At 68.5% G+C, this 57023-nt stretch carries 48 protein-coding genes (1 of these 48 only partly in view); 27 read left to right on the forward strand and 21 right to left on the reverse strand.

Going from position 1 to position 57023, the window contains the following annotated elements:
* Positions 1-165: 165 nt before the first annotated feature.
* From JHL17_RS14400 to JHL17_RS14420, 5 genes are all read right to left on the reverse strand, one after another.
* On the reverse strand, positions 166-1317 hold the full coding sequence (locus JHL17_RS14400) for a Gfo/Idh/MocA family protein (RefSeq protein WP_425599610.1): 1152 nt from the start codon (positions 1315-1317) through the stop codon (positions 166-168).
* Positions 1318-1334: 17 nt separating this feature from the next.
* The gene (locus JHL17_RS14405; protein WP_200194166.1) at positions 1335-2402 is read right to left on the reverse strand and encodes a sugar phosphate isomerase/epimerase family protein; all 1068 of its coding nucleotides are present in this window, start codon (positions 2400-2402) and stop codon (positions 1335-1337) included.
* A gap of 160 nt (positions 2403-2562) precedes the next feature.
* Entirely contained in the window at positions 2563-3555 is a 993-nt protein-coding gene (locus tag JHL17_RS14410; protein ID WP_200194167.1) for a substrate-binding domain-containing protein, read from the reverse strand.
* A gap of 25 nt (positions 3556-3580) precedes the next feature.
* Positions 3581-4612, reverse strand: coding sequence for an ABC transporter permease (locus JHL17_RS14415; RefSeq protein WP_200194168.1), 1032 nt, complete (start codon positions 4610-4612; stop codon positions 3581-3583).
* Positions 4572-6074 (reverse strand): sugar ABC transporter ATP-binding protein, encoded by a 1503-nt coding sequence (locus JHL17_RS14420; RefSeq protein ID WP_200194170.1) that lies wholly within the window; start codon positions 6072-6074, stop codon positions 4572-4574. Before JHL17_RS14420 ends, JHL17_RS14415 begins: the two co-directional genes overlap by 41 nt.
* A 367-nt stretch (positions 6075-6441) precedes the next feature.
* Between JHL17_RS14420 and JHL17_RS14425 the strand changes: the two genes are divergently transcribed.
* Positions 6442-7650 (forward strand): ROK family protein, encoded by a 1209-nt coding sequence (locus JHL17_RS14425; protein WP_200194171.1) that lies wholly within the window; start codon positions 6442-6444, stop codon positions 7648-7650.
* An 18-nt stretch (positions 7651-7668) separates the two neighbouring features.
* Here the strand turns inward: JHL17_RS14425 and JHL17_RS14430 are convergent, their stop codons facing one another.
* Entirely contained in the window at positions 7669-9771 is a 2103-nt protein-coding gene (locus JHL17_RS14430) for a methyl-accepting chemotaxis protein (protein ID WP_200194172.1), read from the reverse strand.
* Between the two features lie 366 nt (positions 9772-10137).
* A complete protein-coding gene (ptsP, locus tag JHL17_RS14435) occupies positions 10138-12714 on the reverse strand; it encodes a phosphoenolpyruvate--protein phosphotransferase (protein ID WP_200194173.1) in 2577 nt (858 codons plus the stop codon).
* Between the two features lie 330 nt (positions 12715-13044).
* Here ptsP and ptsG point away from each other — a divergent pair, with 330 nt between their 5' ends.
* The 5 genes from ptsG to JHL17_RS14460 all read left to right on the forward strand — a co-directional run bounded on the left by ptsG (position 13045) and on the right by JHL17_RS14460 (position 17976).
* Entirely contained in the window at positions 13045-14832 is a 1788-nt protein-coding gene (ptsG, locus tag JHL17_RS14440; RefSeq protein WP_200194175.1) for a PTS glucose transporter subunit IIBC, read from the forward strand.
* 178 nt (positions 14833-15010) lie between these two features.
* Entirely contained in the window at positions 15011-16072 is a 1062-nt protein-coding gene (locus tag JHL17_RS14445) for an SIS domain-containing protein (RefSeq protein ID WP_200194176.1), read from the forward strand.
* On the forward strand, positions 16072-17232 hold the full coding sequence (gene nagA, locus JHL17_RS14450) for an N-acetylglucosamine-6-phosphate deacetylase (RefSeq protein WP_200194177.1): 1161 nt from the start codon (positions 16072-16074) through the stop codon (positions 17230-17232). Before JHL17_RS14445 ends, nagA begins: the two co-directional genes overlap by 1 nt.
* 103 nt (positions 17233-17335) lie before the next feature.
* A complete protein-coding gene (locus JHL17_RS14455; protein WP_345773814.1) occupies positions 17336-17626 on the forward strand; it encodes a toxin-antitoxin system TumE family protein in 291 nt (96 codons plus the stop codon).
* Positions 17623-17976, forward strand: coding sequence for an HVO_A0114 family putative DNA-binding protein (locus JHL17_RS14460; protein ID WP_200194178.1), 354 nt, complete (start codon positions 17623-17625; stop codon positions 17974-17976). The genes JHL17_RS14455 and JHL17_RS14460 overlap by 4 nt, the downstream gene beginning before the upstream one ends.
* A 16-nt stretch (positions 17977-17992) precedes the next feature.
* Here the strand turns inward: JHL17_RS14460 and JHL17_RS14465 are convergent, their stop codons facing one another.
* Together JHL17_RS14465 and JHL17_RS14470 are read right to left on the reverse strand one after the other, a co-directional pair.
* Entirely contained in the window at positions 17993-18661 is a 669-nt protein-coding gene (locus JHL17_RS14465; RefSeq protein WP_200194180.1) for an HAD family hydrolase, read from the reverse strand.
* A gap of 50 nt (positions 18662-18711) precedes the next feature.
* The gene (locus JHL17_RS14470; RefSeq protein ID WP_200194181.1) at positions 18712-19470 is read right to left on the reverse strand and encodes a GntR family transcriptional regulator; all 759 of its coding nucleotides are present in this window, start codon (positions 19468-19470) and stop codon (positions 18712-18714) included.
* A gap of 220 nt (positions 19471-19690) precedes the next feature.
* Here JHL17_RS14470 and JHL17_RS14475 point away from each other — a divergent pair, with 220 nt between their 5' ends.
* Together JHL17_RS14475 and nagE are read left to right on the forward strand one after the other, a co-directional pair.
* Positions 19691-20623 carry an N-acetylmuramic acid 6-phosphate etherase gene (locus JHL17_RS14475; RefSeq protein WP_200194182.1) on the forward strand — a complete coding sequence of 311 codons (933 nt, stop codon included), beginning with the start codon at positions 19691-19693 and terminating at the stop codon, positions 20621-20623.
* A 119-nt stretch (positions 20624-20742) separates the two neighbouring features.
* On the forward strand, positions 20743-22209 hold the full coding sequence (gene nagE, locus JHL17_RS14480; protein WP_200194183.1) for an N-acetylglucosamine-specific PTS transporter subunit IIBC: 1467 nt from the start codon (positions 20743-20745) through the stop codon (positions 22207-22209).
* Between the two features lie 83 nt (positions 22210-22292).
* Here the strand turns inward: nagE and JHL17_RS14485 are convergent, their stop codons facing one another.
* Positions 22293-23057 (reverse strand): GntR family transcriptional regulator, encoded by a 765-nt coding sequence (locus JHL17_RS14485; protein WP_200194184.1) that lies wholly within the window; start codon positions 23055-23057, stop codon positions 22293-22295.
* Positions 23058-23348: 291 nt separating this feature from the next.
* Here JHL17_RS14485 and JHL17_RS14490 point away from each other — a divergent pair, with 291 nt between their 5' ends.
* The 5 genes from JHL17_RS14490 to JHL17_RS14510 all read left to right on the forward strand — a co-directional run bounded on the left by JHL17_RS14490 (position 23349) and on the right by JHL17_RS14510 (position 28398).
* A complete protein-coding gene (locus JHL17_RS14490) occupies positions 23349-24359 on the forward strand; it encodes an ABC transporter ATP-binding protein (protein ID WP_200194186.1) in 1011 nt (336 codons plus the stop codon).
* 59 nt (positions 24360-24418) lie between these two features.
* The gene (locus JHL17_RS14495; RefSeq protein WP_200194187.1) at positions 24419-25732 is read left to right on the forward strand and encodes an ABC transporter substrate-binding protein; all 1314 of its coding nucleotides are present in this window, start codon (positions 24419-24421) and stop codon (positions 25730-25732) included.
* Between the two features lie 199 nt (positions 25733-25931).
* A complete protein-coding gene (locus tag JHL17_RS14500; protein WP_200194188.1) occupies positions 25932-26849 on the forward strand; it encodes an ABC transporter permease in 918 nt (305 codons plus the stop codon).
* A gap of 3 nt (positions 26850-26852) precedes the next feature.
* On the forward strand, positions 26853-27680 hold the full coding sequence (locus tag JHL17_RS14505) for an ABC transporter permease (protein WP_200194189.1): 828 nt from the start codon (positions 26853-26855) through the stop codon (positions 27678-27680).
* Positions 27681-27693: 13 nt separating this feature from the next.
* Positions 27694-28398 (forward strand): aspartate/glutamate racemase family protein, encoded by a 705-nt coding sequence (locus tag JHL17_RS14510; protein WP_200194190.1) that lies wholly within the window; start codon positions 27694-27696, stop codon positions 28396-28398.
* 28 nt (positions 28399-28426) lie between these two features.
* Here the strand turns inward: JHL17_RS14510 and JHL17_RS14515 are convergent, their stop codons facing one another.
* The gene (locus JHL17_RS14515; RefSeq protein WP_200194191.1) at positions 28427-29974 is read right to left on the reverse strand and encodes an FAD/NAD(P)-binding protein; all 1548 of its coding nucleotides are present in this window, start codon (positions 29972-29974) and stop codon (positions 28427-28429) included.
* 697 nt (positions 29975-30671) lie between these two features.
* Between JHL17_RS14515 and JHL17_RS14520 the strand changes: the two genes are divergently transcribed.
* The 9 genes from JHL17_RS14520 to JHL17_RS14560 all read left to right on the forward strand — a co-directional run bounded on the left by JHL17_RS14520 (position 30672) and on the right by JHL17_RS14560 (position 38962).
* Positions 30672-31763 carry an ABC transporter substrate-binding protein gene (locus tag JHL17_RS14520; protein ID WP_200194192.1) on the forward strand — a complete coding sequence of 364 codons (1092 nt, stop codon included), beginning with the start codon at positions 30672-30674 and terminating at the stop codon, positions 31761-31763.
* 28 nt (positions 31764-31791) lie between these two features.
* The gene (locus tag JHL17_RS14525; RefSeq protein WP_200194193.1) at positions 31792-32676 is read left to right on the forward strand and encodes an ABC transporter permease; all 885 of its coding nucleotides are present in this window, start codon (positions 31792-31794) and stop codon (positions 32674-32676) included.
* A complete protein-coding gene (locus JHL17_RS14530) occupies positions 32673-33464 on the forward strand; it encodes an ABC transporter permease (protein WP_200194194.1) in 792 nt (263 codons plus the stop codon). Before JHL17_RS14525 ends, JHL17_RS14530 begins: the two co-directional genes overlap by 4 nt.
* Before the next feature lie 35 nt (positions 33465-33499).
* The gene (locus JHL17_RS14535; RefSeq protein ID WP_200194195.1) at positions 33500-34342 is read left to right on the forward strand and encodes an ABC transporter ATP-binding protein; all 843 of its coding nucleotides are present in this window, start codon (positions 33500-33502) and stop codon (positions 34340-34342) included.
* Positions 34343-34403: 61 nt separating this feature from the next.
* Positions 34404-35345, forward strand: a complete 942-nt coding sequence (locus tag JHL17_RS14540) for a TauD/TfdA dioxygenase family protein (RefSeq protein WP_200194196.1) — start codon at positions 34404-34406, stop codon at positions 35343-35345.
* Positions 35346-35492: 147 nt separating this feature from the next.
* Positions 35493-36803, forward strand: coding sequence for an amidase (locus JHL17_RS14545; RefSeq protein ID WP_200194197.1), 1311 nt, complete (start codon positions 35493-35495; stop codon positions 36801-36803).
* Between the two features lie 385 nt (positions 36804-37188).
* On the forward strand, positions 37189-37995 hold the full coding sequence (locus tag JHL17_RS14550; protein ID WP_200194199.1) for a hypothetical protein: 807 nt from the start codon (positions 37189-37191) through the stop codon (positions 37993-37995).
* Between the two features lie 119 nt (positions 37996-38114).
* A complete protein-coding gene (locus JHL17_RS14555; RefSeq protein WP_200194200.1) occupies positions 38115-38357 on the forward strand; it encodes a hypothetical protein in 243 nt (80 codons plus the stop codon).
* Positions 38354-38962 (forward strand): ATPase, encoded by a 609-nt coding sequence (locus tag JHL17_RS14560; RefSeq protein ID WP_200194201.1) that lies wholly within the window; start codon positions 38354-38356, stop codon positions 38960-38962. The genes JHL17_RS14555 and JHL17_RS14560 overlap by 4 nt, the downstream gene beginning before the upstream one ends.
* Positions 38963-38973: 11 nt before the next feature.
* Here JHL17_RS14560 and JHL17_RS14565 read toward each other — a convergent pair whose 3' ends face one another.
* The 5 genes from JHL17_RS14565 to JHL17_RS14585 form a co-directional block, all read right to left on the reverse strand.
* Positions 38974-40329 carry a sigma-54-dependent transcriptional regulator gene (locus JHL17_RS14565; protein WP_200194202.1) on the reverse strand — a complete coding sequence of 452 codons (1356 nt, stop codon included), beginning with the start codon at positions 40327-40329 and terminating at the stop codon, positions 38974-38976.
* The gene (locus JHL17_RS14570) at positions 40302-42146 is read right to left on the reverse strand and encodes a sensor histidine kinase (RefSeq protein ID WP_247893537.1); all 1845 of its coding nucleotides are present in this window, start codon (positions 42144-42146) and stop codon (positions 40302-40304) included. The genes JHL17_RS14565 and JHL17_RS14570 overlap by 28 nt, the downstream gene beginning before the upstream one ends.
* Before the next feature lie 99 nt (positions 42147-42245).
* Positions 42246-43523: a dicarboxylate/amino acid:cation symporter gene (locus JHL17_RS14575; RefSeq protein ID WP_200194203.1), complete on the reverse strand. Its 1278-nt coding sequence runs from the start codon at positions 43521-43523 to the stop codon at positions 42246-42248.
* Between the two features lie 115 nt (positions 43524-43638).
* Positions 43639-45054 (reverse strand): aspartate ammonia-lyase, encoded by a 1416-nt coding sequence (gene aspA / locus JHL17_RS14580; protein WP_200194204.1) that lies wholly within the window; start codon positions 45052-45054, stop codon positions 43639-43641.
* Positions 45055-45277: 223 nt separating this feature from the next.
* The gene (locus JHL17_RS14585; protein WP_200194205.1) at positions 45278-45967 is read right to left on the reverse strand and encodes an MOSC domain-containing protein; all 690 of its coding nucleotides are present in this window, start codon (positions 45965-45967) and stop codon (positions 45278-45280) included.
* 615 nt (positions 45968-46582) lie between these two features.
* Here JHL17_RS14585 and JHL17_RS14590 point away from each other — a divergent pair.
* Both JHL17_RS14590 and otnI read left to right on the forward strand, forming a co-directional pair.
* Positions 46583-48625, forward strand: a complete 2043-nt coding sequence (locus JHL17_RS14590) for a HAMP domain-containing methyl-accepting chemotaxis protein (RefSeq protein ID WP_200194206.1) — start codon at positions 46583-46585, stop codon at positions 48623-48625.
* Positions 48626-48734: 109 nt separating this feature from the next.
* On the forward strand, positions 48735-49514 hold the full coding sequence (gene otnI, locus JHL17_RS14595; protein WP_200194207.1) for a 2-oxo-tetronate isomerase: 780 nt from the start codon (positions 48735-48737) through the stop codon (positions 49512-49514).
* Between the two features lie 13 nt (positions 49515-49527).
* Here the strand turns inward: otnI and JHL17_RS14600 are convergent, their stop codons facing one another.
* Positions 49528-50547, reverse strand: a complete 1020-nt coding sequence (locus JHL17_RS14600) for an NADP-dependent oxidoreductase (RefSeq protein ID WP_200194208.1) — start codon at positions 50545-50547, stop codon at positions 49528-49530.
* An 89-nt stretch (positions 50548-50636) separates the two neighbouring features.
* Here JHL17_RS14600 and JHL17_RS14605 point away from each other — a divergent pair, with 89 nt between their 5' ends.
* The gene (locus JHL17_RS14605) at positions 50637-51575 is read left to right on the forward strand and encodes a LysR family transcriptional regulator (RefSeq protein WP_200194209.1); all 939 of its coding nucleotides are present in this window, start codon (positions 50637-50639) and stop codon (positions 51573-51575) included.
* Here JHL17_RS14605 and JHL17_RS14610 read toward each other — a convergent pair.
* A complete protein-coding gene (locus JHL17_RS14610) occupies positions 51536-52807 on the reverse strand; it encodes a YbfB/YjiJ family MFS transporter (RefSeq protein ID WP_200194210.1) in 1272 nt (423 codons plus the stop codon). The two genes, JHL17_RS14605 and JHL17_RS14610, sit on opposite strands and share 40 nt — an antisense overlap.
* An 88-nt stretch (positions 52808-52895) precedes the next feature.
* Positions 52896-53498: a TetR/AcrR family transcriptional regulator gene (locus JHL17_RS14615; protein WP_200194211.1), complete on the reverse strand. Its 603-nt coding sequence runs from the start codon at positions 53496-53498 to the stop codon at positions 52896-52898.
* Between the two features lie 80 nt (positions 53499-53578).
* On the opposite strand from JHL17_RS14615, the gene JHL17_RS14620 reads away from it, so the two are divergent.
* Together JHL17_RS14620 and JHL17_RS14625 are read left to right on the forward strand one after the other, a co-directional pair.
* Positions 53579-54250, forward strand: coding sequence for a TetR family transcriptional regulator (locus JHL17_RS14620; protein WP_200194212.1), 672 nt, complete (start codon positions 53579-53581; stop codon positions 54248-54250).
* Entirely contained in the window at positions 54247-55122 is an 876-nt protein-coding gene (locus tag JHL17_RS14625; protein WP_200194214.1) for an SDR family oxidoreductase, read from the forward strand. Before JHL17_RS14620 ends, JHL17_RS14625 begins: the two co-directional genes overlap by 4 nt.
* A gap of 474 nt (positions 55123-55596) precedes the next feature.
* Here JHL17_RS14625 and JHL17_RS14630 read toward each other — a convergent pair whose 3' ends face one another.
* Complete coding sequence (locus JHL17_RS14630; RefSeq protein ID WP_200194215.1) at positions 55597-56712, reverse strand: FAD binding domain-containing protein; 1116 nt, start codon at positions 56710-56712, stop codon at positions 55597-55599.
* A 13-nt stretch (positions 56713-56725) separates the two neighbouring features.
* Positions 56726-57023: the end of a xanthine dehydrogenase family protein molybdopterin-binding subunit gene (locus JHL17_RS14635; RefSeq protein ID WP_200194216.1), read on the reverse strand. The gene runs 1973 nt beyond the window's last position; only the last 298 of its 2271 coding nucleotides appear in the window; the start codon falls outside the window, past its right edge — the gene reads right to left on this strand; the stop codon is at positions 56726-56728.

Here is a 57023-nt window from a genome sequence, read left to right on the forward strand (position 1 = left end):
CCGGGGAGAGGGTCAGGGTGAGGGGGGCGCATTGCGAGGATCAGGGGGATGAGCGGCGCCTCGCACACCTTGCAAAGCCAAGAGATGCATCCCCCTCACCCCGACCCTCTCCCCGGGGGGGAGAGGGGGATTCTGGTGGGTTACGGGTCGGTGAAGGTCGGGGAACTATCCCGCCAAAGACACCCACGCGGCATCGCGGCGGCTGGACTCCACCGCGCCATGGATGAAGCGCACGCCGCGTACGCCATCCTCCACCGTGGGCAGGGGCACGTCGGCCGGAGCCGGGCGGCCGTCCAGGCGGGCGGCGATGCGGTCGGCGGCGTCGCGGTAGATCTGGGCGAAGCCTTCCAGATAGCCTTCCGGATGGCCGGCGGGAGTGCGCGAAATCGCGCTCGCCGCCGGCAGGCTCCCGGCACCGGCACGCAACAGGGTGCGGGTCGGCTCGCCCAACGGAGTGAAGCGCAGTTCGTTGGGCTGCTCCTGCTGCCATTCCAGGCCGCCGGCCTCGCCGAAGACGCGCAGGCGCAGGCCGTTGGTGGTGCCGGGAGAGACTTGGCTCGCCCACAGCATGCCGCGGGCGCCGCCGTCGAACCGCATCATGATGTGAGCGTTGTCGTCCAGGCGCCGGCCGGGCACGAAGGCGCTCAGGTCGGCGGCGAGCGCCGTGCAGGTGAGGCCGGTGACGAACTCCGCCAGATGGAAGGCGTGGGTGCCGATGTCGCCGATGCAGCCGGCGATGCCGCTCTGCGCCGGGTCGGTGCGCCAGGACGCCTGCTTATTGCCGTTGGCCTCCAGGTCGGTCGCCAGCCAGTCCTGGGCATATTCAGCCTGTACCACCCTGATCCGGCCGAGCATGCCCGACGCCACCATGGCGCGGGCCTGCCGGATCATCGGATAGCCGCTGTAATTGTGGGTCAGCACGAAGACGAGGTCGCGGTCGCGCACCAGGGCTGCCAGCTCCTCCGCCTCCTCCACCGTATGGACCAGCGGCTTGTCGCAGATGACGTGGATGCCGGCCTCCAGGAAGGCCTTGGCGGCGGGATGATGCAGATGGTTGGGCGTGACGATGGCGACCGCGTCGATGCCGTCGGGGCGTGCCGCTTCCGCCGCCGCCATCTGATGGAAATCGTCGTAGCGGCGGTCGGGCGCCAGGTATAGCTCCGCTCCGCTGGACCGCGCCCGTTCCGGGTCGGAGGACAGGGCGCCGGCGACCAGTTCGTAACGGTCGTCGATGCGGGCGGCGATGCGGTGGACCGCGCCGATGAAGGCACCCTGGCCGCCGCCGACCATGCCCAGCCTCAAGCGTCTCGACGACACGGGTGCTCGATCCACGCTCATGATGCCCCTTTCCCCAGACCGAGAATCCGGCGGTTGGCCGCCTCGTCGGTTCCGGCATCGGCGAAATCGTCGAAGGCGCGGTCGGTGACGCGGATGATGTGGTCCTGGATGAAGCGGGCGCCCTCGGCGGCCCCCTGTTCCGGATGCTTGATGCAGCATTCCCATTCCAGCACCGCCCAGCCGTCGAAGCCGTATTGGGTCAGCTTGGAGAAGATGCCGCGGAAATCGACCTGCCCGTCGCCCAGCGAGCGGAAGCGCCCGGCCCGGTCCTTCCACGGCGCATAGCCGGAATAGACGCCCTGCCAGGGGGTCGGGTTGAACTCGGCATCCTTGACGTGAAACATGCGGATGCGGTCGCGGAGCACGTCGATGTATCCGAGATAGTCCAGTTGCTGGAGCACGAAATGGCTGGGGTCGAACAGGATGTTGCAGCGCTCATGCCCGCCGACCCGGTCGAGGAACATCTGGAAGGTCGTGCCGTCGAACAAGTCCTCGCCGGGGTGGATCTCGTAGCAGAGGTCGCAGCCGGCCTCGTCGAAGGCGTCGAGGATCGGACGCCAGCGCTTCGCCAGCTCGTCGAAGGCGGTTTCGATCAGGCCGGGCGGGCGCTGCGGCCAGGGGTAGAGATAGGGCCAGGCCAGCGCGCCGGAAAAGGTGGCGTGGGCGGTCAGGCCGAGATTGGCCGACGCCTTGGCGGCGAGGTGCAGCTGTTCCACCGCCCAGGCCTGCCGGGCGTCGGGGCGACCGTGGACCTCCGCCGGGGCGAAGCCGTCATAGAGGGCGTCGTAGGCGGGATGGACGGCGACGAGCTGGCCTTGCAGATGGGTCGACAGCTCGGTCAGTTCGACGCCGGCATCGGCCAGCGTACCCTTGACCTCGTCGCAATAGGTTCGGCTGGTCGCGGCTTTTTGCAGGTCGAACAGGCGGCGGTCCCAGCTCGGGATCTGCACGCCCTTGAAGCCCAGGCCGGCAGCCCAGCGGGCGATGCCGTCCAGCGAGTTGAACGGGGCGGCGTCGCCCGCGAACTGGGCGAGGAAGATCGCGGGGCCTTTGATGGTCTTCATGGGTCTGGCTCCCTGATGCGGGGAGGAGTCGGCTGGCGGTTGCCGCCACCTAACCTCCCCCGCTGGGCGGGGGAGGGACTGCCGCCGAACGCCGACAAAGCTCCAATTCCCTCCCCCGCCCAGCGGGGGAGGGTTAGGGTGGGGGCTAACGTTGCAAGGATCAGTACGGCGAATCCGGGAAGTAGAACTCCTTGGCGTTCTCCTTGGTGATCAGCGACGACGGGATGATGTAGGTCGCCGGCAGCTTGTCGCCCTTCAGGCGCGCCTCGGCGGTCATCTTGATGGCGTCGTAGATGAACTTCGGCGAATAGGACACGTCGGCATGGATCAGCGGGTTGGAGCCGTCGAGGATGGTCTTCACCATCGTCTTGGACCCGGCACCGCCGAACACCTCCTTGATGTCGGTGCGCTTGGCCTGCTCGATCGCCTTCAGCACGCCGAAGGCCATGTCGTCGTCGGCGGCCCAGACGACGTCGATGTCCTTGAAGCGGGTCAGGAAATCCTGCGTTACCTTGAAGGCGTCGTCACGGTTCCAGTTGGCGTATTTGCCGTCGAGGATCTTGATGTCGGGATGCTGCTTCAGCACGCCGGTGAAGGCCTCCCAGCGCTCGTTGTCGAGCGTGGTCGGGATGCCGCGCAACGCCACGATGTTGGCCTTGCCGTTGTACTTCTTCGCGATGTATTCGGCCGGAATGCGGCCGAAGGCGGTGTTGTCGCCGGCGATGTAGGCGTCCTGGGCGCTCGGATCGGTCAGGCCGCGGTCGACGACGGTGACGTAGACGTTCTTCTTCTTGGCCTGCAGCACCGGCTGGGTCAGGGCGGCGGATTCGAAGGGGAAGATCACCAGCGAGTCGATCTTGGTCACCGTCACCAGATCCTGAAGCTGGTTCGCCTGTTCCGGCGCGCCGCTGGCGGTCTTGACGGTGATCTTCAGGTTGGGATGGGCCTTTTCCAGCTCCGCCTTCGCCTGGTTGGCCCACCAGACGATGCCGCCGGTGAAGCCGTGGGTGGCGGCAGGGATGCTGACGCCCAGCTTCACCGTGTCCGCCGCGAAGGCGACGCCGCCCAGGGCGCCGGCAAGCGCGACCGTCGCGGTCATGGCAAGGCCGGCACCCAGGACGAGACGACGGGAATAACGCGCAACTTCCGACATGACGTTTCTCCTCCTCATGTTGTTTTTACGGGCGCCGGCGCTGCAGGAAGGCGACGGCGATGATGACGCAGCCCTGCACCGCCGCGTTCAGGTAGACGCTGATGATGCTGGTCAGGTTCAGGATGTTGCTGATCACCGACAGCAGAACGGCACCGATCACCGTCCCGGCGATTCGCCCCTCGCCCCCCTTGAAGGAGGTGCCGCCGACGATCACCGCGGCGATGGCCTCCAGCTCCCACAACAGTCCGGTGGTGGGGGAGGCGGAGCCCAGCCGCGGCACGTACAGCACCGTGGCGATGCCGACGCAGACGCCGAGCAGGCCGTAGGTCAGCAGCTTCACCCGGTCGACATCCACCGCGGCGAAGCGCGCCACCTGCTCGTTGGAGCCGATGGCCTGGACATAGCGGCCGAAGGCGGTGCGGTTCAGCAGCACGGCGCCCGCCACCGACACGGCCAGGAAGACCCAGACCGGCACCGGGATGCCGAGCAGGCTGCCGTAATAGACCGGGCCGTAGGCGTCCGACAGGTCGTTGTCCAGCGTGATGGCACCGCCGTCGGCCAGCCAGGTCAGCACGGCGCGGAAGATGCCGAGCGTGCCCAGCGTGACGATGAAGGGCTCGATCCGCCCGCGCGTGATCAGATAGCCGTGCGCCAGCCCGAAGCCGCCGCCCAGCAGCAGCGCGAACAGCATGCCGAGCGCCACCACGGCGACCGGCGAGCCGACCGAGCCGGCCAGCGCGTTCATCAACAGGATCATGCCCCCGGCGATCAGCGCCGCCATCGACCCCACCGACAGGTCGATCCCGCCGGAGATGATGACGAAGCACATGCCGATGGAAATGATCCCGATGAAGGCCGTGCGGGTCAGCACGTTCATCATGTTGTCCCAGGTGGCGAAATCCGGGTTCAGCGCCGTGCCGACGACCAGCAGCAGGACCAGCCCGACGACCGGACCGAAGCGATGCGGGTCGAAGCGCCGGCTCGCCTTGCGCGGCGCCGCGCGGTCGCCCCGGGCCTCAGTGGTGGGTGTGGGTGCTGACTTCGGTCCCGATGGCATGGGCAATCAACTCCTCTTCGCTGAGCCGGTCGGCGGGCACGGTCGCGCTCACCCGGCGCCCGCGCATCACGATCACCCGGTGGCAGAGCCCGATCAGTTCGATCAGTTCCGATGAAATCACGATCACGCCGCGTCCTTCGGCGGCCAGCCGCGCGATCAGGAAATAGATGTCCCGCTTGGCGCCGACATCGACGCCGCGTGTCGGCTCGTCCAGGACGAAGACGCGGGGGTCCGGCTCCAGGAACTTGGCGATGGCCAGCTTCTGCTGGTTGCCGCCGGACAGCGACGATGCCGTGCCCTGCGGATTGCCGCGGATGCCGAAGCTGGCGACGGCCTGTTCCAGCGCCCGCTCCTCCGATGCCGGCGACAGCAGCGGGTGGGCGTGGTGGCGCAGCGTCATCAGGGTCAGGTTCTCGCGCAGGCCCATGCCGACATGCAGGCCCTTGCCCTTGCGGTCCTCGCTGAGATAGGTCAGCCCGTTGCGCATCGCCTCGCGCGGGTTGCGCAAGACGACCGGGCGCCCTTCGATCTCGACGGTTCCGCCGCTGCGCGGGCGCAGGCCCAGGATGCCCTCGAACAGTTCGGTGCGGCCGGCGCCGACCAAGCCGGCGAAGCCCAGGATCTCGCCGGGATGGAGGTCGAAGCTCACATCCTCCGCCCAGCCGGGAACGGTCAGGCCGCGCACCGCCATCAGCGGCTTGCCGATGGCGGGACTCTGCTTGTCGGGGAACATGTCGGTCAGTTCGCGCCCGACCATCAGCTCCGCCATGCGCTGGCGCGGCGTCTCGGCGGTGGGGGCGCGGGCGACGAAGCGGCCGTCGCGCATCACGATCACCTCGTCGGTGATCCGCTCGACCTCGTCCAGCTTGTGGGAAATGTAGACGATGGTGACGCCGTCCCGCCGCAGCCGGTCGATCAGGCCGAACAGGCGGTCGCATTCGGACGGGGTCAGGCTGGCCGTCGGCTCGTCCATGATCAGCAGGCGGGCGTTGCGCAGCTGCGCCTTGGCGATCTCCACCAGCTGCTTCTCGGCGACGATCAGGTCGCGCACCTTGCCGTCGGGATCGCCCTCGAAGCCGACCTGGCGCAGTGCCTGGACCGCCCGTTCGCGCATCGCGCGGTCGTCGAGCAGCCAGCCGCGCCGGATCTCGTGGCCGAGGAACATGTTCTGGGTGACGGTGAGATCGTCGGCGAGGCTGAGTTCCTGGTGGATCAGAACGATGCCGCGCTTCTCGGCGTCACGGGAGTTGCGGAAGGTCACCGGCTCGCCGTCGATGCTCAGCGTGCCGGAGGTCGGCGCGTGATAGCCGGCGAGAATCTTCATCAGCGTCGATTTGCCGGCGCCGTTCTCACCCAGCAGCCCATGCACCCGGCCCGGATTCAGGTCGAAGCCGACGCCGTGCAGCACCCGCACGGGTCCGAATTCCTTGGTGATGCCATCGAAGGCGACATGCAGGCTCATGGCTCCGCACCCCCTGACGGTTTTCCCACCGGCCGCAAGCCTGCGGCGGGATGGATACCGTCCATGACGTTTCTCCCACTGCGAAGCGTGTCGCCCCTGAAGACGCCGCTTCGTTCGTTGGGCGGATGGTAAGCCCATCGCTTTGGACAGACAATGATCGACTTCGAACATAAATTGGCAAAAGTGGGCAGGGTATGGTAGGGGTGAGGTTGGTGCTGGCTTTGAATGCCCCCACCCCGACCCTCCCCCGCTGGGCGGGGGAGGGAGGCAGGAGCTTTGTCGGCGCTCAGCAGCAGTCCCTCCCCCGCCCAGCGGGGGAGGTTAGGTGGGGGTCTAACTCCCGCAAAGTTCGGAAAGGCACTCGTCGATGGTTGACTGGCAACGTCTGTCGGACGGCGAGCGCGCCCTGCTGGAGCGGCTGTTCTGGGCCGGCGGGCTGTCGCGCGGCGAACTGGCGGCGTCGGTCGACTTCTCCAAGAGCAAGGCCAACCTCGCGATCTCCAGCCTGATCGGCCGCGAGCTGATCGAGGAGGGCGGGGTGCAGCCATCCTCGGGCGGCCGGCGGCCGGAGGTGCTGCGGTTGAGCCATCGAATGGGGGTCCTGGCGGGGATCGACATCGGCGCCACCAGCATCGACGTGGCGCTGCTCGCCCCCGACATGACGGTGCTCGACCACCGCTCCGAACCGGTCGACGTCCGCGACGGGCCGGCGGCGGCGTTCGAACGGGTGCGCGACCTGCTGCGCGAGGCGCGGGACCGGCTGGGCATCGGGCCGGCGCGGGTGCTGGCGATCGGCGTCGGCGTGCCGGGGCCGGTCGCCTTCGACAGCGGCATGCTGGTCAACCCGCCGCTGCTGCCGGGTTGGGAGACCTTCTCGATCCGTGAATTCCTGGCGGAGGAGTATGCCGCCCCGGTCTTCGTCGACAACGACGTGAACATCATGGCGCTGGGCACCCACTGGCGCCTACGCGGGCAGTTCCAGAACTTCCTGGTCATCAAGATCGGCACCGGCATCGGCTGCGGCATCATCTGCCACGGCATGGTCTATCGCGGGCGGGACGGCTCGGCGGGCGACGTCGGCCATATCTGCGTCGATCCGCAGGGGCCGGTCTGCCATTGCGGCAATGCCGGCTGCGTCGAGGCGATGGCCGCCGGCCCGGCCATCGCCCGCATGGCCGAAGAAGCGGCGCGGAATGGGGAAAGCCCGCGGCTGATGGATCTGCTGGACCGCAACGGGTGTCTGACCACCGTCGATCTCGGCAATGCCAGCCGGGCGGGCGACGCCGCGGCCAACGCCATCGTCCAGCAGGCCGGCGGCCATATCGGCCGGATGCTGGCGGCGGTGGTCAATTTCTTCAACCCGTCGCACATCTTCATCGGCGGCGGCGTGGCGCGGATCGGGCCGCTGCTGCTGGCCTCGATCCGGCAGAGCGTCTATCAGCGCTCGCTCGCCCTCTCCACCCGGCATCTCGACATCCGGGATGTGCCGGAGGTGGCGAGCGCCGGGGTCATCGGGGCGGCGGTGATGGCGGTGCAGGAAACCATGCTGGCCGGGGCGGGGCAGCGGCGCCCCTGACCCGCTGCCGCACGCGGATTACGCGGCCCGGACGGCGGTGATGAAGGAGGTGACCTCGCCGCGCAGGGTTTCCGCCTCGCGCGCGAGGCTGCAGGCGGCGTCGAGGACCTCGGTGGCGGCGGAGCCGGTCTCCAGCACCGCATGGTTGACGCCGACGATGGTGGAGGAGACGGCGGTGGTGCCGCGCGCCGCTTCCGTCACGTTGCCGGCGATGTCGCGGGTGGCGGCGCCCTGCTCCTCGATGGCGGCGGCGATGGTGGTGGTGATCTCGCTGATGCGGCCGATGGTCTGGCCGATGCCGTGGATGGCGTCCTGGGCGCCGCCGGTCGCCTGCTGGATCTCCTTCACCTTGGCCTGGATCTCGTCGGTGGCGCGGGCGGTCTGGCTGGCCAGCGCCTTGACCTCGCCGGCGACGACGGCGAAGCCCTTGCCGGCCTCGCCGGCGCGGGCCGCCTCGATGGTGGCATTCAGCGCCAGCAGGTTGGTTTGCGCCGCGATGCTGTTGATCATCTCCACCACATGGCCGATCTGGTCGGCCGCCTCCACCAGCGTGCGCATGGTGGCGTTGGTGCGTTCGGCCTGGGTCACCGCCTCGCCCGAGATGCGGGTGGAGGCGGCGATCTGGCGGCCGATTTCCAGGATGGAGGCCGACAGCTCCTCCGTCGCCGAAGCCACCGTCTGCACGTTGGCCGACGCCTGCTCGGACGCCGCGGCGACGGCGGTGGCCTGCTCGCTGGCGAAGGTCGCCGTGGTGGACATGGTGCCGGCGGTGCCCTGCATCTCGGTGGCGGCCGACGCGACCGTCTCCACGATGTGCATGGCCTTGGCGTCGAAATCGCGCATCAACCCTTCCAGCCGGCTGGCCCGCGCCTCCTTGGCCGCCTGGTCGCGGGCCTGCTCCGCCGCCAGACGGTCGGCGGTCAGCATGCTGTCGCGGAAGATCGTGACGGTCGCCGCCATGCCGCCGATCTCGTCGGCGCGACCCAGGCCGGGGATCGTCACCACCATGTCGCGGTCGGCCAGCCGGCGCATCGCCTCGGTCATCGAGCGGATCGGGTCGCTGACCCGGCGCTTGGCGACGATCAGTCCGGCGACGGTCAGCAGGATGGCGGCCAGCACCAGCAGGCCGGCGATGGTGGCGTCGCGCGTCGCCCGCGCCGCCTGTGCCTCGGAACTGACGACCATCCGATCCACCGCGGCCAGCGCGGCATCGACGATGTAGCCCTGGCTGGCGGTGTCCTGCCGGCGCAGGGTGCCGATCTCGACCGGCGAAGGCCGGCCCTCGGCCAGGGCGGCGAGCACCGCCTTGCGCTGGTCGACCAGCGAGCCTTCGAAATTCACTTTGGCTTTCTCGACCGCTTCGCGGATGGAGTCCGGCGTGTCGGGGCGGGATGCCGATTCCCTGACCAGCGCCCAGGCCTGCCCGGTGCGGCCGATGGCCTCGGCCACCGCCTGCGCATCGGCCGGGGTCCAGTCCTGCCCGGTGGCGACCGCGGTCTGGATGCGCAGCGCCATGCCACCGGCATTCAGCCGGGCGTTCCAGGCGGCGCGCTTGATGCCCAGCAGATGGTCGACCATCGGGTCGGCCAGCTTCAGCGAGCCGTCCAGCAGGTCGGTGGCGGCGGTCAGCGCGTCGAGATAGGCCACCGGCGCCGTCGCCCAGGCCTCCGCCACCGACGGATCGCGCGAGGCCTTGCGCTGGCGGACCGCGCCATCGGCCTTGCGGCGCAGATCGGCGAGCGCGTCATGGGTGGTGCGCAGCCTGTCCACCGTCGCCGGCAGCCCGGGCAGGTCGAGCCCTGACAGCTTGGCGGCGACGGCGGCATGGCCGGCCTCCGCCGCCGCGCGGTTGGCGGCGATGTCGCGGAGTTCGGCGTCGCCGGCCGGTTCCTCCGCCCCCAATGCCGGACCGACCAGACCACGCTCCAGCCGGATCGCCAGCAACGTGCGCAGCAAGTCGCGACTGGTCTCGCTGAGCGTGGCGACGCGGTGGGCATCGCGCATGCGGCCCACCACGTCGACCAGCGTGTGGCTGCTGGTGGCGATCAGCAGAAAGCCCAGCGCGGCGACGACGAGTCCGAGGGTGGCGCGGATCGACAGCCGCGAGAGGAGCGTGATCATGGTCGATTCCTCTTTGTGCGAAGGGTTCAAGCCCAAATGCGCGGCGCGGCGCCTTGAGACCGCCACAAGCCCCTTGCGGGACGAGACGGCGGCGGCATCCCTTCAATTTTGATATATTAATATGTTAATACGGGCGACATTGAGAAAGCAGGCATTTTCAAAGCGTGGATCAAAATGCCGCAGCAGGCAGGCCAAAGACTGCCGGCAAATTTAGAGAGAATTTTAAAAGAAACGGCGCCGCAGGAAATCCCGTGTTCTTGTCCAGCAGCGGTCCATTGCGGTCCCACCGGAAAACGGGGTCCTGACAAGACGAAGGCCGGTCCGCCCGACGAGGGGTGAACCGGCCATTTCTTCGACCAGCCGGCGTCAGATCGCCGGCCAGGTCTCCGCCACCAGACGGCGGACCTCGTCGGCGCTGTCGGTGGCGAGAGCCGCTTCGGCGACGCGGCGGCAATCTTCCAGGCGCAGGGTGCGGATGAAGGCCTTCAGGTCGGCGATCACCGCCGGGGTGGCCGACAGTTCGGTCACGCCAAGCCCGATCAGCAGCGGCGCCGCCATCGGGTCGGAGGCGGAACCGCCGCACACCGCCACCACCCGCTCATGGGTCTTCGCCCCCATCACCGCGAGGCGGATCAGCCGCAGCACGCCCGGATGCAGCGCGTCGAGCTGGGCCGCCACATGCGGGTTGCCACGGTCCATCGCCAGCACATACTGGGTCAGGTCGTTGGTGCCGATGGACAGGAAATCCGCCACGGCGCCGATGCGGTCGGCGATCAATGCGGCCGACGGCACCTCGATCATCGCCCCCAGCTCGATCGGTTCGGCGCGCCCGAGCCTTGCCCGCTCCTCGTCCACCATCGCCCGCACCGCCTGGAGTTCGGAGGGCGAAGCGATCATCGGCACCATGATGCGGCAGACGCCGGCCGGCTTCACCCGCAGGATGGCGCGGATCTGCGCGCGCAGAAGCTCCGGCTCGCGCAGGCCGACGCGGACTCCGCGCAGGCCGAGCACCGGGTTCTCCTCCTTCGGCAGCGGCAGGTAGGACAGCGGCTTGTCGCCGCCGACGTCCAGCGTGCGGATCACCAGCGGCCGGCCTTCCAGCGCGTCGGCGATCTGCTGGTACTGCTGGTATTGCTCATCCTCGGTCGGGGCGGACTGGCGTTCCAGGAAGAGGAACTCGGTGCGCAGCAGCCCGCAGCCCTCCGCCCCCTCCAGCACGGCACCCGGCGCGTCGCTGACCCGGCCCAGATTGGCGAACACCTCGATCCGGGTGCCGTCGGCCATCCGACAGTCCTCGCGGGAGCTGCGGCGGTTCTCCTCGCGACGCGCGGCGCGGGCGGTGACCGCCGTCCGAGTGGCCGCCAGAGTGTCTTCCGGCGGGAAGACCAGCAATTCGCCGCGGTTGCCGTCGATCACCACCGGTGCGCCCTCCGGCACCCGCTCCCCCTGCCGGCCCAGCGCCACCACGGTGGGCACGCCGATGGCGGCGGCCAGAATGACGGCGTGGGAGGTCGGGCCGCCATGCACCATGCCGATGCCGGCCAGCCGCCCGGCCGGAACCCCGGCGAGGTCGGAGGGCAGGATCTCGTCGGCCAGCACGATGCTGCCGGCCGGCAGATCGGCCAGCCCGACCTCCGGCGCCTTGCCCGACAGGGCGGCCAGCACCTGCTGTTCCAGGTCGCGCAGGTCGGCGGCGCGCTCGGCCATGCGCGGGTCGGCGAGGCCGGCCAGCGCATCGGCCTGGAGGCGCGCCGTGCGCTGCCAGGACCATTCAGCGCTCTTGCCGGCGCGGATATCGGCGAGCGCGCCGTCCAGCAATTCCGGGTCGTCGAGCAGCTCGCGGTGGGCCTGGAAGATGGCGGCATGGTCCGGCATGCGCTGCGCCGATTGTGTCAGGCCGGCGATGACGCGGTCGAGCGCCTGACGCAGCCGCGGTTCCTCGACTTGCCCGCCGGCGCCCTGTTCCACCACCCGCAAGCTGCTGCGGAAACGGCGGACGACGGTGCCGACCGCCTGTCCCGGAACGGCGATGGTGCCCTTCAGCAGAACCTCTTCGCCGCGGGCGAAGGGCGGACCGACATCCTCCTCCGCGGACGGCTTGGCCGGCGCCGTGGTGGTGGGCGCAGCAACCGGCGTGGCCTGGGTAGCGGCGCCGGCGACGACCGGATCGCCGAGCCCGCCCTCGATCAGCACGGCGATGCTCTCCGCCATGTCCTGGGCACCGGGGCCGGTTGCGCGCACCGTCAGCCGGTCCCCGAGTACGGTGCCGAGTCCCATCAGCGCGACGACGCTCTTTGCGTTCGCGCGGCGGTCGCGGCAGTGGATGGTGACGGTTCCGGGATAGGCCTTGGTCGCGGCCACGAGGGCGGCAGCCGGCCGGGCATGCAGCCCGCTGGCGATGGGTAGCACGGCGGTCCGCTCGCCGGTTTCTCCCTCGCCCAGGTCTTCCGAGTCGGGGCCAGCGACGGGGAGCGACGCATCGCCGCCGCCGCCATGGACGGTCATCGCCGCGTCGCCGGCGGCGATCTCGCGGTTCACCGACTGGCCGTCGACGGTGAAGCCGTCATTCACCACCACCATCATGCTGACCAGGCTCTGCGCCCGGCTTCCCACCAGATCCATGTCGAAGCTGATCAGGCGGTCGCCGGTCTTCACCGCCTGCCCGTCGCGGACATGGGCGGTGAAGCCCTCGCCGTTCAAGCCGACGGTGTCGACGCCCAGATGCAGCAGAACCTCCGCCCCGCTGGCGGTGCGGACGGTGCAGGCATGGCGCGCGCGGTGGACCGACAGCACGGTGCCGTCGCAGGGGCTGCGCAGCTCGTTCACCGTCGGGTCGATGGCCATGCCGGTTCCGACCAGCCCCTGGGCGAAGGCGGGGTCGGGCACTTCAGTCAGCGGCATGGCCCATCCGGCCAGCGGAGCCGCAAGCGTGATCGCGGTCATGATTGTCTGGTCCTCATTCTTAACGCTTCGGCCCTGAGGGGCGCTCTCGCGTCGGACGCCGGCGATCCTCGCACGGATGCCGGATCGTTTGTATGCGCGCAGACGCCGCATAGCCCAAGCGCAGTTCCCGCTATAGATTAGCGAAAGTTCCTGTCCGGGGAAGGCGGGAGCCTGCGGCCAATCCGCGCTTCCGGAAGCGCATCGGGGATAAGCCGCAAGCCCGCGAGCCGCCCCATTCCGCCTATGTCGTGAAACCTGCCCGCGGTCCGGGCTGTATTTCCGTCGAGGGCCGACGACGGTGCTGCCGCCGGACAAATTCGGAGAGCCGCCATGGCATTGAACCCTTTCGCGTTTTTACAGAAAATCGGCAAGTCGCTGATGTTGCCGGTGGCGGTCCTGCCCGTCGCCGGCCTGCTGCTGGGCATCGGCGCGGCGAATTTCGAATGGATACCGCCGCTGCTGTCGATGCTGATGAAGAATTCCGGCGATGTGATCTTCGGGAATCTTCCACTGATCTTCGCCATCGGCGTGGCGCTCGGCTACACCGAGAATGACGGCGTGTCGGCCATCGCGGCGACCATCGGCTACATGGTGGTGCTGGCGACGCTGGGCGTGATGACCGGGGTCTGGGGCATGGAGCCCAAGACCATCATGGGCATCAAGTCGATGGAAACCGGCGTGTTCGGCGGCATCCTGGCCGGCGGGCTGGCGGCGGCGATGTTCAACCGCTTCTACAAGATCACGCTGCCGGCCTATTTGGGATTCTTCGCCGGCAAGCGCTTCGTGCCGATCGTCACCGCGCTGGCCGCCATCGTGCTGGGCGTCGTGCTGTCGGTGATCTGGCCACCGGTGCAGGAGGGCATCAACAGCTTCTCGCGCTGGGCGGCGGTGAACGATCCTCGGCTGGCTGCGACCATCTACGGCTTCGTCGAACGGCTGCTGATCCCCTTCGGCCTGCACCATATCTGGAACGTGCCGTTCTTCTTCGAGATCGGGTCCTTCCAGAACGCCGCCGGCCAGATCGTCCATGGCGACATCAACCGCTATTTCGCCGGCGATCCCACCGCCGGCATCCTGTCGGGCGCCTTCCTGTTCAAGATGTTCGGCCTGCCGGCCGCGGCCATCGCCATGTGGCACACCGCCAAGCCGGAGAACCGGGTGCGGGTCGGCGGCATCATGATCTCCGCCGCGCTGACCTCCTTCCTGACCGGCATTACCGAGCCGATCGAGTTCAGCTTCCTGTTCCTGGCGCCGGTGCTGTACCTGATCCATGCGGTGCTGGCGGCGACCTCGCAGTTCATCATGAACTCGCTGGGCGCCCATATGGGCTTCACCTTCTCCCAGGGCGGCATCGACTTCGTGCTGTTCAACGCGCTGAGCCCCTATTCGCAGAAATGGTGGCTGGTGCTGATCCTGGGGCCGGTCTACGCGGCGATCTATTACGTCGTGTTCCGCTACACCATCCTGGCGCTGAACCTGAAGACGCCCGGCCGCGAGGATGCGACGGAAGAGGGTGCCACCAGCGCCGCCACCGGCAGCGAGCGGGCGCGCGACCTCGTGCTGGCCTTCGGCGGGCGGGGCAACATCAGCAACCTCGACGCCTGCATCACCCGTCTGCGCGTGGTGGTGAAGGACCCGGCCCGGGTCGACGACGGCAAGCTGCGCGGCATGGGGGCATCGGGCGTGCTGCGGGTGCGCGACAGCGTGCAGGCGGTGTTCGGCACCCTGTCGGAGAACCTGAAGACGGAGATGCAGGAGTATCTGCGCTCCGCCGGCGCGGAAGCCGACGGTCCTGCCGCCGGGTCGGCACCCGTCGCGGCGAAGCCGGTTTCCGTTGCCGCCGCAACGCCGGTTCCGACCGACCGCGCCGCCCGCCTTGCCGAGGCGTTGGGGGGGGCCGGCAACATCAAGGAACTGGCGGCCTTCGCCACCACCCGCCTGCGGGTCGAACTGACCGACGCCGGCAAGGCGAATGCCGAGGCGCTGAAGCGGGCCGGCGTGCGTGCCGTGATGGGGCTGGGCGCCAACGGCCTCGACCTGATCGTCGGCAACGACGCCGACGCACTGGCCGGGGCCATGACCGGCCTTCTGCCGGGCGGGCGGCGCGCCGCCGAATAGCCCAACACCGGTTTGGTATTCGACTGGTTCCATCATGCGGCGCGACCTTTCCGGGTCGCGTCGCTTTTCGTTTGGCCGTCGCGGCCAATGTCGTGATGAGATTTCACCAAAGGATGCTGGCCTCCGTCGCCAGAAGGTCTTACATTGGTATCTATACCAGCCAATCGCGAGCGTCGCCATGACCGATCCGGCCATTCCAGACTCCAAAGCCTCTCCCGCTACTCCCCTGATGGCAACGGAGGCAGCGGAGGCCCCCGCCGCGGTGGCGCGGCAGATCGAGCGCTGCGGCGCCGGATTTGCCGAACTGGGCGAGCGGCTGCGCCGCGATCCGCCGCGCTTCGTCGTCACCTGCGCCCGCGGCAGTTCCGACCACGCCTCGGCCTATGGCAAGTACCTGATCGAGACGCGGATCGGCCGGGCGGTGGCCTCCATCGGCCCGTCGATCGCGTCCGTCTATGGCGGGGGCCTAAGCCTGGAGGGCGCGTTGTTCGTCGCCGTCTCGCAGTCGGGGCGCAGCCCGGACCTGCTGCGCCTGGTCGAGGCGGCAAAGGCCGGCGGCGCGCTGGTGGTCGGATTCGTCAATGCCGAGGACTCGCCGCTGGCGGCGATGTGCGACCATTTCCTGCCGCTGTCGGCCGGGCCGGAGCGCAGCGTCGCCGCGACCAAGTCCTGCATCGCCTCGCTCGCCGCCTATCTGCAGCTGGTGGCGCATTGGCAGGACGACCCGGTGCTGAAGGCGACGCTGGCCGCCCTGCCCGACACGCTGGAGGCGGCGAAGGGGCTGGACTGGAAGCCGGCGTTGATGCCGCTCGCCACGGCACGGTCTCTTTACGTGTTGGGGCGCGGGGTCGGCTTCGGCGCGGCGCTGGAGATGGCGCTGAAGTTCAAGGAGACCTGCCGCCTGCATGCCGAGGCCTTCAGCGCGGCGGAGGTCATCCACGGCCCGCTGGCACTGGTCGGCCCCGGTTTCCCGGTGCTGGCCCTGACCCAGGCCGACGCGGCGGAACCGCACACCCGCGCAGTGTTGGAGCGCATCGCCGGGCTGGGCGCCGCGATCGCCACCACCGAAGCCGGGCTTGCGGGAACCACGCTGCTGCCCAGCCTGCCGGGGATCGCGCCGGAGGCGGCGCCGCTGGCGGCGTTGCAGAGCTTCTATGGCGCGGTCTATGAACTGGCGCTGGCCCGCGGCATCGACCCGGACAGCCCGCCCAACCTTGCCAAAGTGACGAAGACCGTCTGATGCGACAGCTCCTGACCGGCGCCCGGATTTTCACGGGCGAGACCATCCTCGACGGCCGCAGCCTGCTGGTCGGCGATGGCCGCATCCTCGACATCGTCGCCCCCGGCCGCACTCCGCCGGAGGTCGTCCGGACGGTGGCGCTGGAGGCGGGCGACCTGCTGGCCCCCGGCTTCCTCGACATCCAGGTCAATGGCGGCGGCGGCGTGCTGTTCAACGAAAAGCCGACACCTGAGGGGGCGCTCGCCATCGCCGCGGCGCACCGGCGGTTCGGCACCACCGGGCTGCTGCCGACCATCATCACCGACACCCCCGACCGCCATCGTGCCGCCGCAGGGGCCGCGGTGAAGGCGGCGGCGCAGCCGGGCAGCGGCGTGCTCGGCATCCATTTCGAAGGTCCCTTCATCAGCCCGCAGCGGGTGGGCGCCCACGACCCGCGCTTCGTCCGCGCGCCGGACGAGGATGATCTCGCCTTCATCGGCGGTCTGCCGGCGCGGATGCCGGGCGGGCGGGTGCTGCTGACGCTGGCGCCGGAATGCGTGGAGGATGCGGCGCTGTCGCGGCTGATGGCGGCCGGGGTGATCCTGTCGGTCGGCCACACCATGGCGAGCGCCGAGCGGGTGGTCGAGGCCTTCGATCTCGGCGTGCGCGGGGTGACCCACCTCTACAACGCCATGCCCGGGATCGCCAACCGCCAGCCCGGACCGGCGGGTGCGGCGCTGGGCGATGGGCGGCCCTGGTGCGGGTTGATCGCCGACGGGCACCATGTCCATCCGCTGATGATGCGCGCGGCGCTGGCCGCCCGGCCGCGGGGCCGGATGATGCTGGTGACCGACGCCATGCCGCCGACCGGCACCGACGCGGATCGCTTCGAGCTGAACGGCCGGACGATCTACCGGCGCGACGGGCGGCTGGTGCTGGCCGACGGCACACTGGCCGGGGCCGATCTGGACATGGTGACGGCGGTCCGCAACGCCGGGACGCTGATCGGTCTGCCGCTGGAGGAGTCGCTGCGGATGGCGTCGCTCTATCCGGCGGAGTTTTTGGGGATGGCCGATGAGCGGGGACGGATCGCGCCGGGCTGGCGGGCGGATCTGGTGCTGTTGCGGCCGGATTTGACGGTGAAGGGGACCTGGGTGGAAGGGGAGTGGCGGGGCGCGTGAGGCAGCGGAACCGGCATCTTCCCAATCCATGATTATGGCATTTGACGTCATATGCCATCTCATGCCATGATCGACCGTCTTATTGACGGGGATACTCTGCTCCGTGGCAAAAGCTGAACTGCTCTTCAAAGAGCGCCGGGAGTTGGCCGGAGGCTCCGTCATGGAAGTGAAGATTTGGAGGGTTCCGACCCCTGTTCCGCCATCCGAACACTCGCTCAAATATTCGCTCGTTTATATCGTCAATGGCGAGCGGATGATCGGTTATGACAATGAACGGGGCAAGGGCGACCATCGGCATTATGGGCTGCGCGAGGAGTCTTATCGCTTCACCTCGCCAGAGCAGTTGATCACGGACTTTCTGGCCGACGTCAAAGCAGCGGGAGGCGATGTATGAGCGACCTACAGATCCATGTCGGCGATACGTCCGAGGACTTCGCCGGCCGCTTTGCGGATGCGTGGCGCCGGGCCGAACGCGGAGAGGCAGTTAATGAGCGGCACCTGTCCTTCGACAGCTTCGAGACGCTGGCCCGCGCGCTGACGCCAAGGCGGCTGGACTTGCTTCGGCATCTGCACCGGGCGCCTGCCGTCAGCATCAACGCGCTTGCCAAGGCGGTAGGCCGCGATTACCGCCGCGTTCATGAGGATGTCGAGGCGCTGGTCGCCGCCGGCCTTGTCGATCGTGAGGAAGGCGGCACCGGGCTGACCGCGCCATACGACGTGATCTCCACCCGGATCGCCCTGTAGGACCGCTCGGGTCCACTTATCGCTCTACCGCCACGATCTCCAATCCGTCCTCGTCCACCCGCACCCGCAGTGCCGTCAGGTCGGGCAGGCATAAATTGCCGTCGAGTTCATGCACGGGAAGCGTCGTGGTCAGCGCGATCACCCAGGAACCGGCGGCATGGCCCGCTTCCAGCCCCGCCGGAGCGTCCTCGAACACCACGGTTTCGCGCGGATCGAAGCCCAGCTTCTCGGCGGCGGTGCGGTAGCCTTCGGGGTGGGGCTTGCCGTGGGTGACCATGTCGGCGCCGATCAGCAGATCGGGCAAGGGCAGGCCGGCCTGGGCGATGCGCTTTCTCGCCATGTCATGCGGGGCGGAGGTGACCACCGCCCAACGGTGGCGCGGCAGCGATTGCAGAAGCTCCAGCGCGCCGGGGACGGCGCGCACCCCTTCGGTGTCGCTGGTGTAGCATTCTTCGACCAGACGCACCTCCTCGTCAATGTCGGCACCGGCGGGGGCGAAGCGGCGGACGGTCTCGATGCTGCGGACGCCGTGGCAGACGGCCAGGATGGCTTCGGGATCCAGGTCGTGCCGCGCGGCCCAGCTGCGCCAGGAGCGCTCCACCGGACCCTTGGTGTCGATCAGGGTGCCGTCCATGTCGAACAGGATGGCGCGGACACGGAACGGGGTATCAAGGGCAGGCTTCATCGCGCGCTCTCGTCAGGATTTTTTCGTGGGAAGGAACGGTCCGGAAAGGATCAGACCAGGGACAGCTCCACGACGAAGTCATAGGCGTCGCCGCGGTAGTGGGAACGGACGAACTCCAGCGGGGTCCCGTTCTCCAGGAAGGTGCGGCGCTCAATGTAGAGGGCGGGCGCGCCGTCCGGAACCCCCAGAAGCGTCGCCTGGTCCGACGGCAGGCGAATGGCAGACAAGCGTTGCAGTGCTCTGAAGGGCGGATGGCCGCGCCCGCGCAGCGTCTCGTACAGCGATCCCTGCACAAGGTCCGGGTCGGGCAGGACGCTGGTCGGGAGCGCGCTGAGTTCGATGGCCAACGGGGTGCCGTCGGCCAGACGCAGCCGGTGCAACCGAACCACCTCCGCCCCCGGCCGCAGGCCGAGCGCCATCGCCTCCTCCGGCGTCGCCGTGGCGACGGACCGGCTCAGCCAGCGTGAATCCGGCTTCAGCCCCCGCCCGCCGATGTCCTCGGTGAAGCTGGTCAGGGCCGACAGCCGCTGTTCCACATGCGGGCTGCGGTTGATGAAGGTACCGGCCCCCTGGCGCTGGTGCAGCAGCCCCTCCGCGATCAGTTCGCGCAGGGCCTTGCGCACGGTGACGCGCGACACGCCGAAGGTTTCCGCCAGTTCCCGCTCGCCGGGCAGGGCGTCCTGGTCGGTCAGCCGGCCTTCGACGATCAACGTCCGCAGATGCCGCGCCAACTGCAGATAGAGCGGCAGGGGCAGGGCGTCCGACAGGGCGGTCGGGTCGAACGGGGCCGCGGAGGCGGCGGTGGACATCGGCAACCACTCCAGTGCTCCAGGGGCGGCATGATACCACTGAAAGGCCTCTGGGCAACAGCGGCCAAGCGGCGGGTAAAGCGAGCGAACGACTACAACCAGTTTCAGATTGCGGAATGTTCGGATTTTGGTATTCTGCGCATACAGTCCAATCTAATACCACCAACACAGACACACCGAGTTCCGGGCCGATGCCCGGATCGGGAGCGGAGCCGGAACTATGTCGGGCGGCACGGAAGATGCGGCGAACCGGTACAGCCGGCTGGACGTGTGGCCGGCCGCCGAACTGATGACGGCCCTGTGGGAGGGACAGACGCGGGCGCTCGCCGCCTGCGCACCGGCGCTGCCGTCCGTTGCCGCCGCCGTGGAGGCCGCAGCGGCTCGACTGTCCGGCGGGCGCGGACGGCTGGTCTATGCCGGCGCCGGATCCTCGGCCATGGTGGCGGCGCTCGACGGGCTCGATCTCGGGCCGACCTTCGACTGGCCGGCCGGGCGGCTGGTGCTGCTGATCGCCGGCGGACTCGACCTGTCGCGCGGACTGGCCGGGGCGGCGGAGGATGACGAGGAGGCCGGCCGTGCCGATGCCGGGCGGGCGGGGATTTCCGGGACCGATGTCGTCGTCGGGCTGTCGGCCAGCGGCGCCAGCGCCTACACCGTCGGCGTCCTGCGCGCGGCGCGGGAGGCGGGGGCGCTGACCATGGGCATCGCCAGCAGCGCCGGCTCCCCCCTGCTTGACGCGGTGGAGCATCCGGTGCTGACCGTGACGGGGGCGGAGGTGATCGCCGGCTCCACCCGGCTCGGCGCCGGAACCGCGCAGAAGGTGGTGCTGAACCTGTTCTCGACCGGCGTCATGACGGCGCTCGGCAATGTCTACGACAACCTGATGATCAATGTCCGGCCGGAGAACGCCAAGCTCCGCCGCCGCTGCACCGCCATGGTCGCCCGCATCGCCGACGTCGACGAGACGGCGGCCGGCACCGCGTTGGAACGGCATGGCGACGTGCGCCGTGCCGTGCTGGGGCTGGCCGGGCTGGAGGCGGACGACATCGACCGGCTGCTGGTGGAGACCGGCGGCAATCTGCGTCGGGCGATGGAACGGGCGAAGTCCCTCGTGACGTACCCCGCAACGCCCGGCGCAGCGAAGAAGACCTGAAGCGAAAAAGACCTGTCGGGCAGCGGCGCTTGGGGAGGCGCCCCGCCGCCCGACGACCGACCACCATGTCGGCCCGGCACCCCGTGAGGCCGGAGCCTGTTTCATTGGGAGACGTCCGAATGTCTGCTGAACGTTTGCCGGGCGACCGTTTTTCGGGCGTCCAGAGGCTGGGGCGGGCGCTGATGCTGCCGATCGCCGTGCTGCCCATCGCCGGGCTGCTGCTGCGCATCGGCCAGCCCGACCTGCTGAACATCGCCTTCATCGCCGCGGCGGGCGACGCCGTCTTCTCCAACCTGGGCGTCCTGTTCGCCGTCGGCATCGCCATCGGCTTCGCCCGTGAGAACCACGGGGCGGCCGGTCTGGCCGGCGCCGTGGGCTATTTCGTGGCGGTGAAGGGCGCCGTGGTGCTGAGCGGCGTCGCGCCCGAACTGGTGGCGAAGATGTCGAGCCGCATCAGCATCCCGGTCGGTATCCTGATCGGCATCATCGCCGGCCAGCTCTACAACAGATACAAGGACATCAAGCTGCCGGACTATCTCGCCTTCTTCGGCGGGCGGCGCTTCGTGCCCATCGTCACCGGCCTGGCGGCGCTGGGGATCGCGCTGGTCTTCGGCTATGGCTGGCCGGTCGTCGATTCCGGCCTGACCGCGCTGACCACCGGTGTGCTCGGCCTGGGCGAGTTCGGCCTGTTCCTCTACGGCGTGCTGAACCGCATCCTGATCATCACCGGCCTGCACCACATCATCAACAACATCGCCTGGTTCCTGCTGGGCGACTACCAGGGCGTCACCGGCGACCTGAACCGCTTCTTCAAGGGCGATCCGACGGCCGGCGCCTTCATGGCCGGCTTCTTCCCGGTGATGATGTTCGGCCTGCCCGCCGCCTGCCTCGCCATGTACCACACCGCCAAGCCGGAGAACCGCGCGGCGGTCGGCGGCGTGCTGCTGTCGATGGCGCTGACCGCCTTCCTGACCGGGGTGACCGAGCCGGTGGAATTCGCCTTCATCTTCCTGGCACCGGTGCTGTTCGCCGTCCATGCCGTGCTGACCGGCCTGTCGATGGTGCTGATGGACGTGCTGAACGTGAAGCTGGGATTCGGCTTCTCGGCCGGGCTGTTCGACTATGTGCTGAACTACGGCAAGGCGACCAACCCGATCCTGCTGCTGCCGATCGGTGCCGCTTATTTCGCCATCTATTACGGGCTGTTCCGCTTCGTCATCCAGCGCTTCGACCTGAAGACGCTGGGCCGCGACGACATCGCCATTCCCGCCGGGCAAGCGCCGGCCGGCGCCGGTGTCCGGGTCCCCGCCCCCGGGCTTGCGCCGGTCAGCGACCGGGCCGGCGCCTATGTCGCCGCGCTCGGCGGCGCCGGCAACCTGCGGTCGGTCGAGGCCTGCACCACCCGCCTGCGCCTGAACGTCGCCGACGCCAGCCGGGTGAACGAGGTGGAGCTGAAACGGATCGGCGCCCGCGGCGTGGTGAAGCCGTCGGCCAATTCGGTCCAGGTGATCGTCGGTCCGATCGCCGACCAGCTGGCCGGCGAGATCCAGGATTCGCTGAACGCGTCGGCGGGTGTGCGGGTCTGATCGCAGGCACCCTGGCCTCGACATAGGAAAGCCCCGGCTCCTCGCGGAACCGGGGCTTTCCGCATTTCGGGATCTCCGTGCCGTCAGGCCGTTTCCGGTTCGTCGGCGAAGATCGCCTTCAGATCGATGCGGGCGTCGGTCTTCGCCTCCAGATCCAGTTGGCGCTCGACCTCGTCCAGATGATCGATCATCAGCGCGGTCGCCTCGCCCGGCCGGTTGTTGATCAGCGCGGCGATCAGGCGGCGGTGATCGCCGGCGGAGCAGGTGTGCGACGACCGCCGTTCGAACGCCGCGATGGCGAGGCTGGAGCGGTCGATCAGGTCGGTCAGGATGCCGGACAGCGTCGCGTTGCCGGCGAATTCGGCCAGCAGCAGATGGAAATGGCCGGACAGCCGGATCATCGCCTTGCGGTCGCCATCCCGCTCCGCCGCATCCTCCAACGCTCCATGGTCGCGCAGCCTCGCCAGCAGGTCGGCGGGCAGGGGGCGGGGCAGGCGTTCGAGCCGCTCCATGATCGCGCGTTCGATGATGTGCCGCGCCTCGAACACCTCGCGCGCCTCTTTCGGCGTCGGCTTCGCGACGAAGGCGCCGCGGTTGGGGATCAGCGTCACCACCCGCCGCTGCGCCAGCAGAAGCAGCACCTTGCGCACCCGCTCGCGGCTGACGCCGAAGGCTTCGGCCAGGCTTTCCTCCGTCAGCTTGGTGCCGGGCGGCAGGCGGCGGTCGGCGATGGCCTCCCCGATGCTGCGGACGATGCGGGCTTCGGCGCCGCTGCGGGTGCCGGTGCGGGTGCCGGTGCGGGCGCGGGGTTCGCGGCGGGGCGTCTTGGCGGAAGAGGCGGTCGTCATGGACGGAGGGGGTGCTTTTGTCGGTGTGCGGGAGATGCACCGAAGATTGTGCACAAAGCGGGCCAGCAGGGAAGCCGCAATCGGTTGGGCGGCGCGATGATGATCGCCGCAGCCGGGACTGCCCAAATCGGCATCATCACGCCGAATGTCTGCACAATTGCCGATCCAATGCGCTGAAGCTGTCCGCAAATCCGGCCGCTTTGCGCCATCCAGCCGCTGGCACGCAACATGCAGAAAGCTAACCGGTCACAAACGAGCGCATGGATTGTTCACAATTCTGGAGGCCCTTCGATGACGGCAGGTTCGACGGTCGAGCTGGTGAAGCTGCGCAAGGCCTATGGCGCGACCGTCGCGGTGGACGGCATCGACCTCAGGATCGCCGCCGGTTCCTATTGCTGCCTGCTGGGGCCGAGCGGCTGCGGCAAGACCTCCACCCTGCGGATGATCGCCGGGCACGAGGACATCACCGACGGCGACCTGCTGATCGGCGACGCGGTGGTGAACGACGATCCGCCGGCCAAGCGCGGCACGGCGATGATGTTCCAGAGCTACGCCCTGTTCCCGCATCTGGACTGCACCGACAACGTCGCCTTCAGCCTGAAGATGAAGGGGGTGCCGAAGGAAGAGCGGCGGCGGCGGGCCGGTGAGATGCTCGACCTCGTCGACATGGGCAAATATGCCGGCCGCCTGCCGTCGCAGCTGTCGGGCGGCCAGCAGCAGCGCGTGGCGCTGGCCCGCGCGCTGATCACCCGGCCGGGCGTGCTGCTGCTGGACGAACCGCTGTCGGCGCTCGACCCCTTCCTGCGCGTGCGCATGCGGGAGGAGCTGAAGCGCCTGCACCGCGACATCGGCATCACCTTCATCCACGTCACCCACAGCCAGACCGAGGCGATGGCGCTGGCCGATCTCGCCGTGGTGATGAACCAGGGCCGCATCGAGCAAGCCGGGCCGCCGCGCGAGCTGTTCAACCAGCCGCGCACCGCCTTCGTCGCCCGCTTCATCGGCGGGCACAACGTGATCGAAGGCGGCGCGATCGGGGGCACGGACGCCGGCCGTTGCGCCGTGCGCACCGACCGCATCCAATTGGGCGGGGCCGATCTGCCAACCGATATCCAGGTCGAGGGGACGGTGCGGTCGCTGGAGTATCACGGCGCGTCCGTTCATCTCAGCCTCGACGTCGCCGGCGCCGACGAGTTTGCCGTCGTGCTGGACGAGGCCCGCTATTTCGACGCGCCGGTCGGCGTGGGCGACCGCGTGCGCGCCGGCTGGGGCCGGCGGGACGTCCACCCGCTGCTGGCCTGACCATTTCCCCCAAAAGCGCTCATCAAAAACAAACAGACGAACAGACTGGAGGCTCAGCGATGACCGACACCCGTGCTCCTTCGAAGTCCGCGACGCCGTCGGCCGGCGTCAGCCGCCGCACCCTGCTGAAGGGCACCGCCGCCGTGGCCGGCGCCGCCGTCGGCTCCGGCGCCATCACCGGCTTCCCGACCATCTGGGCGCAGAACATCAAGAACGTCACGCTGCGCCAGTTCGGCACCGGCGTGTCGAACCTGAACGCCGTCGCCGATAAGGTGAAGGAGGATCTGGGCTTCACCCTGCAGATGACGGCGCTCGATTCCGATGCGGTGACGCAGCGCGCGGTGACCCAGCCGAAATCCTACGACATCGCCGACATCGAATACTGGATCGGCAAGAAGGTGTTCCCGGCCGGCGTCATGCAGCCGATGGAGGTCAAGAAGATCAAGAACTTCGACAAGATCGTCCCGATCTTCATCACCGGCAAGCTGACGCCGGACAGCGCCATCGCCCAGGGCACCGCCCCCCATACCGTCGGCTTCGTCGAAAGCAAGGACAGCACCAAGTTCGCCAAGGCGCCGACCGACTGGATGACGCTGATCCCGACCATCTACAACGCCGACACGCTGGGTATCCGCCCCGATCTGGTCGGCCGGCCGATCTCCAGCTGGAAGGACCTGCTCGACCCCGCCTTCAAGGGCAAGGCGTCGCTGCTGAACATCCCGTCGATCGGCATCATGGATGCCGCCATGGTCTGCGAGGCGATGGGCGAGGTCAAGTACGGCGACAAGGGCAACATGACCAAGGAGGAGATCGACAAGACCCTCAAGATCATGACCGACGCCAAGAAGGCCGGCCAGTTCCGCGCCTTCTGGAAGACCTTCGACGAGAGCGTCAACCTGATGTCGTCGGGCGAGGTCATCATCCAGTCGATGTGGTCGCCGGCCGTCGCCGCCGTGCGCGCCAAGGGCATCCAGTGCGTTTACCAGCCGCTGAAGGAGGGCTATCGCGCCTGGGGCGGCGGTCTCGGCATCGCCAAGCATCTGAGCGGTCTGGAGCTGGAGGCGGCCTACGAATACATCAACTGGTACCTGTCGGGCTGGGTCGGCGCCTATCTGAATCGCCAGGGCTATTATTCGGCGGTGCTCGACACCGCCAAGCAGCACATGTCGCCGGAGGAATGGGCCTTCTGGATGGAAGGCCAGCCGGCCAAGGCCGACATCCTCAGCCCCGAGGGCAAGGTGATGGAGAAGGCCGGCGCCGTGCGCGACGGCGGGTCGTTCCAGGACCGCATGGGCCGCGTCGCCTGCTGGAACGCGGTGATGGACGAGGACCGCTACATGGTCCGCAAGTGGAACGAGTTCATCGCGGCGTAGTCGTAGTTCCCTCTCCCGTCCCGGGAGAGGGAAGGGGCCCATGCGGAGCATGGGAAGGGTGAGGGGTGATCCAAGGAACCATACGGCTTTGGATTCTTGTGCTTCCCCTCACCCTCCCCGCCTTCGGCGGGTCCCCTCCCTCTCCCGGGGCGGGAGAGGGCGATAGTGGCCCAATCATCCAACCCGCAGGACCCCGCCCATGACCCTGACCGCCGAAACGTCCCGACCGTCCGCCACGGCCGCCGCCGGCAGGGCACGGCGCGTCCGTTTGGCTCCGCGCCTCGCCCCCTATCTCCAGGCGGCGCCGCTGACCGTCACGCTGCTGCTGTTCCTGCTGGTGCCGATCCTGACCATCGTCGTCGTCAGCTTCTGGGACTACGACAGCGTCCGCTTCTACCCGGACTTCGTGCTGACCAACTACACGGAACTGCTGACCTCTCCGGTCACCTGGAAGACCTACCTGAACACGCTGAAATACGCGGCGCTGAGCTGGGCGATAACCCTCGGGATCGGCTTCACGGTCGCCTATTTCCTGGCCTTCCATGTGCGGTCCACCACTTGGCAGATGCTGCTGTTCCTGGTCTGCACCATCCCGTTCTGGACCTCCAACATCATCCGCATGATCTCGTGGATCCCGTTCCTGGGGCGCAACGGGCTGCTGAATTCCGGGCTGATCTCCGCCGGGATCATCGACCGGCCGCTGGAGTTCCTGCTGTTCTCCGACTTCTCGGTCGTGCTGGCCTTCGTCCACCTCTATGCGCTGTTCATGGTGGTGCCGATCTTCAATTCGATGATGCGCATCGACCGCGCTCTGATCGAGGCGGCGCGCGACGGCGGTGCCAGCGCGGTGCAGACGCTGTGGAACGTCATCCTGCCGCTGAGCAAGCCCGGCATCGCCATCGGCTCCATCTTCGTCGTCACGCTGGTGATGGGAGACTTCATCACCGTGCGGCTGATGAGCGGCGGGCAGAGCGCCTCCATCGGGCTGATGATCGCCAACGAGATCTCGCTGCTGCAATACCCGGCCGCTGCCGCCAACGCGGTGGTCCTGCTGGCCGTCGTCCTGATCATGGTGGTGGCGATGCTGCGCGTCGTCGACATCCGCAAGGAGCTGTGAGTGATGAACACCTCCCGCCGCGGCCTGTCCTTCTACCTGCTGGGCGCCTTCTTCGCGCTGTTCGTGCTGTTCCTCTACGGCCCGACCGCGACCATCCTGGTGCTGTCCTTCCAGGGGCCGGAAGGCGGCCTGACTTTCCCGATGAACGGGGTGTCGCTGCACTGGTTCCGCAACCTGTTCGAACAGCAGGCGGTGGGCGATTTCGGCGGTTCGTTCCGGCGGTCCATCGCGCTGGGGCTGATGGTGATGGTGCTGACCGTGCTGTTTTCGGTGCTGGCCGGCTTCGCCTTCCGCCGCCGCTTCCGCGGCAGCGGCGCCCTGTTCTACCTGGCCATCGCCAGCCTGATCGTGCCGTCGATCCTGGTCAGCCTGGGCATCGGCCTGTTCTTCAACATCCTGGGGCTGGAGCCGGCCTGGTATAGCTCGGCATTGGGCGCGCATCTGACCTGGACGCTGCCCTTCGGCCTGCTGATCGTCTTCGCCATCTTCAACCGCTTCAACCCGGCCTATGAGGAGGCGGCGCGCGACCTTGGCGCCACGCCCTGGCAGACGGTGCGCCATGTCGTGCTGCCGATCCTGCTGCCCAGCCTGATCGGCGTCGGGCTGTTCGGCTTCACCCTGTCCTACGACGAGTTCGCCCGCACGCTGATGACCGCCGGCAGCTTCAACACGCTGCCGCTGGAGATCTACGGCATGACCACCAACGTCACCACGCCGGTGCTGTATGCGCTGGGGTCGCTGACGACGGTCTTCTCCTTCACCGTGATCGGCCTGTTCCTGCTCGGCCTGATCGCGCTGCGCCGCCATCGCCTGCGCCGAAGCAGCCGATAAGGATTTCCGAGACATGCGTATCCTGGTCGTCAATCCCAACAGCACCGCGTCCATGACCGCACGGATCGGTGCCGCCGCCAGCAAGGTCGCCGCCCCCGGCACCGAGATCCTCGCCGTCAACCCGCCCGGCGGTCCCGCCAGCATCGAAGGCTATTACGACGAGGCGTTGGCCGTCCCCGGCTTGCTGGCGGAGATCGGGCGGCACCAGCAAGAGAGCGACATCGCCGGCACGGTGATCGCCTGCTTCGACGATGTCGGGCTCGACGCCGCCCGCAGCCTCGCCGATGCACCCGTCATCGGCATCTGCGAGGCGGCGATGCAGACGGCCGGGCTGCTGGGCGGCCGGTTCAGCGTGGTGACGACGCTGGCCCGTTCCGTCCCGGCGCTGGAACGGCTGGCCCAGCGCTACGGCATGGCCGGCCGCTGCACCATCCGGGCGGCGGGCGTGCCGGTTCTGGCGCTGGAGGACCCGGCGTCGGGTGCGGTCGAGCGGGTGCGGGCCGAGATCCGCCGGGCCATGGAGCAGGACGGCGCCGAGACCATCGTGCTCGGCTGCGCCGGCATGGCCGACCTCGCCCGGTCCTTGAGCGGCGAGATGGGGCTGCCGGTGGTGGACGGCGTCACCGCCGCCGTGAAGCTGGTGGAGGGGCTGGCGGCCCTGGGCCTGCGCACCAGCAAGGCCGGCGGCTATGCGCCGCCGCTGCCGAAGGCGCGGTGACGGGCTTCCGCCGTCTCGCCCCCCGCCATCACATCCGCCGCGGCTCCGGGAACTCCAGCGTCGGCATGCCCGGCAAGGCCGCTTGTCCGGGCATCACCACCCCTCCGGCCGTCCCGCCCAGGATGCGGCGGGCCGCCTCGGCGCATTGGCTGCGCAGCTCCGGCACGGCGGTCATTTCCCAGAAGGGGGCCTTGGCGACCGGGCCGAAGGCCAGCAGGCGCGGGGAGGGGGTGCCGTCGGCGGCGATCACCGCACCGCTTTCCGTCACGTCCAGCCCCAGCCGCAATGCGTCCGGCCGGGCGAGCCCGCGGTCCAGCAGCGACCGCACCAGCGGATGACGGATGCGGGTATAGTCGCAGTTGGTGCCGGTGGCGTTGATCAGCGCGCCCACGCTCAGCAGCCGCTCCGCCGTGCCGCCGCGCTCGGCGATGCGCAGGTCCAGCCCGCCGGCGTTGAGCGCCGCGTCCTTCAAGCGGCCTTGCAGGATGCTCAACTGGCCTTCGGCACGGGCGGCGGCGATGCGGTCGGCCACCTGCGGCGCCATGCGGTGACGGTGCACCTCCCAGAAGGGGCGGGCGTGGCGCAGGAAGCGGCGGCGCTCCTCCATCGGCAGATGGGCCCAGATGCGGTGATGGTGCGGTCGCAGCGCGTCGAAGGCCGACCGCCAGTCGTAGCCGTCCGCGACCGCCCGCCGCGCGTCGGCCTTCAGGGCGATCAGCACGTCCAGCACCGTGCTGGGCAGCACGTCCGGATGCAGGAAGGAGGTGTAGGGCCGCGTCTCCTCATGGCGCAGCGGCAGCAGGCCGCGGCGCGACACCGCGGTGATCGGCCCGCGATGCCCCTGGTCGAGCAGCGACAGCACCGTGTCGACCATGGTCAGTCCGGTGCCGAGGATGGCGACGGCGGCGTCCCGGTCGATCCCGCCGATGGCGGCGGCATCCCAGGGGTCGCCGACGAAGCGGTCGGAGGCGAAAGCCTCGTCGGCGGTCGCGGACCCCAGACAAGGCGGAGAGGGCGGGAAATTGCCGATACAGAGGGCGGCGGCATCGGCGCTGACCACCCGGCCGTCGCCGAGCCGGACATGAACCGACGGCCGGCCGCCGGCGGGGCTTTCGGTGCGGACGTCCAGCGCTTCGCCGCGGACCAGGTTCAGCTGTGCATGGGCGGGGGCCTCGGCCTGCGCTTCGGCCAGCACGTCTTGGATATAGGCGCCGTACAGCCCGCGGGAGACGAAGGCGTGGCCGCTGGGCGGCATCGGCTGGTCCGGCGTCGGTCCCTCGGCCCGGCTCCACAGCCAGCGCAGGAAGTGGCGCGGGTCGTCGGGATAGGCGCTCATGTTATAGGCGCGGACGTTCAGGACATGCGTGCCGTTGGGGGTGGAATAGGCGACGCCGGTCCCCGGCCGGTGCCCGTATTCGATCAGGTGGACCACCAGCGGCGCCTGGGCGCCGCGCAGCAGGTGGGCCGCCAGCAGGCTGCCGGTGAAGCCGGCGCCGACGATGGCGATCTGGCCGGGCTGGGTGAAGGCGCTTGGCGGAGTGCCGCCGGGCGGGTGGAAGTGAGGCGTTGCAGGCATCGGAGTCCGTCCTTCCGTGAGTCATTCCGGAAAAGGCCGGCCGTTGGCGTCTGTTCCCCTGGGTTCGGCCCGTCAGGCCCCGATCGGCAAGGGGATTCGCGTCGGCCGTGTGTCTGCTCGGTCCGCTTCGTTCTCCCCTGCATATCACAGGGTCCGGACACGCGCCATCGGCCGAAGGGCAAATACCCTTACCAAAGTAGGATTCATTTTCTTTTCACACTAGAGAATTTTCTTCATTGACTCATAACCCATCAAAAATATAGAGAATAAGGGCGAGCCCGCTTCTGGAGCCGCCGCGGCAATTTGACCAGCAGCTTGCGCCGCGTCACCAAACGCTAAAGCGCCACGATCCCGGTCGTGGATTCGTCGAAGGAGTGACCGGACATGTCCTTGGTCGCATTCCCAGTTTTCCTCCCGTCTCCCCGCGTTCCGACCGCATCGGTGCCCTGTTGTCGCTGCTGCGCGTGAGGCTTCAGGCCTGAAGTCCTGCGCCTGACGCTTTGTGGCGGAGGATCGCGTCTGAATCCGGGCAACTGAATCCCTGTGCCTGACGCCGGGCGCGCGCCTCCGATCCTCTCTATCCGGTCACCCGATGCGCGACCGCCATCCGCGGCCGCGCCATCCCCCGCCATGACGGCGTGCGCGATGCTGCCCGCCGCACCGGGAGACCTGCACCGATTTCAAAGGTGATCAGCCCATGAAACCATTCGCAAAACGGATCTCCCGCACGGTCATGGCCGCAGCCGCCGTGCTGACGGTCGTCACGGCCGCCGGAAGCGCCTTCGCCGAACCGGTCACCATCCGCTTCGGCTTCGCCCAGGTCGGGGTGGGCAACCGCCAGTTCGGCAGCGGCAACACCGCGGCACTCCTGCATTCCAGGGATATCCTGGCGGAAGAGTTCAGGAACGCCCCCGACGTCACGCTCGACTGGTCCTTCTTCAAGGGCGCCGGCCCCGCGGTGAACGAGGCGATCGCCAATGGCCAGCTCGACTTCGCTTTGCAGGGCGACCTGCCGTCGCTGGTCGGCCGTTCCAACGGGCTGAAGACCAGGATCCTGGCGGCCAGCGGCCTGCGCTCGAACCTCTATCTGGCGGTGGCGCCGAAATCGGGCATCCGGTCGATCGCCGATTTGAAGGGCCGCAAGGTGGCGCAGTTCCGCGGCACCAACCTGCAACTGGCGACCGACAAGCTGCTGGCCGCCCACGGCCTAACCGAACGCGACATCAAGTTCATCAACATGGACTTCGCCACCGCCACGGCGGCACTCGCCACCGGTGACATCGACGCGGCGTTCGGGCAGGCCGATTATCTGGCGCTCGACGCCCAGGGCGTCGCCAAGGTGGTCTACAGCACCCGCGGCGACGATCCGGCCTTCACCCGCCATTCGCACCTGCTGGTGACAGAGGCGTTCGAACAGGCCCATCCCGACGTCACCTATCGCGTGGTGAAGGCACTGGTGAAGGCCGCGGCCTGGGCGTCGGACGAGGCCAACCGCGAGGCGGTCTTCGCGGAATGGGCCAAGTCGGGCATCCCGGCCGAAACCTTCCGCGCCGATTTCGACGGGCAGGCGCTGGGTTACCGCAACAGCCCGCTGATCGACGACTTCCTCATCGCCGCCTACCGCGATCAGGCGGAGCGGGCCAAGGGGTACCGGCTGGTGCGCGGCGACGTGCGGATCGACGGCTGGTTCGAGCCCGCCTATGTCGACCGCGCCGTCGCCGAACTGGGGCTGGCCGGCACCTGGAAACGCTATGACGCCAAAGGGCATCAGCAGACGGCGGCGCAGTGACACCCCGCCGATCGGAGGAGTTCGCCGCATGACGAACCTCGAACTGAGCCGTGTCGCCCCTGAATCTGCCCTGCACGAATCCGCTCTGATCGCCGGCAACGGGCGGCTGGATCTGCCGGTGGAGATCGACCCGAAGCCGCTTGGCGCCTTGCTGCGCCCCGCATTGTACGCCCTGGAAGCGCTTGCCTTCCCGCTGGCCCTGCTCGGGCTGTGGACGCTGTCGTCGCGGCTGGGCTGGCTGCCGGCCCAGATCCTGCCGGCGCCGGACCAAGTGGCCGCCACCCTGGCCGAGCTCGCCGGCAATGGGGACCTGTGGTTCCACACCAGCATCAGCCTGCTGCGCGTGGTGCAGGGCTTCGCGCTCGGCGGCACCTTGGGCCTTCTGCTCGGCATCGCCATGGGGCTGTCGCCCCGGGTCCGCCGCAGCGTCGAGCCGCTCTTCACCGCACTGGCCCAGGTGCCGCCGCTCGGCTGGATTCCCGTGCTGATGCTGCTGGTCGGCATCGACGAGGGGTTGAAGCTGCTGATCATCGCCAAGGCGGCGCTGATCCCGGTGGCGCTGAACACCCACAAGGGCATCCGCAACGTTCCCGACAGTCTGCGCGAGGTCGGGGCAGTCCTGGCCTTCGACCGCTGGGCGACGTTGACGCGGATCGTCCTGCCGGCGGCGGTACCGTCGATCTTCACCGGCGTGCGCTACGGCCTGACCAGCGCCTGGCTGGCGTTGGTGGCGGTGGAGCTGCTCGCCTCGTCGGAGGGGCTGGGATACCTGATGGTGTGGGGCCGCCAGCTGTTCCAGCTGGACATGGTGATCGCCGCCATGCTGGTGGTCGGGCTGGTCGGCTTCGCGCTGGACTGGACGCTCTCGCGGGTGGAACGCCGCCTGCAACGATGGGAGCTGGCCGGATCATGAGCACGCCCGACCTCGCCATCGCTCCGTCCTCCCGCCGCCTCCCGGCCCACCTCAACGGTCTGGTCCCGGTGCTGGTCCTGCTAGCGGGGTGGGAGATCGCCAGCCGCAGCGGCCTCGTCGACCCGAAGCTTCTCCCCTCCCTGCTGGCCGTCGCCGGGCGTGCCGGGCGTGAGCTGGTCGAGGGACGGCTCGCGGTCGACGTCGCGGCCAGCCTCGCCCGCGACATCGCCGGCTTCGCCATCGGCAGCCTTGCCGGGATCGTCGCCGGACTGGCGCTCGGCCTGTCGCGGCCGGCCGACCGGCTGATCGGCCCCAGCTTCAACGCCGTCAAGCAGATCGCGATCTTCGCCTGGATCCCGCTGATCTCGGTGTGGTTCGGGGTGGGGGAGGCGGCAAAGGTCGCCTTCATCGCGCTCGCCGCCTTCACGCCCGTCGCCGTCAACACATGGGAGGGCGCCCGCGCCGCACCGCCCAAGCTGATGGAGGTGGCCCGGGTGCTGGAGTTCGGCCGCTGGCGCAGCCTGCGGCTGGTGATCCTGCCGGCGGCGCTGCCCGCCATCTTCGCCGGGCTGCATCTGGGGCTGATCAACGCCTGGCTCGCCACGGTGGGGGCCGAATACTTCATGACCGTCGGCCCCGGCATCGGCGGGCTGATGACCGAGGGGCGCGAGCATTTCCACATGGACCTCGTCCTGCTCGGCGTCCTGCTGCTGGGGCTGATCGGCCTCGCCCTCAACACCCTCGCCACCCGGCTGGAGGCCCGTGCCCTGCGCTGGCGCCACCGCTGAGTTGGAAAGCTGAGCTTGAAAGGAGCGTTTCCATCATGGCCGACATCATCCATCACGCCGCGGCGCGCGGAGCGCTGGAGATCCGCGGGCTGACCAAGCGCTACCGCGTGTCGGGCACCCCCTTCACCGCCCTGCAGGACATCGGCCTGTCGGTGGCGCCGGGCGAGTTCGTCTCCATCGTCGGCGCGTCCGGCTGCGGCAAGTCGACCCTGCTGCGGCTGATCGTCGGGCTGGAACGCCAGTTCGACGGCGAGATCCTGCTGGACGGCCGCCCGGTCGCTCGTCCCGGCCTGGACCGCGCCATCGTCTTCCAGGAGCACCGCCTGTTCCCCTGGCTGACGGCGGAAGAGAATGTGGCGCTCGGCCTGCTGAAATCAGCCCACCCCACGGCGGACAAGCGCAGGCTGGTGCGGGAGCATCTGGAGCTGGTCGGGCTGGGCGCCTTCGCCAAGGCCTATCCGTCGCAGCTGTCCGGCGGCATGTCGCAGCGGGTCGCCATCGCCCGCGCCCTGGTCGCCCGTCCGCGGATCCTGCTGCTGGACGAACCCTTCGGCGCGCTGGACGCCCTGACCCGCAGCCATCTGCAGGCTGAGCTTCTGCGCATCGTCCGGGCCGAAGGCATCACCGCCATCCTCGTCACCCACGACGTCGAGGAGGCGCTGTATCTGGGCGACCGCGTGGTGGTGATGCACCCGCGCCCCGGCCGGATCGCCAGCGTCATCCCCGCCGGCCGCCTGCCCCTGACGGAAGACGGTGGCCCTCCCGGCCCGGGCCTCGGGCATGACCGTGCCGACCCCGCCTTCGTCCGCCTGCGCGAAGCCGTGCTGGCCGAACTCGGCGCCGGCCATGCCCCGCCGCCCGTCCGGCACGCCGCCTGACCCCCGCCGGCTCCCATTTCCCCGTCCCAATCCCACACCCGACGATAAGGACCTTCCCAACATGACGACCCTGACCGCCGATATCGATGCCCGTTCCGATTCCACTCTGGCCGGCTTCGGCCTCGACATCCGCCCGATCGGCGGACGCATCGGGGCGGAGGTGCAAGGCTTCCGCCTGTCGGGCGACCTGCAGCCCGCCACCATCCGCGCCATCCGGCAGGCACTGACCGCACACAAGGTCCTGTTCTTCCGCGGCCAGACCCATCTCGACGAGGCGGAACAGGAGGCCTTCGGCCGGCTGTTCGGCGATCTGGTCTCCCACCCGACGGTGCCGTCGCTGGCGGGAACGGAGCATGTGCTGGACGTCGACGGCAGCCGCGGCGAGCGTGCCAGCTCCTGGCATGCCGACGTCACCTTCCTGCCGGATTACCCGTCGATCTCGATCCTGCGCAGCGTCGTGGCGCCCGAGCGCGGCGGCGACACCTTGTGGGCCGACAACGTGTCCGCCTACGACGAGTTGCCGGAGCCGCTGCGCGAACTGGCGGAGAAGCTGTGGGTGGTGCATTCCAACGTCTACGACTATGTCGGCGACCGTCAGAACCGGTCGGAACAGGCGCTGCACCGCTACCAGACCGTCTTCACCTCCACCCGCTACGAGACGGAGCATCCGCTGGTCCATGTCCATGCCGAAAGCGGGGTGAAGGCGCTGATCCTCGGCCATTTCAGCCAGAAGATCGTCGGGCTGACCAGCACCGACTCCCGCCTGCTGCTCGACCTGTTCCAGAGCCATGCCACCCGCCCGGAGAATGTCGTGCGCTGGCGCTGGAGCCCGGGCGACGTGGCGATCTGGGACAACCGCACCACCCAGCACCGCGCCGTCGACGATTACGGCGACCAGCCCCGCGTCGTCCGCCGGGTGACCGTCGCCGGCGCGGCGCCGGTGGCGGTCGACGGGCGCCGCAGTTTCTCCCGCTCGGTCGTCCGCGCCAGCGCCGCGGCCTGACGCCGCCCAGGGGGACGGGGCGGAGTTCACCCGCCCCGCCCCCTTGGACCGCATCATCACGGTCGCCAATCCGGCGCCGATGTGGCACATGCGATGGGGCGTTTCCGCCGATGCGCGCCTCGTCCCATGACCCGTCAGGAGCCTGCCATGTCCGTGCCGCCCGCCGCCCACGCCTCCGCTTCCGACCAGCTGGAGGCGGCGCTCGTCCGGATCGCCGATCCGCAGCGGCAGGGCGCCCTGGTCTTCACCGAACTCTATGCCGACGAGGCACGCGCCGCGGCGGCGGCCAGCGACCGCCGGCTGGCCGCGGGCCGGGCGTTGGGGCCGCTCGACGGGCGGATCGTCTCGGTCAAGTCGCTGTTCGACGTGGCGGGCGACACCACCATGGCCGGATCCGCCATCCTGCGCGGCCGCTCCCCCGCCGGGCGCGACGCTCGCGCGGTGGCCCGGCTGCGGGCGGCGGGCGCCGTCATCGTCGGCCGGACCCACATGACCGAATTCGCCTTTTCCGCCGTCGGCATCAATCCCCATTGCGGCAATCCCGGGAACCCGCGGGACCGTTCGCGGGTGCCGGGCGGCTCCTCGTCGGGGGCGGCGATCTCGGTGGTCGACGGCATGGCGGAGATCGCGCTGGGCAGCGACACCGGCGGATCGCTGCGCATCCCGGCGGCCCTGTCGGGGGCGGTCGGCTTCAAGCCCTCCACCGGTCGCCTGCCGGCCGAGGGTGCCTTTCCGTTGTCCCCGACGCTCGACGTCATCGGTCCCATCGCCTCGACCGTCGCCGACGCGGCCTTGCTGGACGCCGTCCTGTCCGACGGCGACCCGGCGCCCGCTTCTTTTCCGGTCGCGGGACAATCCTTCCTGGTGCCGCGCGGCCGGTTGTTCGACGGCGTCGAGCCTGCCGTCGCCACCGCCTTCGAGGCGGCGCTGGACCGGCTGCGCGCCGCCGGGGCGCACATCGTCGACGGTTCCATCGACGCGGAACTCGATGCCCTGGCCGAGCTGGACCGCATCGGCGTCTTCACCGCCATCGAGCTGGCGGCGACCCTGGCCGATCTCGGCATCACGGCACTCGACGGCATCGATCCCAAGACCCGCGCGCGGATCGAGGCCGGTGGCAAGGCTCCGGCCGCCGATTACGTCCGCATGCAGCGCCGACGCGCCGACCTGATCCGCCGGATGGACGACCGGCTGACCCGCCATCCGGTCCTGCTGCTGCCGACGGTGCCGTTGACCGCCCCCGCCATCGCCGAGGTGCTGGAGGACGCAAGCTTCCACCGCGTCAACATGGCGCTGCTGCGCAACACCCGCGTCGCCAACCTGTTCGACCTGCCGGCCATCTCCCTGCCGGTGCCGGCAGAAGGATTGCCCGTCGGCCTGACGGCGATGGGCCGGCGCGGCGGCGACCGCAGCCTGCTGGGCATCGCCGCCGGGCTGGAGGCCGCGTTGAAGGGATGATCGCCATTGGGGGGCCGGTGTGACCATCGTGGGGCCGCGAATTTTCCGCGCAGGAGTCCCGGCCCCGCACGTATCATCACCGGGGACATCCACCATCACCGAAGACCATGAACGAGATTTCATAAATAACCGCTTCATGACTCCCAAATGACCGCTGATAATCACAAGCGGAGTCAAATAATGGGGAGGGAGCAGATTCAGGTTCGATTTGCGCGAAATCCGCCTCTATCGTCTCGGCGCGGTCCGGCGAGGACTGCAGACGAGAGCTGGAGGCCATCCGGATGCGCCGAGGACACTGGCGTGTCATCCCCGGATGGCCATCGGCTGAAATGCTTGGAGACTTCCTATGGCTACCAACTTCGCCACTGATTCGCTTAAGTCCGTGATGTCCAAGGCCGTCACCGCCCCGACCACCTCCGTCACGACCACCGATAGCGCAGTTGCCGAGGTCCGGACCCACCAGCCTCTGCATCAGGAAACCCAGGACGTTACCACCGGAACCGCCCGGCATGGCGCTTCGACGCTGTCCGACGGCGCCGTCGCCGAGTTGAAGGCCGCCTATGTCGCGGTCGAACACGCCATCGCCGAAGCAAAAGGGGATACGGCCGGCAGCACGACGTCGGAAAAGCTGGCGACGGACACCGCGACCACCAACACGGAGGCCGCGCATACGGACTCCGACAAGACCGCCGATTCCACCACGCATCAGCCGCCGGCCGGTCCGTTGGTGAAGATTCTGGCCGACGCCACCGGCGAAACCACCGCCACCGTCCAGGGGGTCCTGCAGCAGGTCCGCGCCGTGCTGCACCAGGAACATTCGACCGATGCCTCCGGCGATCATGGGACGACCGATACGGCCGCAAGCGGCACCGCCTCCACGCCGGCGGCAGACGCCAAGCCCGGCGACACGCAGCACTGGCACGACCGCCTGATCGCACAGCATGACGGCTCCGGCAGCGCAAGCCCGACGGATGCCGCCGGCGGTCAGGGTGCGGCCGAGGCCGGCAGCGCCCTCTGGCAGCATTTCCTGAACCACTACGCCGCTGCCGACAGCGCCGTCACCACCGCCCCCGGCGTGGTCGCGGCGGTCGACGGGTTCGTCGACACCGTCCAGTCGCTGCATCTCGACAATGGTCCTGGGCAGATGCACGGCCATGGCACCGACGGCGCGCATCTCGACACCGCCGCCTGACCGGTCCTGCGCCCTCCTACCAAAGGGGGGCGCAAACCCCGATCACAATATCCTTTGCTCTCCTACGGCGCCGTTCTACTGTTCCATGCGCATGAAAGACTGGCGTGGATACCCGATCGATGGATCTGACACCCGGAATGCTGGGCGGACTGACACCCGAACAGGAGCATTTGTTCGAATCCCAGCTTGAACAGGATGATGGGGCGGAAATGCGACGCGTGCTCCGTGCCGGTGTCCCGGTCTATTATACCCGTGACGACACGCCATCGGGTTTCGTCATCAAGGAATATCCGGACGGACGAAAGGAGCTCGTCGATTTCTCGACAGGCGATGAGCTTTTGGTTTCAGCGCTCGTGGAATGATCCAGCCGCAACTTTGGGTGCTTGCAGGTCCGAACGGCGCCGGCAAGTCTACGATTGCCCGCCGATACATCATCGGCAGGATTCCCTTTGTAAATGCGGACGACATTGCACGCGATCTTGATCCGGTCGATGTGAATAGCATGACGGCCCATATGAGAGCCGGCCGTATTGCATTGGAGCTTCGCGAAGGATACCTGCTCCGGAATGAAACCTTTGCCATGGAAACGACGCTGACCGGCAGGAGCGAACTGGCGTTGATGCGTCGAGCACGGAAAGCCGGCTACAAGGTCAACGTTATTTTCGTGGGCATCGGCAATGTTGCGATTTCCGCCGCGCGCGTGCGGACACGCGTTCTCCTGGGAGGTCATGACGTGCCGAAGGAGGCCATTCTCCGTCGCTATGGTCGTAGCATGGCGGCGTTGGCGGATGCCCTGACCATCGCCCACCGCTCCTGGGTCTTCGACAACTCCGGTGGGCGGCGGCGCCTGCTGCTGAAACGGGAGATGGATCGGGTGAGTAAACTCGCTTCGGGTCTTCCCAATTGGGCTGTCGATACCATTCCTCCAGCGTTCAGAACGACCCCGGAAGAAAGCCACACTCCCTGAACACAGCCCCTTCACGACAGCCCATATTTCCTGATCTTGTCGTGCAGCGTCGTCTTGGCGATCTGCAATTCTTCCGCGGCGCGGGCGAGGCTGTGGCCAGTGCGGCGCAGGGTGTCGGCGATCAGCGCCCGCTCGAAGGCCTCCACGGCGTCGGCCAGCGGCCGTCCCGCGGCCGGCTGGGCACTGGCGAAGGGGGGAAAGCCCTGCTCGATGCCCAGCACGCAGCGGTCGGCGACATTGTGCAGCTCGCGCACGTTGCCCGGCCAGCCATAGGCCATCAGGCGGCGCATGCGCTCGGCATCCGGCGGCGGGACCGGGCGGCCATGGCGGGCGGCGGCCTGGAGCGTGAACTGTTCGAACAGCAGCGGGATATCCTCGCGCCGGTCGCGCAGGGGCGGCAGGGGCAGGTTGGCGACGTTCAGCCGGTAATAGAGGTCGGCGCGGAACTGCCCGCGGTCGGCCAGTTCGCGCAAGTCCACCTTGGTCGCCGCGATCACCCGGCAATCGACGGGAACCGGCGTGTTGGAGCCCAGCCGTTCCAGCGTGCGTTCCTGAAGCACGCGCAGGAACTTGATCTGCACCGGCATCGGCATGCTCTCGATCTCGTCGAGGAACAGGGTGCCGCCACTGGCATGCTCCACCTTGCCGACGCGCCGCTTGCCGGCGCCGGTGAAGGAACCGGCCTCGTGGCCGAAGATCTCGCTGTCGATCAGGCTGTCCGGCAGGCCGCCGCAGTTGATGGCGACGAAGTTGCCGGCGCGGCGCGGGCTGGCCTCGTGCAGGCAGCGTGCCGCCAGTTCCTTGCCGGAGCCGGTCTCGCCATGGATCAGCACATCGGCGGCGGAGCTGGCGAGGTCGCCGATCAGCCGGCGCACCCGCGCCATCTGCGGTGATCCGCCGACCAGCCGCGCCTCGATGCTGTCGCGGTTCTGCAGCCGCGCGCGCAGGTCGCGCACCTCCAGCGTCAGCCGCCGCTTTTCCAGGGCACGGCGCACCACTTCGACCAGATAGTCGGGGGAGAAGGGCTTCTCGATGAAGTCGTGGGCGCCCAGCTTCATCGCCTGCACCGCCATCGCCACGTCGCCATGGCCGGTCATCAGCACCACCGGCAGGTCGGGGTCGGTGGCGAGCAGCCCGGCCAGCAGCGCCATGCCGTCCATGCCCGGCAGGCGGATGTCGGTGACGACCACGCCGGGGAACCCCTCCGCCACCAGCCGCCGCGCCTTCTCGGCGCTGTCCACCGCCTCGGTCGGGATGTCCTCCAGTTCCAGCGCCTGCTGGCAGCCGAGGCTGACGTTGGGGTCATCCTCGACGATGAGGACCTTCAGGGGCGGAAGCGTCAGGGCGGAGACGGCAGGGTCGGGCATATGAAGTCTCCGGCCTGGACGGCGGTCGGGTCGATGGGCAGGGTGGCGGCGGGCAGGTCGATGGTGAAGACCGCTCCGCCATCCGCACCGTTCGCCCCAGTCAGGGCGCCGCCGAAGTCACGCACGATCCCGGCCGAGATGGCAAGCCCCAAGCCGAGACCGCCGCTGCCCTCCTTCGCCGTTTCCTTGGTGGTGAAGAAGGGTTCGAACAGGCGGGGAAGCACGTCGGCAGGCAGGCCGGGGCCATTGTCGGCCACCTGGATGCGGACCCGGCCATCCCCGGAACCGGTGGCGGCGGTGAGCGTCAACCTGCCGCCCCCCTGGCTGCCCTCGCGTCCGGCCAGGGCGTCCAGCCCGTTGGCGACCAGATTGACCACCACCTGCTCCAGCCGGTTGGGGTCGCAGAGCGCCGCGATGTCCTCCGGCACATCGACCTGCACGGCGACGCCGGAGCGACGCAGCCGCTGGTCGAGCAGGAACAGCGCATTGTCGATCGGCCGACGCACCGCCACCGGGCGGGGGGCGCCGGAGGATTTGCGGGCGAAGGATTTCAGCTGGCTGGTCAGGGCGCCCATGGCGTCCACCAGATGGGCGATGCGCTCCAGATTGCCCTGCGCGGCGTCGAGATTGCCGCGCTGGAGGAACTTGACCGTATTGCCGGACAGGGTGCGCAGGGCCGCCAGCGGCTGGTTCAGTTCATGCGCCAGCCCGGCGGAAAGTTGGCCGATCACCGCCAGCTTGCCGGCATGGACCAGCTCGTCCTGGGCGGCGCGCAGGTTGCGGGTGCGCTCCTCCACCTTGCGTTCCAGCTCGCGCAGGTGTCGGCGGCGCTGCATCCACATCAGCAGCAGGATGCCGAGGAAGGCGCTGCCGACCGCGGCCAGCGCGGCCTGGGCCCAGGCCATGCCGGTCACCTGATCGGCCGGCGACAGCACGGTCATCGCCCAGCCGGTGCCGTGCAGCGGCGCGGTCTGGGCCAGGAAACCGCCGGACACCGGGAAGACCGTCTCCTCCAGCTGCCCTTCGGCCGGGCGGGAGAGCCGCACCAGTTCGGCGTCGGCGGCGATCCGGTCCTGCGGCATCAGGCCGAGCGGTGCCAGCGGGCGGGCGTTGTATTGCAGGGTCTGGTCGAAATGCCGGCGCGTCGGCTCGTCCATCGGCCGCAGGGTGGTGAATTTCCAGGAAGGGACGGAAGCCAGGATGACCACGCCGTTCTCGTCGGCGACCAGGACCGGCGCCTCCACCGTCGACCAGGATTGCTCCAGCTGCTCCAGGCTGACCTTCACCACCGCGACACCGACGATGGCGCCATCCTCCGCCAGCGGCGAGGACAGGTAGTAGCCGGCCTCTCCCCGCGTGGTGCCGACGCCGAAGAAGCGGCCCTGGCGGCCTGCGGCGGCCTCGATGAAATAGGGGCGGTAGGACAGATCCTCGCCGATGAAACTGTCGGGGCGGTTCCAGTTGCTGGCGGCCAGCACCCGGCCCTGGCGGTTCAGCACATAGATCGACAGGGTGCCGGCCCGCTCGTTCAGCCGTTCCAGGTAGCGGTTCAGCCCCCAGGCCAGCGGCGCCCGCCCAGCGACGAGGTCGAGGACGTCGCGCTCCAGCCCCAGCGTCGCCGGGAAATAGGCGTATTTGTCGATCTCGCGCTCCAGGCTCTCGGCGTAGAGGTCGAGCCGATGGCGCCCGGTCTCCCGCAGGTCGGCGAGTCCCATCCCCTCGCTGACGCGGAAGCCGATGATGCCGGCGAGCAGGGCCAACCCGGCGAGCGCCGGCAGCAGAAGGCCGATGGTGCGGAGACGTCTGGCAACGGGCATGAAAAAGGCGGGCAGGGAAAGGGAGCGCCGCATCATAGCAGAAGCCCCCGTCCCATTGCCCGCCCGTCTTCCGGACCGGTCCGCCGGAATGCCCGCCCGTTACTCGGCGGCGGCCGGAGCGGGGAGGGCGCCGGCCTCTTCCTGCTCGTCTTCTTCCACGCCGATGGCGTTCTCCCACTTGGCGACCACCGTGGTGGCGATGCCGTTGCCCAGCACGTTGGTGGCGGTGCGGCCCATGTCGAGGAAGTGGTCGATGCCCATGATCAGCAGCACGCCGGCCTCCGGCAGGTGGAACATCGGCAGCACGGCGGCCACGACGACCAGCGAGGAACGCGGAACGCCGGCGATGCCCTTGCTCGACACCATCAGAACCAGCAGCATGACGATCTGCTGTTCCAGCGTCAGCGGGATGCCGTAGGCCTGGGCGATGAACAGCGACGCGAAGGCCGTGTAGATCATCGAGCCGTCGAGGTTGAAGGAATAGCCGAGCGGCAGCACGAAGCCGATCACCCGCTCGCGCACGCCGAGCGCCTTCAGCTCCTCCATCACGCGGGGATAGGCGGATTCGCTGGAGGCGGTGGAGAAGCCCAGCAGCATCGGCTGGCGCATCGCCTTGACCACGCGGAACACGTCGCCCTTCAGCACGACGAAGCCGGCGAAGACCAGCACCCCCCACAGCACCGCCAGCGCCACGTAGAAGCTGCCCATGAACTTGCCGTAGACCAGCAGCACGCCCAGCCCCTGGGTGGTCACCACGTTGGCGACGGCGGCGAAGACGCCGATGGGGGCGAAGCGCATGACATAGTCGGTGACCTTCAGCATCACCGGCACGACCTCTTCGATCGAGCGGGCGAGCAGGCCGGCCTTGGTGTCGCGCAGCTGGCCGATGGCCAGCCCGATGAAGACCGAGAAGATCAGGATCTGCAGGATCTCGTTGTTTGCCATCGCCTCGAAGAAGTTGCGCGGGAAGACGTGGGTCAGGAAATCCTTCAGGTTCAGGGCGGAGGTCTTCAGCCCGGCGCTGGCCGCCACGTCGGGCAGCGGCACGCCGACATTGGCGCCGGGATGCAGCAGGTTGGCGAAGATCAGCCCGATGAACAGCGACGCGAAGGACGCCATCAGGAACCAGCCGACCGCCTTGCCGCCGATACGGCCGACGGTGCGGGCGTCGCCCATGCCGGCCATGCCGGCGACCAGGGTGGCGAAGATCAGCGGCGCGATGATCATCTTGATCAGGCGCAGGAAGATGTCCGTCACCATCGCGAAATAGCCGGCGATCTCCTTGGCCGCGGCCGCGTCGAACAGGGTGTTGCAGACATAGCCGGTGACGATGCCCAGCAGCATGGCGACGATGATCAGCGTCGTCTGTTTGTTCATGGTCCTGATACCTCACCTTGTCCCGCCCGCCTCACGCGCCGGCCGGGTTGCGGTCGATGGGAACCGGCCCCCTGGCTCTTTTGGAGCCGGAAACGGGGCCGGGCGACAGAAGGGGTCAGCCGGCGGTCGCCAGCAGCCGCGGCCGGGTCAGCACGTCCGGCCGCAGCACTTCGGCCAGGGCAGCGGCGGTCATCAGGCCGCGCGCCTCCACCAGCTCGGCCACGCCCCTGCCGGTGCGGTGGGCCTCGGCGGCCACCTCGCTGGCGTTGGCGTAGCCGATGTAGGGGTTCAGCGCGGTGACGATGCCGATCGAGTTGCGCACGCCGGCTTCCAGATGCTCGCGGTTGGCGGTGATGCCGTCGACGCAGCGGTCGGCCAGCACCAGGCAGCCCTGGCGCAGGTGGGTGATGCTCTTGAACAGGCTGTGGGCGATGATCGGTTCGAAGGCGTTCAGCTGGAGCTGTCCGGCCTCGGCGGCGAAGGTGACGGTCATGTCGTTGCCGATCACCTCGAAGGCGATCTGGTTGACCACCTCGGGGATCACCGGGTTGACCTTGCCCGGCATGATCGACGAGCCGGCTTGACGCGCCGGCAGGTTGATCTCGCCGAAGCCGGCGCGCGGACCGCTGGACAGCAGCCGCAGGTCGTTGCAGGTCTTGGACAGCTTCACCGCCACCCGCTTCAGCACGCCCGACAGCTGGACGAAGCTGCCGCAATCCTGCGTCGCCTCGACCAGGTTGGGGGCGGTGACCACCGGCACGCCGCTGATCTCGGCCAGATGGCGGCAGACCAGCGGGGCGTAGTCGGGATGGGCGTTGATGCCGGTGCCGATGGCGGTGGCGCCCAGGTTGATCTCGCGGATCAGCAGAGCGGCCTCCTTCAGCCGCTCCTGGTCCTCGCCCAGCATGACGGCGTAGGTGGAGAATTCCTGGCCCAGCGTCATCGGCACCGCGTCCTGCAGCTGGGTGCGGCCCATCTTCAGGATGTCGGCGAACTCGTCGGCCTTGCGCTGGAAGGCGGCGCGCAGATGGCCCATCGCCTCCACCAGCCGGAAGATGCCTGTATAGGTCGCCAGCTTCAGCGCCGTCGGATAGACGTCGTTGGTCGACTGGCTCATGTTGACGTGCTCGTTGGGGTGCAGGCGGGCGTAGTCGCCGCGGCCGTGTCCCAGGATCTCCAGCGCCCGGTTGGCGATCACCTCGTTGACGTTCATGTTGGTCGAGGTGCCGGCGCCGCCCTGGATCACGTCGACGACGAACTGGTCGAGGAGCCTGCCGGCGCGGATCTCGCGGCAGGCGGCGGCGATGGCATCCGCCCGCCCGGCGTCCAGCAGGCCCAGTTCATGGTTGGCACGGGATGCTGCCATCTTGATCTCGACCAGGGCATGGACCAGATCGGGGTAGTGGGAAATCGGCGTGCCGGTGATCGGGAAATTCTCGACAGCGCGCAGGGTGTGGACGCCGTAATAGGCGTCGGCCGGGACCTCGCGGTTGCCCAGCAGGTCGTGTTCGGTGCGCGTTGTGGCTGACATCGGACGTTTCGCTCCCTTGGTTGTGACCGTCCCGTCTGCGCGGGACGCAACCGACAAAGAGCAACCGCCATGCCAGCGCGCGGCTGGCAGGACGTCGCAGTCCAAACACTTGATCTTTCTGGATATGATTGCTGGTGAGAGCCGCGGTCGTTCGGATTTCCGAATGCGCGCCCTCTGGGGCGTTCGGAAATCCGAACGACCGCGGAGACCGTCCGACGGCGGCTCAATCGCCGAGGCGGCCGGTCCAATCCTCCACCTTGCCGCTCTCCACCCGGCGGCGGGCCAGGGTGCGCCAGCCGGGCGCCAGCGGTTCCAGCCCCGCGATCCCCGCCAGCGTCGGGAGGTCGCCGGTGTCGTGGTAGAAGGCGCGGAGGATGCGCGACAGCGGCCAGTCGGGCAGGGGACGGTCGATCAGGGTGATGTCGTCGCCGACGGCGGCGATGCCCGGCTCCAGCACCCGGTAATACCAGCCGGTCCTGCCGGTGGACTGCACCCGCCGCGCCATGTCCGTCACGCCGAAGCGGTGGTTCAGCTTCCAGCAGGGCTGGCGCCCCTGGCTGACCTGCAGGATCGCGGTGCCGACCCGGAAGATGTCGCCGACGCAGACCTCCTCCTCGGTCAGGCCCGTGGTCGACAGATTCTCGCCGAAGGCGCCGGCGGATTCCAGCAACGGAGCAGGGGAGGGCAACTCGTCGCGCCATGCCGCGTAATGGTCGAAGGGGTAGTGATGGACTGCCTTGTCCGGTCCGCCATGATTGCGGCGGTCGCCCTGCTCGTCGCCCGCCATTCCCAGAGTGCCGATGGCGACCGCATCACCCACCGGCCGCTTGTCGATGGCGCTGACGCCGTCGGGGCGTCCGAACGGAACCGCCCTGCCGGTCAGCACCGCGTTCAGCATCGTCGACATCGTCATCGGCCACTCTCCGTTTCCATGATTTCGCTGCCTCTCCTGCCGCCGCTTGAACCGCTGCCCAGGCCCTGCTCAGCGTATTCCCCTCGCGTCGGCGCTTCGCATGATCCCCCTTATCGCCGCCCCTTCGTCGCCCGCCAAGGCACCGCTGCGACAGGACAGCAATGCGGGACTCATCGCCGCATCTTGCGGTGCACGGCAAGCCATTGCCAAATTGCCATTCGGTCGCAAACTGCATGACGGCAACGTCAAATCGCCAATGACTTTGGTGACTTAACAACTGCTTTGATTAGATCAGATAATAAACTACCAGAATACATCATCTCAATAGCACTTGCCGATCGACATATAACCCAACAGCATTCCCGAATATTCATATTTTCAAGCAAAGTTCATGATATATTTTTACTTTATAGAAACCCCGCCGCATCACCAGACTCTCTTTTATTTAATGAGGCTCCTGACGAAAACCTCCGCCAGCACGGTTGCAGCACGGAATTGTAGCTTCCGGTCGTCCATACCATCACACCCCCCCAGCCGGCCATGCGACGACGATTGGATGGCACATTTGCTGCAAATAGGACTGGGAGATTTCTGCACAGTCATTGAGGGGATGACATGACCAACCTCGCAGCTTCCGCCCATACGGGCGGGTTATTTTCAAACATAAAAATTGGTCGAAAGATCGCCATCGGTTTCGGCGCCGTGCTTCTTATCCTGTGTGGACTTGCAGGGCGGAGCTATTTAACCTTCACCGAAGTTTCGGATCAATTTGGAAACTATGCACACCGTGTTTCGGTCATGGATGCCGCTTCCAACATCGAGATCGAAGTGCTGGCGATGCGCGGTGCCGTGCGCGAGTTCGCATTGAGCGGCAGCGCCAGCCGCGAAGAAACGGCACGCCGCACGATCGCAAAACTGCGCGGCAGTTTGGAAAAAGCCGATGGGCTCGTCCGTGATCCCGACCTGAAATCCAGGCTCGGCCGCGCGAAGGAACACGTCGGCCTCTATGTCGACGGCTTTCAGCGCGTCGCACCGATGCAGCATGAGTTGATGAACCTGGTGGCGGACACCCTGGATCCGCTGGGGCTGCAAGCCCGCACCGATCTGGAGCGGATCCGCGGCGAGGCGGCGGAAGCCGGCGACGCCGCTTCGGTCGCCCATGCCTGGGAAAGCATGGAGCTGCTGATGCTCGGCCGGCTGTCCGCCAACAAGATGCTGGCGCGGCACGACGACGATTCAGCCAGGAAGGCCGATGAAGCCTTCACCGCGCTCGGAGAGGTTCTTTCCAGACTGGCGATGACCGCCGGAGATCGGCCCTATGCGGCCAAGATCGGTGACTTCCAGGCCACGCTGTCGCGGTATCGCACCGGCTTCGCCCGGGCGATGGATCTCAGCCATACCATCACCGCCCTGATCAACGGCGAGATGACGCAGGCCGGCACCATCGTCACGGAAGAGACCGAAGCGATCAGCCGGGGCGCCCTGGCGCAAACGGATCGGATCCGCCAGTCGACCCAGGCGGACATCGACGGCGCCGAGGCGACGATCCTGCTGCTGTCGGTCGGCGGCCTGCTGGCGGGATTGACATGCGCCGGCCTGATCAGCCGCGCGATCGCCCGACCGGTCATCGCCATGACCGGCACGATGCGGGACCTCGCTGCCGGCAGGCTGGACGTCGCCATTCCCGGCGCCGGCCGGAAGGACGAGATCGGCGCCATGGCCGCCGCGGTGACGGTATTCAAGGAGAATGCGATGACGGCGCGGCGCCTGGAGGCGGAACAGCGGGAAGAACAACAGCGCAAGCAGGTCCGGGTCGCCACGGTGGACCGGCTGGTGACGGAGTTCGACGACACCGTCGCCGTCATCCTGCGCACCGTGGCCGCAGCCTCGACCGAACTGGACAGCACCGCCCGGTCGATGACCGCCACCGCGGAACACACCAGCCGCCAGTCGACCACGTCGGCCGGTGCGGCGGAGCAGACCTCCGCCAATGTGCAGACGGTCGCCACCGCCGCCGAGGAGATGGCGGCCTCGCTGCAGGAAATCGCACGGCAGGTCACGCGGTCCTCCGCCATTGCCGGCGAAGCGGTCGCGCAGGCCGAGAGCACCGACGCCACGGTGCGTCAGCTGGCGGAGGCCGCCCAGAAGATCAGCGACGTGGTGGCGCTGATCTCCAGCATCGCCGCGCAGACCAATCTGCTGGCCCTGAACGCCACGATAGAGGCCGCCCGCGCCGGCGAGCATGGCAAGGGCTTCGCCGTCGTCGCCTCCGAGGTGAAGCATCTGGCCGGTCAGACCGCCCGGGCCATCGACGAGATCGCCGGCCAGATCGCCGCGATCCAGGCTGCGACCGGCGGGGTGGTCGAGGTGATCCGCGTAAATTCCGGCATGATCCGGCAGATGAACGAGATCACCACGGTCATCGCTTCCGCAGTGGAGGAGCAGAATGCCGCGACCGGCGAGATCACGCGCAACGTGACCGAAGCCGCAGCCGGGACCCAGGAGGTTTCCCGCAACATCCAGCAGGTGATGGAGGCAACCGGCCAGACCGGCGCCGCTGCTGCCCAGGTCCTTGGTGCGGCGCAAGAATTGTCGCAACAGTCGGAATCACTTCGCTCGAACGTCGAGAGCTTCCTGGCGAATATCCGCGCGGCTTGACGAATCTTTGCCGAGCCGGGCTCCCACGCGGGGCTGGCGGGCGGGATGACGCTGCCGGATACTGCGTGCTCCCGAAACCGCCGACATCTTCACGGAGCTTGCCGCCGCCATGCCCGCCTTTGCCGCCAACCTGACGATGATGTTCACGGAGTGGCCGTTCCTCGACCGCTTCGACGCCGCCGCCGATGCCGGCTTCCGGGTGGTCGAATATCTCTTCCCCTACGACCACGCGCCGGACGCGGTGGCGGGGCGGCTGGAGCGCAACGGCCTGACCCAGGCGCTGTTCAACATGCCGCCCGGCGACTGGGCAGCCGGCGAGCGCGGCCTGGCCGCCCTGCCGGACCGGTTCGACGAGTTCCGCGCCACGGTGACCAGGGCGCTGGACTATGCCGAGGCGACGGGCTGCCGCCGGCTGCATATGATGGCCGGGCTGGCCGACCCCGCCGACCCGGCGGCGCTCGACGCCTACCGGCGCGCTGTTCGCCACGCCGGGGAAGCCCTGGCCGGGCGCGGACTAGACCTGCTTCTGGAGCCGATCAACGGCCGCGACATGCCGGGCTATTTCCTGAGGGATTTCGGCATCGCCGAGCGGCTGATCGCCGAGGCCGGGCTGCCCAATGTCCGGCTCCAGTTCGACCTCTATCACCGGCAGATCCTCCATGGCGACGTGACCATGGCGCTGCGCCGGCTGCTGCCGCTGACCGCCCATGTGCAGATCGCCTCCGTACCCTCGCGCAACGAACCGGACGGGGAGGAGCTGAACTGGCCCTTCCTGTTCGGCGAACTCGACCGGCTGGGCTATGGCGGCTTCGTCGGCTGCGAATACCGGCCGCGCGCCGCCACGCTGGACGGGCTGGGCTGGTTCGCCCCGTTCCGCGCGGCCGGATGAGAGGCCGGTGTGATCATCCGGCGGTGAGCACGATCTTGCCCTGGATATGGCCCTTGGCAGCGCGCTCGTGGGCCTGGCGGGCCTCCGCCAGCGGAAAGCGGCTGTCGATGACGATGCGGATGGTGCCGTCGTCGAGGAGCCGGCCGATCTCCGTCAGCTGCGCGCCGTCCGAGCGGACCTGCGTCGCCGAGACGGTGATGCCCAGTTCCTTCGCCTCGGCAGCGGCGTCGAAGCCCAGCGGAAAGATCGGGAACAGCGCGCCGCCGCGCTTCAGCGTCGGCAGGAAACGGGCGCTGGCCGGGCCGCCGACCGCATCGACGACGAGATCGGCCCCGCGCACGACGTCCTCGGGTTTGCTCTTCGTGTAGTCGATGACCTCGTCGGCGCCGAGGTCGCGCAGAAGCGCTTCGTGCCGGCCGGACGCGACGGCGACGACATGCGCGCCCTTCCATTTCGCAAGCTGCAGGGCCAGATGCCCGACGCCGCCCGCGGCGCCGTTGACCAGCACAATCCTGCCGGCGAGCGGCACCGGCCGATGCCGGTCCGGTTGGAGCGGGTTCGGTTCGTCATGGCCGAGATCGACCAGGAACTGCCAAGCGGTGAGCAGCGACATCGGAGCCGCTGCGGCCTGCACATGGTCGATTCCGGCCGGCTTGCGCCCGATGTCCGTGACCGGCGCGCTCACATACTGGGCATAGGCTTGGCCCTCCCCGGCGAGTCCCGCAGGGAAGCGGACCATCGCATAGACCTCGTCGCCGACGGCGACCGCATCGACATCGTCGGCGACCGCCTCGACGATGCCGGACACGTCCGTCCCCAGGATGACGGGAAAGGATACCTGTGGCCGCCAGTCCGGCGGAAGCATCCGGTAGCCGTCGCGCAGATACCAGTCGGGAGGGTTGAGGCCGACCGCCTGGACGCGGATCAGGGCCTCGCCGGGTTTCGGTTCGGGTTTCGGCGCATCCTCGTAGACCAGAACCTCCGGCCCGCCGAAGCCATGCAGCCGGACCGCCTTCATCATCTCGCCCATCATCCTCTCCTCGTGAGCACATCGGTATCGGAGGAGCATATGAGTCGCGGGATAGGGTTGATAATCGGCCTTGATGACGCTTCAATAGTGCCATGAAGGAACGAATCGTCCTCGACCGCCTGACCGGGCTGATCGCCTTCGCGCGTGCCGGCTCGCTGGGCAGCTTCGCCGCCGCCGCCCAATCCCTGTCGATCTCGCCGTCCGCCGTCAGCAAGAGCGTGCAGCGGCTCGAACAGCGGCTGGGCGTTTCGCTGTTCACCCGCACGACCCGATCCTTGACCCTGACAGCCGAGGGCCGCGAGCTGCATGACCGGGCGCTGCGGCTGCTGCGCGATGCGGAGGAGATCGAGCAGGCGGCGATGGCTGCCCGCTCGGAACCGTCCGGCATCCTGCGCGTCGCGGCCCCCCTGCCAATGGGCGTCCATGTGATCGCGCCGGCCTTGCCGGCCTTCCGCCGGCTCCATCCCAAGGTGACGGTCGATCTGCGCCTGAACGACCGGATGGTCGACCTCGTCGAGGAGGGGATCGACGTCGCCGTGCGCATCGGCGAACTGGCGGATTCACGGCTGCTGTCACGCCGGCTGGCGCCGCACCGGCTCTGCTGCTTCGCCTCGCCGGCCTATCTGGCCGAGCGCGGCACGCCGGCCCATCCGGACGCGCTGGAGGGACACGACACCGTCAGCCTCCGCTACCAGAGCACGGGCCAGACCCTGCGCTGGCCCTTCCGGATCGGCGACCGGATCGTGGAGATCGTGCCGCCATCCGGCGTCGTCGTCGACGTGAGCGACGCGCTGGTAGCGGCCCTGGCGAGCGGCGGCGGCATCGGCATCGCCGCGACCTTCCTCACCGCCCCTTATGTGGCGCGCGGCGAACTGGTCCCCATCCTGTCGGACTTCGCCGTCGAGCGGCACAACATCACGGCGCTCTGGCCGGAAAGCCGACGGACCAACCCGGCGGTGCGCGCTTTCCTGGCGCTGTTGCAGGAGGTGTTTCAGGAGCGGATGGCGGCGGCGACCGGCTTCCCGGCCTGAGGCTTGCCGGCATGATGCCGTCGCCGGGCGTTGGCCAGGATGTCGGCGCCCAGGGCGACCGCCAGGGCGACGGTGCCGCACAGGAAGACGACGGCATAGCTCTGGCCGCTATGGGTGAAGAGATAGGAGTATCCGTAGCCGCCCAGCGCCTGGAACAGGGCGAAGGCGGTGGTGGCCCGGCTCCAGGCCGCGCGCTGTTCGGTCTGGCTGTGCGGCAGCAGTTCGTGGATGCGGCCCAGCACCAGGGGAACCACGCCCGGCGTCAGGGCGCCGATGACCACTGTCGCGGCCCCGACCACCAGCGGGTTGCCGCTGACCGCCAGCGCGCCGACGGCGACCGCCTGGAGCAGCAGGCCGATCCGGTAGGCCACGGCATAGCCGACCCGGTCGGCCAGCGATCCGGCGGCGACCGGCCCGGCCACCGACGCCACGCCGTAAAGGACCCAATAGAGCGCGCCGATGTCCGCGCCATGCTGCAGGCCACGGGCGACGTAGTCGACCAGCAGCAGCATCACCGGCACCAGACCCAGGGCGTTCAGCGCATACTCGGCGTAGAGCGCGCGCAGGACGCCCCCTTCATGCTTCGGGGCATGCTCGACCGCCGGGGCGGCGATGCCCTGCGGCGGCGCCGAGGCCGGCCAGCCGAACCAGGACAGCGCGGTCAGCAGCAGCGACAGACCGCCCAGCCCCAGCCATGTCTCATGCAGTCCCAGCCGCATCAGCGCCGGCACGGCGGTGCCCGACGCGGCGATGCCCAGCCCGATGCCGAGGAAGATCATCCCGCTGACGAAGCCGCGCCGCGACGCCGGAATGTGGGGCAGGATGCTGGTCGCAACCAGCACCATGATGGCGCCCCCGGCGAGGCCCGAGACGAAACGCCAGCCGAAGAACCAGGACAGCGACAGCGGATAGGCGCAGGCGATGAAGGCGAGGGACGCCGCCAGCATCAGCAGCCGCAGCAGCGCCCGGTTGGGCAGCAGCCCGGCCAGCGGCCGGCCGAGCAGGGCGCCCGCCAGATAGCCGGCGAAATTGGCCGCCCCCAGCGTCACGGCGTCACCGGCGGAGAACCAATGCGCCTCGATCAGCGACGGAACCAGCGGCGAATAGGCGAAGCGTGCCAGGCCGATGGCGACGAGACTGCCCGACATGCCGGCAATCGTCGCCATCCAGGCGGCCCTGTCGAGACGGTCTTTCGGACGGCTCGTCACCTTGGTTGCGGAAGTCGTGCTCATGGTCATGCGTCCCTGTTGACGGCGCCGCATCTGCGGCCCGCCCGGTTGCCGGGAAGACTGGGAGTGGGGGGTCGGAGGGAGGCGGCGGTCAGGAATCCGGCATCGGCGGCAAGCCCAGGCTGGCCAGGGCGGCGCGGGCCGCCCCTTCCAGCAGGCTGCGCTCGGGACGGACGCGGGCCAGCACGCGAATGCCAAGCAGACTGGAGAAGAGCAGGCGGGCCGCGTCGTCGGCGTCGATACCGTCGGGGATCTCGCCGCTCCGCCGCCCCTTGACGATGCAGCGGCGGAAGAAGTCCTCGATGGTCGTCAGTTCCGCGTTCAGATAGTCGCGCATGTCCGGGTCGGCCGGCGTGACTTCCAGCGCGGAATTGACCAGCAGGCAACCGCGTCGGCAGCCGTCGCCCAGCGAACGCTCGATGCTTTCCCGCAGGAAGCCGGCGATGGCAGCGGCCGGGGAGGGGGCCGCCTCGTGCCGGGCGATGCGGGCGCGCAGCGAACCGTCGAGGTAATGCTCCAGCGAGCGGCGGTACAGCGCCCGCTTGTCGCCGAAGGCGTTGTGGATGCTGGCGAGCGTCATCTGCATGCTTTCCGCCAGCTCGCGGGTGGAGGTCGCTTCATAGCCTTGGCTCCAGAAGCGGTCCACCGCCGCGTCCAGCACCGCCGTCTCGTCGAACTTCCGCGGCCGAGCCATCGCTTCCGCCTCCCGTCCCTATTTTAGATCATATGATCTAAAATCAAGCCGGACAGGTCTGCGGTCAAGAGGTTTCGGCAGTGCACAAACGCCGCCCTGCCTTGCACCACAGCAACGGTATCTGGCCGGCCGTCGACACGCGCGGACGTATTGACAGAATATGCGCTTTCTGTCAGAACGTCATCATGCCAAGGCCGATGACAGATGACGATACCGCCAAGCGACGTGCGACGGTTCTCGCCGCCGCGCGCTGGTGCTTCCTGAATTTCGGCTTTATGAAAACGACTTTCGATGACATCGCCAAACGTGCCAACCTCTCGCGGACATTGCTCTATCGAGCTTTCCGCGACAAAGAGGCGATTTTTCAGGCCGTCTTTGCAGATTGGCTCGTCTCGCGACACCCTACCGCAAAGCAGATAGCGGAGGGACCTGGCAGCCCCTGCGAACGCTTAATGGGCGTGTGCCGTCTCATGGCTCTTGACCCCTGGGTTGAGACGGTTGGCACGCCCATGGGCGGCGAGTTTCTGGATGTCTGTGCGCGGATCGATCCTGAGAACGAGGCGCTCTACCGCAAGCTCGTCCATGAGTGCATTGCCGCCATCCTCGAAGATGACATGAGCGCCGAGGTTTTCCTGCTCGCGTTGGACGGGCTGTTTGCGGACCAGCCTTCACCGAAGGTGCTTGAGCAGCGGATACAACTCCTCGTCTCGCGCTTCACTCTTTTTTCATTCAAGGAAACCGTGCACGAATGACAATGTCGCCTCACCCCGAAGAGTTGGCGATCGTCACAGGCGCATCCTCAGGCATCGGTGCCGCCACGGCCCGCGAACTGGCCCGGCTGGGATTTCATGTCCTCGCAGGCGTTCGGCGCAACCAAGACGCCGATGCAATGCGGGAACCGGGTATCGAGCCGGTGATGCTCGATATCACCGATCCGAACCACATCCAAACGCTGGCGGATCGGGTTTACGGCGACCCGCGTGGCCGGGCGGTGCGAGCGCTGGTCAACAACGCCGGTATCCCGGTCAACGTCCCGGTCGAGGTCTATCCGCTCGATGCCTGGCGGCGTCTGTTCGAGGTCAACCTCTTCGGTCACGTCGCCATGACCCAAGCCCTCCTGCCCGCCCTGGTCCGCAGCAAAGGGCGCGTGGTCAACATCAGCTCCGTGGGCGGCAAGGTCGCCATGGCCACCTACGGTCCCTACGCAGGCACAAAGTTCGCGCTCGAAGCGGTCAGCGACGCCTTGCGGCGCGAGATCGCCCCGTCCGGCGTCCGGGTGATCGTGGTCGAGCCGGGCGGCGTGCGCACGGACATGCTCGGGCGGGCAAGCACCATAGCGCGCGAGCTGGCCGCAACCATGACACCCGAACAAGGTCGACGCTACGACGGGTTGATGCACGCCGTCGCCGCGCAGACCGCTTCCGCTATCGAATGGAGCCAAACCGCGGAGGCCGTGGCCGAAGTCATCGCCAAGGCCGTGATGGCACGTAGCCCGCGTACGCGCTACACCGTCGGCCGGGATGCCGCGTTGGTCACCTTTCTGGCCCGCGTCCTGCCGGACTGGCTCCTCGATCGCATTGTCGCGACCGCATTGCGCCCTCACTTCCCGAAAGCAGGCGCATGAATTCTCAAGACATGCGCTTGCTCCTCCTCGGCGCAACCAGCCTTATCGGGACGTCCGTGCCGGACCTTGCCGTTGTCGACCCTATGCAGGTTTTCCGAACTCCGCCCACACATGGGTAGGCTCGAAAAACCTGCAAAACCATAGAGTCCGCAGGTTTCTCCAGGCGTCCCCCAAATTGCTTGCACCACAGGTGGATTTCACCGCCCTTCCATCTGCTTCCTGGTGGCGGGTCGAAGCGGCCATCTGCGCGCTCGGCCCGTCGCTGATGGCACCCCCTTCGCGCGAGGCGTCTCGGCGGGTCGATCAGGGCTATGTGCCGGCGGCGCAGCCTGAGCAAACAGGCTCATAACTCTCGATTCTGAACGTGAGCATTGAAGACGGCACCGGTGGGGAGCCCCGGCTGCTGGCGGCGGCCGATCATATCCTCGTTCGGGAGGCTTCCACGGTTGCGCGGCAGTCCGGGACGAGTGTTGCTCACTCCATCATCGCGCCCAGCCGGCGCCCGTAGGCGGCGACAGCCGCGCCGACAGGGTGGCGCTCTTCATTGTAGGCTTGCAGGGCGGCTTCGATGCCCTGGTGAGCCGACAGCTGCCGGGCGAGCGCCATCGCGTCCCCCGCCGCCTTGGCAACCCCCATCGCCGTATGGGGACGGACCACGAAGGCGGCATCCCCCAGCAGGGCCACCCGGCCGCGCGTCATGGCCGGAACTTCGTAATCGAAGATGGCCTGCAGGAAGGGCCGCGGCTCTGCCGCGACGGCAGCCGCGAAGGGGGGCGGCAACCGGTCCGCCGCATCCTGCCGCAGCCTTGCGGCCAGTTCCTCCGGTACCTGTCCCGGTGCCAGCGAATGGGGGTGCAGCCGTCCCTCGGCGTCGGTCAGCAGCGCCGGCAGCTCGTCCGCCTCCACCCGCCTGTACCAGACCCAGTTGTAGCGGCGCGCCCCGACCGCGGTCTCCGCCGCCGGACCGGTGACCAGATAACCCAGCGTGTGCGATTGCGGCATGTCGTAGAAGGCGAAGCGGTCGAGCAGGATGGCGGACTCCGCCGGCAGTTCGCGTTCTGGCACCAGCCCGCGCCAGGCGACATAGCCGGCATAGTCGTTGGCAGAGTGCTTCCCCACCACCGCGCAGCGGACGATGGAGCCCAGCCCGTCGGCGCCGATGACCAGATCGGCCTCCTCCCGGCTGCCGTCGTCGAATTGCAGGCTGGTGGATGCGGGGCCCTGCTCGACCGCCAGGACGGCGCGTCCCAGGGCGTAGGCGTCGTCCGGCACCTTGCTCCGCATCGTGGCGTACAGATGGTCCCAGGAGATCTGCATCTGCGGCGTCGCCTGCCGCTGCCGGATTTCGCCGGCGCGGTCGAGGAAGATGCGCTCGCGGGCGACGACGCCGACCTGGGCCACATGCTCGCAGCCCACCGCGCGCAGCAGGGCGAACAGGTCGCGCTGCCCGACCAGCCCGGCGCCCCGGCCGGCCAGCCCGCCGCGGGAGCGTTCGTACAGGCGGACGTCCTGCCCGTCCTGCCGCAGCAGGGCGGCGGCGAACAGGCCGCCGACGGAACCGCCGACGATCCTCACACGCAAAGGCTTCATGACCCTTTCCCCCTTATACCGGCCCGATCGCGGCCTTGAGCCGGTCCGGGCTGAGCGGCATGTCGCGCAGGCGCACGCCGGTGGCGTCGGCGATGGCATTCGCCAGGGCGGCGGCCGTCGGTCCCTGCCCGGCCTCGGCGGTGCCGAGGAAGGGCGCGCCAGGGCGGTCCATCACCACCACCTCGACCGATCCCGGCACATCGTCGAAGCGCAGGATCGGATAGCTGCTCCAATCGAAGCTGGCACGGCGGTCGGCGACGAAGCGCACCGCTTCCCGGCTGGTCCAGCTGAGCGACTGCACCAGGGCGCCC

Origin of the sequence: Azospirillum endophyticum, from assembly GCF_016595245.1 — a bacterium.
Taxonomy (GTDB): domain Bacteria; phylum Pseudomonadota; class Alphaproteobacteria; order Azospirillales; family Azospirillaceae; genus Azospirillum; species Azospirillum endophyticum.

Excerpts from the sequence above, each read along its gene's own strand:
- JHL17_RS14565 (WP_200194202.1), bottom strand. The coding sequence starts at position 40,329 with ATGCCCGACCCTGCCGTCTCCGCCCTGACGCTTCCGCCCCTGAAGGTC.
- JHL17_RS14550 (WP_200194199.1), top strand. The coding sequence starts at position 37,189 with ATGTCCAAGGCCGTCACCGCCCCGACCACCTCCGTCACGACCACCGAT.
- JHL17_RS14540 (WP_200194196.1), top strand. The coding sequence starts at position 34,404 with ATGACGACCCTGACCGCCGATATCGATGCCCGTTCCGATTCCACTCTG.
- JHL17_RS14500 (WP_200194188.1), top strand. The coding sequence starts at position 25,932 with ATGACCCTGACCGCCGAAACGTCCCGACCGTCCGCCACGGCCGCCGCC.
- JHL17_RS14545 (WP_200194197.1), top strand. The coding sequence starts at position 35,493 with ATGTCCGTGCCGCCCGCCGCCCACGCCTCCGCTTCCGACCAGCTGGAG.
- JHL17_RS14570 (WP_247893537.1), bottom strand. The coding sequence starts at position 42,146 with ATGCCCGTTGCCAGACGTCTCCGCACCATCGGCCTTCTGCTGCCGGCG.
- JHL17_RS14575 (WP_200194203.1), bottom strand. The coding sequence starts at position 43,523 with ATGAACAAACAGACGACGCTGATCATCGTCGCCATGCTGCTGGGCATC.
- JHL17_RS14445 (WP_200194176.1), top strand. The coding sequence starts at position 15,011 with ATGACCGATCCGGCCATTCCAGACTCCAAAGCCTCTCCCGCTACTCCC.
- JHL17_RS14535 (WP_200194195.1), top strand. The coding sequence starts at position 33,500 with ATGGCCGACATCATCCATCACGCCGCGGCGCGCGGAGCGCTGGAGATC.
- JHL17_RS14505 (WP_200194189.1), top strand. The coding sequence starts at position 26,853 with ATGAACACCTCCCGCCGCGGCCTGTCCTTCTACCTGCTGGGCGCCTTC.
- JHL17_RS14615 (WP_200194211.1), bottom strand. The coding sequence starts at position 53,498 with ATGGCTCGGCCGCGGAAGTTCGACGAGACGGCGGTGCTGGACGCGGCG.
- otnI (WP_200194207.1), top strand. The coding sequence starts at position 48,735 with ATGCCCGCCTTTGCCGCCAACCTGACGATGATGTTCACGGAGTGGCCG.
- JHL17_RS14585 (WP_200194205.1), bottom strand. The coding sequence starts at position 45,967 with ATGACGATGTCGACGATGCTGAACGCGGTGCTGACCGGCAGGGCGGTT.
- JHL17_RS14470 (WP_200194181.1), bottom strand. The coding sequence starts at position 19,470 with ATGTCCACCGCCGCCTCCGCGGCCCCGTTCGACCCGACCGCCCTGTCG.
- JHL17_RS14410 (WP_200194167.1), bottom strand. The coding sequence starts at position 3,555 with ATGTCGGAAGTTGCGCGTTATTCCCGTCGTCTCGTCCTGGGTGCCGGC.
- JHL17_RS14590 (WP_200194206.1), top strand. The coding sequence starts at position 46,583 with ATGACCAACCTCGCAGCTTCCGCCCATACGGGCGGGTTATTTTCAAAC.
- JHL17_RS14485 (WP_200194184.1), bottom strand. The coding sequence starts at position 23,057 with ATGACGACCGCCTCTTCCGCCAAGACGCCCCGCCGCGAACCCCGCGCC.
- JHL17_RS14515 (WP_200194191.1), bottom strand. The coding sequence starts at position 29,974 with ATGCCTGCAACGCCTCACTTCCACCCGCCCGGCGGCACTCCGCCAAGC.
- JHL17_RS14420 (WP_200194170.1), bottom strand. The coding sequence starts at position 6,074 with ATGAGCCTGCATGTCGCCTTCGATGGCATCACCAAGGAATTCGGACCC.
- JHL17_RS14465 (WP_200194180.1), bottom strand. The coding sequence starts at position 18,661 with ATGAAGCCTGCCCTTGATACCCCGTTCCGTGTCCGCGCCATCCTGTTC.
- JHL17_RS14530 (WP_200194194.1), top strand. The coding sequence starts at position 32,673 with ATGAGCACGCCCGACCTCGCCATCGCTCCGTCCTCCCGCCGCCTCCCG.
- JHL17_RS14630 (WP_200194215.1), bottom strand. The coding sequence starts at position 56,712 with ATGAAGCCTTTGCGTGTGAGGATCGTCGGCGGTTCCGTCGGCGGCCTG.
- JHL17_RS14625 (WP_200194214.1), top strand. The coding sequence starts at position 54,247 with ATGACAATGTCGCCTCACCCCGAAGAGTTGGCGATCGTCACAGGCGCA.
- nagE (WP_200194183.1), top strand. The coding sequence starts at position 20,743 with ATGTCTGCTGAACGTTTGCCGGGCGACCGTTTTTCGGGCGTCCAGAGG.
- JHL17_RS14600 (WP_200194208.1), bottom strand. The coding sequence starts at position 50,547 with ATGATGGGCGAGATGATGAAGGCGGTCCGGCTGCATGGCTTCGGCGGG.
- JHL17_RS14555 (WP_200194200.1), top strand. The coding sequence starts at position 38,115 with ATGGATCTGACACCCGGAATGCTGGGCGGACTGACACCCGAACAGGAG.
- JHL17_RS14415 (WP_200194168.1), bottom strand. The coding sequence starts at position 4,612 with ATGCCATCGGGACCGAAGTCAGCACCCACACCCACCACTGAGGCCCGG.
- JHL17_RS14560 (WP_200194201.1), top strand. The coding sequence starts at position 38,354 with ATGATCCAGCCGCAACTTTGGGTGCTTGCAGGTCCGAACGGCGCCGGC.
- JHL17_RS14490 (WP_200194186.1), top strand. The coding sequence starts at position 23,349 with ATGACGGCAGGTTCGACGGTCGAGCTGGTGAAGCTGCGCAAGGCCTAT.
- aspA (WP_200194204.1), bottom strand. The coding sequence starts at position 45,054 with ATGTCAGCCACAACGCGCACCGAACACGACCTGCTGGGCAACCGCGAG.
- JHL17_RS14525 (WP_200194193.1), top strand. The coding sequence starts at position 31,792 with ATGACGAACCTCGAACTGAGCCGTGTCGCCCCTGAATCTGCCCTGCAC.
- JHL17_RS14495 (WP_200194187.1), top strand. The coding sequence starts at position 24,419 with ATGACCGACACCCGTGCTCCTTCGAAGTCCGCGACGCCGTCGGCCGGC.
- JHL17_RS14610 (WP_200194210.1), bottom strand. The coding sequence starts at position 52,807 with ATGAGCACGACTTCCGCAACCAAGGTGACGAGCCGTCCGAAAGACCGT.
- JHL17_RS14520 (WP_200194192.1), top strand. The coding sequence starts at position 30,672 with ATGAAACCATTCGCAAAACGGATCTCCCGCACGGTCATGGCCGCAGCC.
- JHL17_RS14460 (WP_200194178.1), top strand. The coding sequence starts at position 17,623 with ATGAGCGACCTACAGATCCATGTCGGCGATACGTCCGAGGACTTCGCC.
- ptsP (WP_200194173.1), bottom strand. The coding sequence starts at position 12,714 with ATGACCGCGATCACGCTTGCGGCTCCGCTGGCCGGATGGGCCATGCCG.
- JHL17_RS14510 (WP_200194190.1), top strand. The coding sequence starts at position 27,694 with ATGCGTATCCTGGTCGTCAATCCCAACAGCACCGCGTCCATGACCGCA.
- JHL17_RS14425 (WP_200194171.1), top strand. The coding sequence starts at position 6,442 with ATGGTTGACTGGCAACGTCTGTCGGACGGCGAGCGCGCCCTGCTGGAG.
- JHL17_RS14605 (WP_200194209.1), top strand. The coding sequence starts at position 50,637 with ATGAAGGAACGAATCGTCCTCGACCGCCTGACCGGGCTGATCGCCTTC.
- JHL17_RS14475 (WP_200194182.1), top strand. The coding sequence starts at position 19,691 with ATGTCGGGCGGCACGGAAGATGCGGCGAACCGGTACAGCCGGCTGGAC.
- JHL17_RS14405 (WP_200194166.1), bottom strand. The coding sequence starts at position 2,402 with ATGAAGACCATCAAAGGCCCCGCGATCTTCCTCGCCCAGTTCGCGGGC.
- ptsG (WP_200194175.1), top strand. The coding sequence starts at position 13,045 with ATGGCATTGAACCCTTTCGCGTTTTTACAGAAAATCGGCAAGTCGCTG.
- nagA (WP_200194177.1), top strand. The coding sequence starts at position 16,072 with ATGCGACAGCTCCTGACCGGCGCCCGGATTTTCACGGGCGAGACCATC.
- JHL17_RS14430 (WP_200194172.1), bottom strand. The coding sequence starts at position 9,771 with ATGATCACGCTCCTCTCGCGGCTGTCGATCCGCGCCACCCTCGGACTC.